The sequence below is a fragment of the Mangrovibacter phragmitis genome (assembly GCF_001655675.1).
Lineage (GTDB): Bacteria > Pseudomonadota > Gammaproteobacteria > Enterobacterales > Enterobacteriaceae > Mangrovibacter > Mangrovibacter phragmitis.
The window spans coordinates 115,344-157,748 of the sequence record NZ_LYRP01000002.1 but is presented as its reverse complement, the minus strand read 5'-3'; the positions used below and the strand labels follow the sequence as shown (position 1 = coordinate 157,748).

Sequence of the window (42,405 nt, the reverse complement as noted above, 5' to 3'; positions counted from 1 at the left end):
GGTGCACACCCCCGCCAGGGCGATATCTCCCAAACCAAGGTTTTAGAGAATGACCATTTCCCCATGTTTTGGCATGCTGCTGGCTTTTGCTAGGGGAAAAGATTGTGCTTATTGGCTATGTACGCGTGTCAACAAATGACCAGAACACAGCACTGCAGCGAAATGCGCTTGATTGCGCAGGATGTGAGCTAATTTTCGAGGATAAAATCAGCGGAAAGACATCCGAGAGACCAGGACTGAAAAAGCTGCTCCGGATGTTATCGGAGGGCGATACGCTCGTCGTATGGAAACTGGACCGGCTCGGTCGCAGTATGCGGCATCTCGTTGTGCTGATCGAAGACTTGCGCCAGCGCGGTGTTAATTTTCGTAGTTTGACCGACAGCATTGATACCAGTACCCCGATGGGGCGATTTTTCTTTCATGTCATGGGTGCCCTGGCGGAAATGGAGCGTGAGCTTATTGTAGAACGTACCCGGGCTGGTTTGGCTGCGGCGAGAGAAGAAGGCAGGATCGGGGGGCGCCGTCCAAAGTTGTCACCAGAGCAATGGGCGCAAGCCGGTAGATTGATTGCTGCTGGTGAATCCAGGAAGAGAGTAGCCATAATTTTTGATGTAGGGATCTCTACCCTGTATAAAAAATTTCCCGTTTCAAATTATAGTTGAACATTGTCATTCAGGAGGGGTAACCCCTTCAGAATGATATTGATATATTATTTGGTTATTCAAAAAAATCATTTTTTTGAGGTTGTGTTATTAATTTTCCTTTTAGGTCTTCAGTGGTGAAAACAAAAACACCCTTTGGCTTGATGTCTTTATTTATTTTTTGGGTTATAACATTATCCCCGTAGGTTTTTATTATTCTATACTCTTCATTGTTGTATTGAAATACATTAAAGCTATCAGTTGTTCTTGCGATAAAGTTTCCAGTGCTGCTGGTGATAATGAAAAATATTATAGCAAGCCAAAATATGGATGTAATGAAATTATCGATTTTTGAGAAGGCGGATTTGTCAGTCACGTCGGTGTTAACATTAATTTCGGTGCTTTTTTTTATGGTTAATGTAATACTCATAACCATAAGAATATATAGAATTGTGCTGGTTAAAAAAATAGTTAAACTTAATGCATTTATCAATGATAATACTATATAAACAAATAAAATTAATGGTGATAGTACTATCATTCCATATATATGAATATTGTTATTGCCAATTTTTTCTGATATTTTTATTAAAAATGATGATAGGATATAAAAGGACATGCAGAAAGTGATGAATAGAATAGCTGATGTAACTATACTGTTTGGGGTAACAGTGATAAATTCTGTTGGAATGCCAAAGTAAATCGAAAATCCCCGTTCATATGCATATGAACCTGCATAACATAGTGCTGTAATTGTTGCGACAGTGAATGTCTCATGTGTTTTGATATTCTCAATGATGGTTTTGTTCATGATGATTTTTTTGTCAGATTGTTAACATATATCGAAAGGTATTGCTTTTTTATATTGCTACTTTATCAATAAATGGAGTAATGTAAAGTCGTTTCAATAAAAATAATATTCTTTAAGTATAGAGCCAATGCGTTAAGCAGGGAAGCGTAAAAATGGGTGTGCAATGAACTAACTTTCAGCAATTGTGTAACAGCGTACTAATTGAAGTTCTATCAGATGCCTAGTATAAAGTGAAAATGATTCTGACCATGAACTTTAATAAATGAACCGTAATAAGTACTAATTCCATTTTATTCGCTTAATCTTATGCGCTTTTGGGAGTTTATGCAGTACTTGGTAATGCATAAATTTCAGAGCTAACATGGATTCATGAGTCCACGTTTGTGTTATTCTATATCCAATGTATTGTAGTTGATTTTATATTAAAACTTGTGGGTTAAGGATGCTGCCGATGGTAATTATCGACAGCACTAACAATAACCATATATTTATGAGAAAACTTTCAGTGAGTTTTTATGGGAGTTTTATTCCATTAGTTCACCTTCAAAGGCATCAGGATAGTCTGGTTCATATGTTTTAGCTGGTTTTACGGTTTCTTCTATGATTGAGGCACCATATAATTCAGCTAGAAAGCGCTCGCGGTATAAGTAATAAGCAGCTTCACAGACTTTTGATGTAAAGTATGCATTAAAACCGCCACCTACAATGGCTCCAGTCATCGGTATGGCTTGTGCCAATTTCGCTTTAGTTAGACGAATGCCAAGCGTGCTGGCTATCTGTCTAATAATTTGCACAAAAGTGTGCTGCTCAAGTTGCTTCCATGCTTGATTCTTGGCCACTTGTTGGGATATTTTTATAAGTTGTGCCATAGCTAAATTTTTGGACATATCAGTTGGGGATGAAGAGAAAGCCAGTATGTTATACGCAAAAAGTCTTTCTTCTTGCTTAGCTATATCAAATCCGTAGTAAGTTGCATATTCTCCAATTGCGCGCAGATTTAGCGTAATAAGTGTAGGGATATCAACAGCTAGACCGGCAATGCCCGCCACCCCAGCGCCAGCACCTTCCGCCAAAGCTATGCCTTTATATTTTGCTGCAAGCCATCCGACAGTCTTATCAATATCTTCTAGTCTTAGTGTTTTGATATCACTGTGCTGTTCAATGTGGTTATGCCCATCTGAGCGAAACTCTTCAAACACCGCTTCAGATCTAACTGACCATTGGGCTGCGTCATTACATACACTAATCAGCCCTTCAGCTGCTTTTTGTATTGCGTCACCTACTACCGGGGTGGAAAGAACAGCTTCTCCGGCAGCATTTAGTGGCTTGTTAACAACATCTATGGCTTTGTCTAACCATCCGCGTTGAGGGTTTTTCCATGCATGGATTTCGAGTAGTGTCTTTTTGTCATAATCAAGTAATTTCATATTTTTCCTTGCTAATTAGTCATTTGATCGGATTATCTTCGCTTGCAAGAGTTACTAACTAGTTAGTATCGGAAAAAAATGACATATGTTTATTACTAAATTCGTAGTGATGAACTTAACGTGAGAGTTTGCAATGCGTTTTCTAGTGGAAGATATGTGTTCTGATACATTAGCCAGCATATTTGGGAACGAAAGATGTGATCTACTCTGTGTATAAGCCTATTCTTTTGTCAGTCACTGCTTCCCCAAAATCAAAAATATAGTATCTGATATCAATAGGTTATGAAATGTCTGACGAGGTGATTTTTTGTAGCTTAATTACAGGATTAAGCTTATAAATCAGTATATTAGTACTTCATTACTTATGTACTGCTGCGCCACATGCAGTGGTTCGAAGCCGCTGACTTAATCGTTAAAGGTATGGAAGGCGCAATCGCTGCCAAAACCGTAACCTACGATTTTGAACGTCTGATGGATGGCGCTAAACTGCTGAAATGTAGCGAGTTTGGTGACGCGATTATCGCGAACATGTAATCTGCGTGGCTGGTTAGTGAAGAACGGGAGCCGGTGGGTTCCCGTTTTTTTGTGGCTTCGAAAATTCTTCTGCAAAACTCTTCTGCAAAACCGGTGAAAAATTACACTGCAACAACCAGCCAGTTCTTGCCTCTGTCATCGTGGTACTTGTCTGTTTGAGCCTGTTTTTTATGCCCTAACAGGTGCTGTGTATTAATCCCCTGTTCGCGATAAAGGCGTTCAGCCAGGGAGCGTTGTTCGTGGAATGTCGGCGGCGTTCCATTTTTCCATTGAAGACCGCTTTTATCCCGGGCATTACTGAAACCGGAGGTGATGGTTTTTTCGGATACGGCACCACCCCGTTTAGCCTGAGAGGTTGTGTGATGGCGGTGGATAATATGCGGACTCAATATTTTATCCCTGCACCGTACTATTACCTGCTCAAGGGTAGTATCTATTGCATCACATTTAAGACTCAGGGGAATAGCTAATTTAGTCCCAGTTTTACTTTGTTCAATGTGCAAATAACCATCCCATATATCACTGAATTTCATTCGGGCAATATCACCAGGCCGTTGGCCGGTAACGAGTGCAATAAGCATCGTATTTTGAATATAGCGGGGCATGCCATTCGCTGTTTCGAAAATAACTTTCCACTCTTCTATATTGAGCCGCTCTCGTTGAACTTTATTCCCTGGCTGTTTCGCTGCCTTAACCGGAAAGCAGCATCTGGCCACCTCGATGGGTAAATCCCTTGAAGCCCGGGGTAAAACGGAGCTATCGCTTACCGTTTTGGCGCTAACCCAACTTCTGCCAACCAGAACAACGGGGGAGTTGAACCTGCATTGTTGTCAACAATACCGCCTAATGACCGCTTTGGAAGTGTGGCGGTTTACTTGTTAAGGATGAAGTTAACTTCGGTGACCGGGTATACATACATTCTGTACTAAATGGCAAATGAAAAAAGCACTGTGTCTTTCGTATCCGACCACCCATCAAGAGTATAACGAGGTATTATCCGGTGTGTCGTCAATGTTTATTGAATAGAATATTACAATATATGGTTATAATTATATCATGGTCTGAGTTATTTAATGGGGTAAATATGCATTAATGAATGATTCGGTGAGAGGGTTATGAAAGAATAAACTTCTTATATATGAAAATATTTATTTTACTTGATTTAATTGATTGGTCGTCATGATTGGAGGTATTAAATGTTGTTGTTAATGTGTATGGGATGAATCCTATTTTTACAAAAAATTAATCGGTTGAATGTAATGCGAACAATTATTTTTGCAGACTGTGCTATGCTTATTTTTCCTTGTGAATGACCAGCGAATGAATGGAGAAAACTATGGGAATTATTTCATGGATTGTGTTCGGGCTCATAGCAGGTATCCTGGCGAAGTGGATTATGCCTGGTAAAGATGGTGGTGGCTTTATCATCACTGTTATTTTGGGGATTATTGGTGCCGTAGTCGGTGGCTGGATAAGCACATTCTTTGGCTATGGTAAGGTTGATGGCTTTAACGTCGGGAGTTTTGTAGTTGCAGTAATCGGTGCACTGGTAGTGCTTTTTATCTACCGAAAAATAAAAGCATGACAATCTCTTTGCATTCAGAATCTCTTGAGGCCGCATCTGCGGCCTCTGTCATATTTACCCATGCTCCTGGCAACAGCTGACAACATGTTGATTTCTGCTGCTGATTTTAGTGCTCTGAGAACCAATGGCATCGATATGTATCAGCGGTGACTTCCCTGACTTCATTATATAACGGGTATGTTGATAATGTTGTGCGCCAGTTGATTGAATCTCCGATTTCTTACTGACCAGGTAATAAAGCACATTATGTGCAAACGGGTGATTAATGAGCGATTTAGTTTATTTTGAGCATTAATTGAACATTTTTACATGGATTTGCTCATAAAATGGTCTTGCTTGATAAATGGTTTAACATTAACAGCGGGCATAAACATAAGTATATAATCCCATGCAATTAAAAAGGTTTTTTTATTACATATTGATGTTGCGACGTTGTCATCAGAAGAGTAAATTTTTGCCTCGAATTAGTTTCCCTTATGGGCTGTTAGCTCAGTTGGTAGAGCAGTGGACTCTTAATCCATCGGTCGCGGGTTCGAATCCCTCACAGCCCACCATTGATTTTCAATGGCTTACAAACATCCTCCTTTTGTCATTTTTCCCGAGTGGGACAAATTTGGGACATCCTCTCCCAGAATCGCATCAATTTTTTTGCGTGTTCAGATAAGTGGTTCTGGGCCCGGAGCGCATAACGGCGAACCATATCGATACTCTCCCATCCTCCCATTTACAGCAAAACGCCAGCCTGTTTTATTCAGCGCGTTTTAGTTAGCCTGAATTGAATTAACGTAGCACCTGGCTTGCAATATTGTTCACAAAATCCGCTGTCATTGCGCGGATGCTCATTCTCTATTGATTCACGGAGTGTTTAACTGTATTTGATATTTATTCTGGAAAGTTGTTGCCCAGGCATCACTGTGAGGACTGGCTATAGTTTTACTTATTGGCACTGTCTTCAGGCACACCAGAAGTGTACCTGGCTGAATGAATCATGATTATGCCCGTGTGAAGATGTGGCGAATGATTTCATCTCTGATGAAAATAACCAAACAAAGAGAGTGTTTATGCAAAATACGCCATCGCTTATTGAAAAGGTGTTCCGGGCTCCCAAGGCTGAGTTGCATGTACATATAGAAGGCACTCTGGAGCCAGAACTGATTTTTAAACTGGCGCAACGGAACCGTATTCCTCTTGCCTGGTCTACAGTGGATGAATTGCGCGAGGCGTATCAGTTCACATCTCTGCAGTCTTTCCTGGATATCTATTATGCTGGTACCAGTGTGCTGCAAACGGAAGACGACTTCTATGAAATGACGTCATCCTATCTCGACAATGCCTGTCAAAATGGTGTCATTCATGCTGAGATCTTTTTTGACCCACAGAGCCATACATCTCGCGGTATTGGTTTTGACGTGTTTATTCCTGGCATGGTCAGAGCCCTTGAAAGCGCCCGTGAAAAAGGGATTTCAACTCAACTGATAATGTGCTTTTTACGCCATTTACCGGAATCAGATGCACTGAAAACCTTTGCAGATTCGCGCGAATGGTTTATCCGCTATCCAGAATGGCTGACTGGTGTTGGCCTTGATTCTTCCGAGAACGGAAATCCACCAGAGAAATTTGCCCGTGTGTTTGCCAGAGCTAAAGCGGCAGGGCTCCGGCGGGTTGCTCATGCTGGTGAAGAAGGGCCTGTCGAGTATATCTGGCAGGCATTGCAACTCCTTGAGAGTGAACGGATTGATCATGGCGTCAGAAGCTTTGACGATCCTGATCTTGTCGCACACCTCAGTGATACCCAGATGCCGCTGACAGTATGCCCTTTGTCTAATGTCAAACTGCGGGTATTCGATAGCATGGGAGAACATAATTTGCGTGAACTTTTACAGGCGGGAGTCAATGTCACCATCAATTCAGACGACCCGGCCTATTTTGGCGGGCACGTTAACGAGAACTATCAATCTATTATCAGCGCACTGCAATTAACAGAAAACGAGTGCTACACGTTACTCCAAAATAGCCTGAAGTCTGCTTTCGTTAACGCGCAAACGCGTGACAAGATGCTGATGCAACTGAATGCGTACTGGCATGCAGATGCCTGAATGATGTAACACTCAGGTTGTGATACTCAGGTTGTCATGGCTGGCTCAATAAAAAAACCGGCAAAAATTGCCGGTTTTTTCAATACCATGTAAAGAAGTCAGTGCACTGATGCTGACGTGCTTACTGGTGACGTTACTGTTTACAGCAAGTCAAAACGATCCAGGTTCATTACTTTTGTCCAGGCAGAAACAAAGTCCTCGGCAAATTTTTGTTTAGCATCGTTGCTGGCATAAACTTCAGCAAGTGCACGCAGTACAGAGTTAGAGCCAAATACCAGGTCGGCACGCGTTGCTGTGAAACGCAGTTCTCCACTGTGGCGGTCAGTGCCTTCATACACTTCTTTGCTCTCATCTGCTGCTTTCCATGCTGTGCGCATATCCAGCAGGTTCACAAAGAAGTCATTACTCAGCACACCCGGGTTATCGGTAAAGACGCCATGCTTGCTACCGTCAAAGTTAGCACCCAGGACACGCAGGCCACCAACCAGCACAGTCATTTCTGGCGCCGTCAATGTCAGTTGCTGTGCTTTATCGATAAGCAATGATTCCGTGCTGGCTTTTCCGGCTACACGGCGGTAGTTACGAAAACCATCAGCAACAGGTTCCAGCACAGCAAAACCAGCGATGTCGGTTTGATCCTGACGGGCATCAACACGGCCCGGCGTAAAGGGAACGGGCACAGAAACCCCGGCAGCTGCCAGCGATTTCTCGATACCCACTACACCAGCAAGTACAATGACATCAGCCAGCGAGATTTTGCCGGATGCCTGTTGAATAGCTTCCAGTTTCGGCAAGACCTGCGCAGGAATAGTGTTAACTTCCCAGCCCTTTTGTGGAGCAAGTGCCAGGCGAGCTCCATTAGCTCCACCTCGTTTATCTCCGCCGCGGAAAGTGGATGCTGAAGCCCAGGCAACAGAAACCAGTTCGCTGACAGACAACTCTGACTCTGCTATGGCGTTTTTCACAGCCGTAATATCTGCCATGGTTGGCTTGTGAGTTGCTGCTGGCAGCGGGTCCTGCCAGATCAAATCTTCTGCCGGCACTTCCGGGCCAATATAGCGTGATTTCGGCCCCATATCGCGGTGAGTCAGTTTGAACCATGCACGCGCAAAAGCTTCATTGAATGCTTGTGGATCATTCAAAAAACGGCGGGAGATTTTTTCAAAATCCGGGTCGAAACGTAGGGTTAAATCGGTCACCAACATCGTGGGTTTACGCTTCTTACCTGGTTCAAATGGGTCTGGAATCAGGTCTGGCGCATCTTTTGCTTCAAACTGAATGGCACCTGCCGGGCTGCGCGTCTGTGTCCATTCAAACTTGAAGAGGTTCTCAAAAAAGTAGTTGCTCCACTGAGTTGGCGTTTGGGTCCAGGCGACTTCAAGACCCGAAGTGATGGCATCCGCGCCTGCACCACTGGCATAACTGCTTTGCCACCCAAGCCCCTGGGCTTCTATTGGCGCTGCTTCTGGTTCCGGGCCAACATGTGTTGCCGGGCCTGCGCCATGGGTTTTACCCAGAGTGTGACCGCCAGCAATCAGTGCCACAGTTTCTTCGTCATCCATGCCCATATTGCCAAAAGTCGCACGGATCGCAGGGGCTGCTGAACGTGGATCACCACTCGCATCCGGGCCTTCCGGGTTTACATAAATAAGCCCCATCTCAGTCGCTGCAAGCGGGTTTTTAGCCAGTGCTTCAGGGTGGCGGTGTGCCAGCCAGGTTTTCTCTTCACCCCAGTTGACGTCGAGATCCGGTTCCCATACATCTTCACGACCAGCACCAAAGCCAAATGTACGGAACCCGGCATTTTCGAGTGCGACGTTACCGGCAAGAATAATCAGGTCAGCCCAGGAGATTTTTTGCCCATACTTTTGCTTCACAGGCCACAACAGGCGGCGAGCTTTATCCAGGCTGACGTTATCTGGCCAGGAGTTAAGTGGTGCAAAGCGTTGCTGACCACGCCCCGAACCACCACGGCCATCTTCCATGCGGTAAGTACCGGCACTGTGCCAGGCCATACGAATAAACAGGCCAATATAGCTTCCCCAGTCGGCAGGCCACCAGGATTGAGAATCGGTCAGAACATTTTTGATATCCGCTTTCAGTGCGGAAAAATCCAGCTTTTTAAATTCAGTTCTGTAATTAAAAGCTTCGCCTAACGGATTGGAACGACTGGAATGTTGATTTAACAGGTCTACACGTAGCTGGTCAGGCCACCAGTCCGCATTATGCGTTCCATTACCTGCACTTTGTGTCGCTTCGTTAGAGTGGAAGGGACATTTTGAAACGTTATCGCTTGAATTGCTCATTTCTGGCTCCGTATGCTTCCTGAGGATTGTCTGGTGTTATTCATTCATTCCTGTAGAGGGTGTTCCTAAGCTATCTGTTCCTTTCAATAATAGATAATTGAATCAACCCACGGATTTGATAGTTTTTTCCTTTGTACACAATCTGGCGTTTACCGATAAAAACAACTGTAAGTATAAGGCCATTTTTGCCGCTAAAGCCCGAAACCCGAATTTTTCTGCTTAGCGGATTACTGGTCGCTGAATAGAAACAGACTCGCGCGCATGGTCTAAAAAAGAGGTGATAAAGGGAAACAGTACACAGGTAGAATTTGTTAATTGTGAAGCGTGAAGCTCTGAATGTTCAGGTGATGAGAAAGCTCACGTAATAGAGTGACATAGGCGATAAACCCGGGGTCGTCAGGAAACTCTCCCTGGCGTTTTGGGCGGCCCGCGATGATATCTACAATATCGTTAAAGAGGCACTCAATGTTATCCTGGGTAAGTTTTTGTTGGCAGCCAGTACTGAGCGCTACTGATTGAATCCAGCTATCATTGCACACCTGGTTCGAGTCCAGGTTACGCAGTAATTTTTCGGCATGGATGCAATTTTCCACAGCCATTATTGCGTTTTCTACATCCTGCTCACTGGGGTAGGGGGACTGGGTAAATTTTGCCGCCAGGGTGGCATAGCCAATGTTGAGTGTCACGGGTGGAGTACTGAATTCCACCTTGTCAGGGCCAATGGTAAGTGCGTGAGTAGCCATAGATAAACGAGCCTTGATGTCAGGATGTAATTATTATCATAGTCCTTTGACTGCAAAGAAAAAAGTGCGGCCTGTTATGCCGCACTTGTACCGAGATTAGTGCTTAATGATGTACATATCGCGGGTCAAATAGAATCCAAGCGGAGAAACGGTAAAGCCTCCTACGAAGGGTTTCACCAGTTGGTTTTGAACATAGTAGTAAACAGGGATGGCTGGAATATCATGGGACAGAATATCGCTGGCAGTCTGGTAATCCTGTTTTATTTTGGCGGGTGAGGTGTCTTCACTGGCCTGTTTCAGTGCTTTATCGAAGTCAGGGTTACTGTACCTGGTTGTGTTTTGTGTATCGTTAGTGCGGAAAGTATTAAAGAATGTTGATGGTTCATTGTAATCAGCAAGCCATGTATAACGGACCAGATCAAAATTACCCTGACGCATAGTTTCCAGCATAGTTTTCCATTCCTGGTTACTCATGCTGACATTCGCCCCCAGGTTTTTCTTCCACATTGATGTGGCGGCAATAGCTATGCGCTGGTGATCCTGGGAAGTATTGTAGAGTAAATTGAGTGATAAGGGGTGTTGGGCATTAAACCCGGCTTCAGCAAGTAATTTCTTTGCGGCTGCATTGCGTTTTTCTTGTGACCATGTTGAATAATCAGGTGGTGTAAATTTCATTCCACCAATATTTAACGGCATCAGAGTGTCTGCGGGTTTTTGACCCTGGCCAACAACTTTTTCAGCAATAATTTTTTTGTTCAGTGCCAGGTTAAGTGCTTCACGAACCCGAATATCATTAAACGGTGCTTTGGCAGTATTAAATTTGTAGTAATAAACCCCAAGCAGGTCAGTACTGTGAACCTGGTTGGTATATGTTTTTTTTAGTGACTGATACTGAATCGTGGGAATGGTATCAGTGATATCTATTTCGCCTGTTTTATAGCGATTGATCATTGCTGCCTGATCGGCTATTGGCAAATATGTAACCTGATTAATAACAGTTGCTTTATTATCCCAGTATTTATCATTACGCTCAGCAACCAGTTTTTCATTTACCACCCATTGTGTAGGTTTATAGGCACCACTGGTGACGATATTCTCTGGCTGTGTCCATTTATCCCCATATTTTTCAACATCTGCCTTACTTACTGGAAACAGTGATGGGTGGCCGACAAATTGTAAAAAATAGGAGACAGGTTGCGAAAGTGTTACCTGGACAGTAGTGGCATTAAGTGCTTTTACACCCAGAGCGGATGCTGGCATTTTACCAGCGGCGATAGCTTCGGCATTAAGTATATGCGCGTTAGCGGCGAATGATGCATAAGGTGATGCTGTTTTCGGATCAACCAGACGTTGCCAGCTAAATACAACATCATCGGCAGTGACTGGCTTCCCATTTGACCAAACAATTCCCGGGCGTAAGTGAAATGTCCAAATCGTATTATCTTTATTTTCCCATTTATCAGCCAGATCAGGTACAATTTTTCCCTGTGGGGTAATGTTCACCAACCCACTGAAGCAGTCCAGGATAATGTTAAATGCCTCATTGCTTTCAGCCAGTTGAGGATCTATTGTGGCAGGCTCTGAGCCGTTGTTTCTTACCAGCACTTGCTTACTGGCTAGCGTAACATTAGCAGGGACTGTGGCGGCAAAAGTCTGGCTGACGGGTAAAGCAGCAGCAATTATTGTGTAAAGAGCAAGTTGTTTCTTATTGGTTTGAAACATGACTATCCTCATTATAGTGAGAGCTAAACGCTCATGTTGTGGTTGTTGTTATGAAATCTAATGCAGTTAATTGAGTCAGTTTGTGTTGACCCAATAGCTGATGTTATCAGAGATGATAGTAGGCGTGTAATATGCAAAAAAATGCGACAAACAATAACAAAATATTTAATTCTTATATCTATAAGAAAAATGAATTGTGCAATGCGTGACGAAAGTCATAGCAGAAAAAAGAATACTTATATTATCTGTTTTTCATATCTTTCTGGTATATGAAATTATTGACAGTTTCAAAAGTCTCGATTGCTGAAAAAATAGTTAAATACCGGCCATTGCCAGGGAACCAGTTTTAGTTGCGGAAACTGCTCTGCGAGCATGAAACCAAACCCGGCACCTTCATGTAATTGAATATCTGCGGGGGTTATTTCAAGATTGAGATGGTAGACAAACATTAATTCACGCCCGGTTTCTGATGCCAGTGTAACGGTGAGAGGACGAAACATGTTTTGAGCAGGAACCAGGCCTGTTTCCTCTGCGAGCTCACGGCGGGCGGCATCAAGAGGCGTTTCACCAGTTTCAATCGCACCACCAAATAATGACCAGTGGCCGGGAAAACGAATCGGTTTATGTTCATCCCGAAGTTGCAACACGACGCGCCCTGTTGGATCGGTAAGCAGTAACATCGCTGCCTGTCTCTTCCCCGGGTTGCTAATATCCGTTAGTGCAAAAAATTCTTTAATCACAGGAAATCACCTTTGCAATTTATTTGCTTATGAGCTTACTGCGCCACTTAGTAGTGGCAATGCCTGAACACCATTTTTTTTACCCAACTTACGATTAACGTTGATTTGTAAAGCTGTGCCTTTCAGAGAATCAGACAATTGCCCAGAATATAAAACGTTACACTGTGGTTATATACAGTGCTATGGCGAATGACAAGGAGTGGATTATGAATGATTCTCCTGGGGTGAGTGTTATCCATGAAAAAATGGATCTTCTGGGGTTAGCCTCTTTGCGTGAATCACTGGTTGGGGAGGTTCTGAAGGCCGTGCATCCTTCTGCAAGAATTGCGTTATGTGGCAAATTATCACCGGGTTGCTTTTTGACCTGTTAATCACTTGAGGGGAGGTATCCATTCACACTGTTTCATTAAGACGCTGGAAGGGATCGCTAATAGATATGGCGACAGTGTTGAGACATTTACCTGCATAAAACCATCCCGGTGGAGTAAATACCACCGGGAAAATAACACATGGCGGTTATGAACTTAACGTACGACCAGTACCGGGCAAGTTGCGTGACGTACTACAACCGCCGCATTTGAGCCCAGTAAATATGTCGTCACACTGGGTTTATGGGAGGCAATAACTATCACACTGGCATCAATTTCTTTTGCAAGGTTTAATATTTGATCCTTAGGCGCGCCCCATGTGACATGTTTTTCAATCCGGTCTTCGGGTATTGAAAAACGGGCAATAACATCGTCGAGTTTCTTGCCGGATTCCCCAATGATGTCCTCTTTCTCTGGTAACTCAGCAGAATAAGCCAGACCCAGTGTTGTGTAGTAAGGAAGCGGTGGGATAACCGTCAGAAAATGCACCCGGGCATCTTCTAACTTTGCCAATGTTTCGACGTGAGGAACAACCATTTCAGTTAGTTCAGGCTCCGTAACATCAACGGGCACCAGTATCGTTCGATACATAGACAACCTCCTTTTTGTGTTAATGCATTATGATCCTAGTCTTTATCGCAACAGTCTGGCGAGACGCAGGTACCAAAATTGAGAGAAACAAGTACAAGGTGCATTGGATCAGTGAGCCCCGGAAGCCGGTAATTTGTTATAAATTCAGCAAGAATGGATCAATTTGTTAATGTTGAGGAGTATCAATTTCACTCACCGGATAAGATTCTGGTAGCTGTTGGCTGATGGTTGTTTTCTGTCAGAAGCATGTGTAGCAATATCTTGTTATGCCCGGATACGGGTAGCTTCACAGCCACAGGTATCTGAACTAATCTGTTTAGCATATTGGTTATGTTCTGGTACACCAGCCCTGGCTTACCTAGTTTGATATTCAAGCCAGGGGTCACTGTAATGCGTTATTAAACACAAGAAGAGTCTTGATGCTGAAGAAAATAATCTCCGTTGCCGTATCGGGTTGCTTACTGGCAACGTTTGCCGCAGGTGCAGAAGGTACCACCACTGGTTTTACTGCGGCACAACAAGCTGAAATTGGGAAAATCGCTGCAGATTATCTGGTTGCTCACCCTGAGGTTTTGGTGCAGGCAAGCCAGAAACTCCAGGAGCAGCAGCAAGCTGAACAACAGCAAACCATGCTGAAACAGGTATTAGATAACCAGAAATCACTTCTGGACGATAAAAACACGCCAACCATTGGCCCCGCTGATGCTAAAGTTGCGGTGATTGAGTTTTTTGATTACCAGTGTGTGTACTGTAGCCATCTGGCTCCAGAGCTGGAAGCCACGATGAAGAGTAACCCTGGGGTGCGTTATATCTTTAAGGACTGGCCTATTTTCGCCCAGCGCTGGACCAACTCATTAACTGCGGCTGAACGCGGTTTGGCTGTTTGGCAACAGAAGGGGCCTTCTGCGTATATCACTTACCATAATGCGGTGTACAATACCGGTCATTTCGAAGGTGCTCTTACACTCAAAGATATTGATTCTGCAACCCGTGCAGCAGGTGCTCAGGCTGGTATTAAAGCCAAAGATGCTGAAAAAATATTTACTTCTAACAGTGAGCTTGCGCAGGCGATTGGCCTTACCGGGACGCCAGGCCTTATCGTGATGCCAGTTTCAGGTGCTAACCCGCAAAATACCACTGTGCTGCCAGGTGCTGTGCCTGCTGAAGAGTTACAGTCTGCTATTACAAGAGCTATGCACCCTTAATACCGCGACCAGGTTCAGGGCTACCGTGGTCTGGCCTGAACCTGGTTATGTATTCTCACTGAGTCTCTTTCCGTTCAGAAAATTCACCTACACTTGATTAAAGAGTCTGCGTTAAGCAATTTAATTGATGGAATAGTGATTAACGTCTTGTGATGAACGGGGTGTCTGTCAGTGAATGATATAGAGTTATTGTTTTTCAGAACGACCAGTCAAACCGCATTATTTCCCCGTACAGATACCAATAGATTTTAAAATTATCCTTATAAATCAAAGTGGTTAATGATAAATCATACTTTCTCCTTAGAGACATTTATTAGGCCGAATGATATGCCATTAACCAGACTGCGGGGGATATTTTGTTTCCTGCTGGTGTGAAAGGTAAGGATGAAGTTGGGGTGCCCATGAAAGAAGAGCAAAAGTATGAAACTTTCCCGCTGGCTGGGTTAGATATACGCATCGCAAAAGATTACGATGCATTGATTGTTACCCCCCAATTTCTGGCTACACCAACGGACCCCACTATTCACAGCGACAAAAACTTTTTACTGAGCAAAGAAACTGCACTTGAGTTGATTGAGCTACTGCAAAATGCTGTGAGCATGCTGAATACACCTCCTGATATGAAGCATTGACAGGTGAGAGGCAGAAATCACATTGATGAACTGTGGCTACCAAAACCAGTTTGCTGCAATGGTGTGAATTATCTCGGTTATTCATTTTTCTGCGCAGGTTTTTCTGTTGCGGGCCGATAATGAAAGTATAGCCACGCTTTGTGGTGAGGTTGAGTTACCTCCTGCCCGGACAATTGCAGGAATGGTGCATTGTTTCAATGAATAACAAGAGGGCAAACCTGATGGATGCTGTTGTCGTATTGCATGAACACCGTATTGGTTTCATTGTGTTGCGTGATGAAGATGGGGGATTTATTGTCGCTGAGTTACAATCCAGTGATGATATTCAACGGGGTGACATCATCAGTGGTGTGTTTGACGTATCACAGACACAAACCTTCACAAATAAAGCGAATGAAGACGAGGTTGACCTGCGCGTACATGGTATGGGAATGACGGAAGAAGAAGCGATTAAATTCATTCAGGACAAAACCGCAAGCTGAGTATTAACCATTCCGGGAAGGCAACTCATGGCCTTCCTGCACTTCTTACCTGTCTGCTTGCTATTCCTTTGAATTTCGTATTCTATTCAGAAGTGTAATACAAAGCTGTATACCAATAACAATGATTCAGATGATAGTCAGGCAGGTGAATAAATGAAAAACGTATTAGTGGCGGGCATTTCTGCAGTGTTGCTGGCTTTCTCGCTGGCAGGCTGTACTGCGCCAACGACCAAAACAGCCGGAAAGGTGGATGCAACCTGTAAAGTGGGTGATCCTATGGTACAAACAACATTGTACTTTGGCCTGAGCCGCTCTGGAGGTCCTGATATCAGCAGCACTGAGTGGCAGCACTTTGTTGATCAGGATGTGACACCGCGCTTTCGTGATGGGTTGACTGTGTTTGATGCTCGCGGGCAGTGGTTGGGCAATGACGGTAAACTGGCAAAAGAAAATAGTAAGGCGTTAATGTTAATTCATGGCAACGACCCGGTTGAAAACCAAAAGATAGAAACCTTGCGTTCTGTATATAAAACCCGGTTTGCACAAGATTCAGTAATGCGTGTAGACGACACGGTATGTGTGGGTTTTTAACGCTAACATGTGGCGGTTTTACTCCGCCACATATCAACAGATTGTCAGGGGATTACAGCACCAGCCCGGCAAAAGCGGCTGACAGCAGGCTCACCAACGTAGCCCCATACACCAGACGTAATCCATAGCGAGAAACAGTATTCCCCTGGCGCTCATCCAGGCCTTTAATTGCACCAGCCACAATGCCAATAGACGCAAAATTGGCAAAAGAGACCAAAAATACCGACAGAATACCTAAGCCTCGCGGTGTCATTCCATGGGCGATTTTTTGTAAATCGATCATGGCGACAAATTCATTGGCCACTAATTTCGTTGCCATGATACTTCCAGCCTGCAGAGCATCCACCTGAGGGATCCCCACGAGCCAGGCTAACGGGTAAAATACAAACCCCAGAAGTTGTTGAAAACTGTAGCCGAAGAGCGTTGAGAACAGTGCGTTAATGGCACTGATAATTGCAATAAAACCAATCAACATAGCCAGGATTATCATTGCAACTTTAAAGCCCGCCAGAATGTATTCCCCAAGCATTTCAAAAAAACTTTGTGACTCATGAAGCTTCTCTAACTGAACTTCTGGATCTTTTCCTGGCTGTGTCGGGTTGATGACAGACAGGATAATAAAGGTACTGAACATATTCAGTATCAGGGCGGCAACAACATAACGTGGTTCAAGCATTGTCATGTACGCCCCTACAATGGATAGCGATACTGTTGACATCGCAGTGGCTGCCATAGTGAACATGCGCTGAGGTGATAATTGAGCCAGTACACCTTTGTAGGCAATAAAGTTTTCAGACTGACCGAGCGTCAGGGAACTGACTGCATTGAACGATTCCAGTTTCCCCATTCCATTAATTTTTGACAGAATTGTCCCGAAGATGCGAATCAGAACAGGAAGAATTCGCCAGTGTTGTAAAATGCCGATCAATGCTGAAATAAAAACAATTGGGCACAACACACCTAAGAAAACAAATGCCATGCCTTGTTTACTCATTCCGCCAAAGACAAAATCGGTTCCCTGGCTTGCGAAATGAAGTAGCGAGTCAAACAGACTGGCAACATGTTTAATAACAATTAGCCCTCCCTCAGCATGCAGGAAAAACCATGCCAGAACAGCTTCTATAACAACTAATTGAAGGATATAACGAATGCGAATTTTCTTGCGTTCGAAACTTGCCAGCCAGGCCAGTGCCAGGATAACAATCAGCGCAAAACAGAAATGAAGTATGGTTAGCATAAATATTTTCAGGCAGGTGAAAAAAAGCTATTAGGCCATAAATTATCACACGGGTAAATCACCGCATTTATGTGAAATCAGTATGGAAATTGTACTGCCTGAGTGCTGACTACTGAAGGGAGACCAACAATGGTTTTTGCTACCCATTAACCAGTGGTAGCGCATAATGCATTTACTTTGGCATTTCTGTTGCTGATATGGCAGACGTGGGCAGGCAGTTTACTGCATTGAAAAACGGTTATTGAGCGCGTAATGGCATTTTTTGATAAAAAAACCCCATCCAGAGTGGATGGGGAAAAATGATTTATCAATAGGGAATGATGCTCTCTGGTTTTCAATGAGAACACAGCAAATGTACTCGCTAATAGTGAACAGAACATGGAGAAATTATGGAATTTATATCCAGGCTTATGAATAAATGTCAAAACCGTATTTGCAGAAAATTCAGGCGGTATGAAAGAAGATAAAAAAAAAGGCCCCATTGCAAGGGGTGGGGCCAAAGTCAACTTATTGATTATGGAATGAGGTTCGGGGGTTATCCCTGAACAAATAAAATCTAGCAGTAAAAAAAGAATTAATAATGGAGGTAATGTGGAATTTGTGTTAAGCGGGGTTTCTGTGCTGTTTTTTGACTGTTAGATAAAATAGTTGTCTGGAAACTTGAAGGATAAGATTGGTTGTTCACCAAAACCATTTATTAAAGCGGTTAGATATTATTCGGGGCAGTCCGTTGCAAACTGTTAATGATGTTGAGACACATTATCAGTAACTGTGTTTTCATATGTATGTAATATAATCATTTTTTGTACAAAAAATATTTACTTTTTACACCAGGAATGCTCTGATCTACGCCGTCAAAAATCAGTGTAAGAGAAAAGGAAATGAGCGCGCTAAAACCTGGTAGTCTGGCCTTGATTATTGGTGCCAGAACTTTGTCTGGTCGAGTAAATATCGGTAAGTCTGTCTGCCTGTTTGAACGTTACTGCCCCGGTGAACGTTTCATTAATCCGGTCAACGGCGTAGATACAGTACTGCCAGCAGATTCAGGGTGCAGTCTGTGGTTGGTTACAGGAGATGTTATCGCGTTCGACAGGCAACCGGGTTTTGCATTTGTGCGTGATGATCACCTGATGCCGCTTGATAGTGACTTTTCATCCAGCGATGTGCTGGAAAGAATGATGGATTAATCGTGTGTCCGTATCTGGTTTCCCCTGCATGAAAGAAAACGGCAGGGCAAGCCAGGAGAGGTTAATCCCACCTGAATGGATCTTTTCAGAATGCTACAACGCTTTTTAAACGACTTTTCCCGCACACAAATTACCCGCTATCATGTATCAATCTTTTTTCTGGCAGACTTATCATAAATTTTTAATCCTGCTGTCAGCCAGTTAGCTTGTTTTCCCCAAAAAAACACCCGTTAATGTGATCGGCTCTGCAATACAGTTGCAGAGTAAATAAACAGGTCGTTTATTGGCTATTTGGGTTCCTGAGTGTCATGTAAAATTACTTAAGTAAGCCATTACTGTGTAATAAGGGTTACCCTATGACTACCTCACTGCCGAAGTCCACACTTCGTATCGCTCTGGTTGGTGATTACAACCATGAATCCGTAGTACATGATGCCATTCATTTAGCGTTAGATGACGCTGCTGCTGTGCTTGGTGTGACGGCAGATTATGACTGGATTGCAACAGAAGAAATAAATTCTGGTGAAGACCTGGTGGGCTATGATGCCATCTGGGTTGTTCCAGGAAGTCCTTATAAAAAGACTGAGGGTGTGTTATTGGCTATTCGCTATGCGCGTGAGCAAGGGATACCATTTCTTGGCACATGTGCAGGGTTCCAGTATGTTCTGATTGAATATGCCCGAAATGTTATGGGAATGTCTGATGCTGCGCATGCTGAGACAGGAACCGGTGGGAATATCATCATCACACCTTTATCCTGCCCCCTTGCAGGGAAATCCGAAGTTGTCTTACTTCACCCGGATACACAAATTGCAAAGGCGTATGGAAAGTCAGAAATTACTGAACACTACAATTGCCTCTATAGTGTCTCAGAAGATTTTATAGCCCGGCTGGCTGGGCAGGATTTGGTCGTCTCCGGAACTAACAAGGAAGGCGAAGCAAGGGTGGTTGAGTTGTCATCCCATCCTTATTTTGTTGCGACACTCTTTCAGCATGAACGCTCATCCCTTGATAAACGCCCATCTCCGTTGGTGCAGGGATTTTTAAAAGCAGTTCGTGTTATTTAGCTGCCATATCTTGTCGTCATGCCCCGAGACGAGTGAATCCGTTTCGGGGCATAATGCTTACTGGTGTGCTTTCCCTGCAACTGTTCCCAGAATGGCCATAACAACACCCAACATAGCGCAACCAAGAACAGGCCATGCCCATGAGTGTGTGAATGTATGGGCATTACCCGCTAAGGGGGGACCAAATGCAGCCAGTAAATAACCAACTGACTGGGCCATGCCAGACAACGAGGCTGCTTCATGAGCCGTTGAGGTTTTCAGGCCAATAAATGACAGCCCGAGGATCATTGTCGCGCCAGACCCAAAGCCAAACAGGCATACCCAAATGGAAGCGGCGGATGGGAAAAACCACAACCCTGCAAGGCTAAATGTGCAAAGTAAAGAAACTCCGGCAGCGATAGCGCGTTGGTCGCGCATCCGGCTTATCACCACGCCAATCAATAATCCAGGTACAGCGCAGGCGAGTTGCATTAACCCATGCAATGAGCCTGCCTGGATTTCGCTGTATCCGGCATCTGTCAGTATGATGGGCAACCAGCCAATCACCACATAGTAAATAAGCGAGTTGATACCTAAAAAGAGGGTAATGAACCAGGCGAGTGAACTGGACCAGATTCGTGGAGCAGAATTTGTGGTTTGCCGTACGTGGGTGGTCTGGGTACCTTTACCAACCTGATCCCACCACATCGCAAGTGCCAGTATCGGAAAAATCATCAGGCAGACTAATGCGCCCTGCCAGCCAAAACGGATAGCCAGTGGCACCATTGCTGCCGAGCCCAAACCGGCAGCAACGCCCATCGTCAGAGAATAAGCGCCGGTAAGGCGGGGAATACTCCCGGGAAAATCTCGTTTTATCAGCCCGGGTAGCAGTACATTTCCCACAGCAATACCGGCACCAATCAATACCGTTCCCACGTAGAGCCCCCAAAGGTTGCCACTGGAGCGCAGCAAAATGCCGGCGCAGATAATCAACAATGCGGTAACCAGACTTCGTTCCGGGCCAAAGTAGCGAGAAAAGCGGGCCACCAGTGGTGAGATGATGGCAAATGCGAACAGAGGCAAGGTGGTCAGTATCCCGGTTTGAGTGGCAGATAATGCAAACTGGTTGCTGACTTGATCCAGCAGTGGAGCAAGGCCGGTAAAAGAAGCACGAAGTGTGGCTGCAATCAGCAATATGCCGGCAATCATACGCCAGGGCGCGATTAAGCGAAGTGCGGTAGTCATTGTTTCTCCTCATTTACCGACATGATACGCCGTAAAGCGGTATGATGAATTAAGTTAAAATGACATTTTATCGCTGTAATCGGACAAAATAATGGCGCGAGACCTTGCACTCAGTGGCTTCATTCCGGATGAGAATCATGACCCGGCTGTCGCATTTTTTATTGAAACGGAAGATGACAAAGACCAGTTTTTTCCGTTACATAAACACCGTAAAGGGCAACTAATTCTGGTCCTGCATGGCGGCGTTTCATGCGAAGTTGAACAGGGGATGTGGATTGTTCCGCCAGGTTATGCGGTATGGATACCGGGTAATACGATGCACAGTAACCGGGCTATGGCGCGCGCAAGGCTGTGTTTTTTGTTTCTTGAAATGGGAGAAATTCCGATGCCAGAGCAATGTTGCACTCTTCAGGTTTCTCCTCTTGTAAGAGCATTAGTTTTGTCACTGGCTGAAAAAGGGCTGTCAAGATATGCGCGGGAACGCACGGCCCGCCTGGTGGCGGTTTTGCGTGATGAACTACCTGAATTGCCGGTTGCTCCTCTGCGGCTCCCTTCCTCCGGGCATCCTAAAATTTGTCAGATGGCAAGATTCATGGCCGATAACCCGGGAAGCCGCCGAACTTTGTCTGAATGGGCAAAACACCTGGCAATGAGTGAGCGAAACTTATCACGGTTCATTTTGCGCGAGACAGGAATGACGTGGCGCCACTGGCGACAGCAGTTGATAGTGATTATGGCAGTACGTTATTTAATTGCAGGGCAGAGTGTTCAGGTGGTGTCACGCACTCTTGGTTATGAATCAACCACGGCTTTTATTAATATATTTCGCCAGGTGTTGGGCACTACGCCAGGACGCTATCTTGATCAACAAATGGGTGACACAGATAAATCTGCCTGAACCTTGCGGCGACAAAAGAGTTCAACGGGTAAAGTTCACCAGTTGCGGGCGGGCAATGCGCAAGTAATCTTCGGTATTGAGAATAATAGATTTTTCCAGGCGACCCGCATTGAAGGCAATTTCTTGCTGCTGGAGAAATAACCCCGGGTCTGCAATCAGGGTAAGCTCCGGGTGAAAACTGAAAGGTGGAATGGCGCCAAAAACGCACTGAGTAAGTGTTGCTACTTCCAACGGGCTTGCCAGTGATGCTTTTAGCCCGCCAAAATGGTGCGCGATTTTACTCAGGTCGGCCTGTTGTGCTGCACTCAGGATAGCCAGCACATGGTGTTTAACACTGTTTCCCTTCACTTTACACACCAGCGCCTTGGCACCTTGTTCCAGCCGGGTTCCCCGAACCACAGAAACGGCTTCACACTTGCCAACGGGTTCATGCTCCATAATGCGAAAACGTGCCTCTTCATGAGTCAGTAAAGATACAAGCTGGTGGTAGATATCCTGATTAATTTCGTGCTCGGTCATACCGCTATCTCACAAGCTGCTGGATTATCCAGTGTATACCGCACACTGTTCTTTGCCACTGTTTTGCTGTTGTTTTGTTAAGGAATGGGAATATAACCAGATCTCGCTTTTCGCGGCATGTGCGCTTGTTGAGGCAACATACGTCATTGTCAGTGTGTTGCGAACAGTTTCAGGAGTCAGTATGAGTATTGAATTAAATTGGCAAAAAAATTGCCATCGCTTGTTGGATTATACTTTGTGGCAATAAAGTTGGGGCCAGTTGCTGGTGTTTATGATTTTGCACAATGGAATGGCACTGAATGGGAATTACAGACAGAGGGTGAGGTGATGGGTTATGTTGATATACAGGAATTTAAAAATTCACTTGATATTAAATGGCCTGGGGAGCTGGTCAGAGTTAATAGTGGACAGAAATCATCAGGAGATAATTCTGAACTGTGGTCCGAATATTAAATATTTGCCAGATTAAGCAGATCATGACCCCAGCAAGGAACGGTGACACCAATAGCAGAAAATCAGCCAGAAAAGAGTTCTTAACTGGCTGATTGTAAAAGACTAGCTGCTCATTTCAGCTGCTTGCTTATGGAACAGCTCTCTGAATACCGGGTAAATATCATCCTGGTCACGAATATGCTGCATGGAGAAATTTTCGAACATTGACTGCAAATGTTCATATTCCCGCCATAACGTTTGGTGCGCTCGCCGTGTTATTTCGATATAACAATAGTAACGCACCACAGGCAGTAAGCGTTTAGCCAGAATTTCGTGGCAAAGAGGCGAATCATCAGCCCAGTTATCGCCATCGGATGCCTGTGCGGCATAGATGTTCCATTGGGCCGGGTCATAACGTTCTTTGACCACTTCATCCATCAGCTTTAACGCACTGGAAACGATGGTTCCTCCGGTTTCCTGTGAGTAGAAAAACTCATGTTCATCCACTTCTTTGGCCTGGGTATGGTGGCGAATATACACCACCTCCACATTCTTGTATGTTCTGCTCAGGAACAGATAAAGCAGAATGTAGAAGCGCTTAGCCATATCCTTGGTTGCCTGATCCATTGAGCCAGACACATCCATTAAGCAAAACATGACCGCCTGGCTGGACGGTTCCGGGCGTTTCTCAAAGTTTTTGTAGCGTAAATCGAATGTGTCAATAAAAGGCACCCGGGCAATTTTTTCACGCAATTCTGCAATTTCTTTGCGCAGCCGTTCCTCTTCCAGCAGTTGTACCGGTTCGGTGTGCTCTACTGTATCCAGTGCGGCCTCCAGCTCCCGCAATTGCCTGCGTTTACCGGCACTCATTGCTGTGCGGCGGGCGAGTGAATTTTGTAGTGAACGAACCACACTAATGTTGGCTGGCACACCATTGGCCGTATACCCGGAGCGGTGTGTTTTGAACTCATTTAACTGCCGTTGCTGATTTTTCTTCAGGTTTGGCAGCGCCAAATCTTCAAAGAGCAGATCCAGATATTCATCTTTGGATATCTGAAACACAAACTCGTCCTGGCCTTCGCCATCATTGCTGGCCTGGCCTTCCCCACTCCCTGAACCGCCACCGCCCTGAGGGCGTTCTATACGGTCTTTCTCAACAAAATGGTCATTACCGGGATGGACACGCTGGCGCATCCCGCCACGCCCCTGATGGAACATTGGCTCATTAATGTCATCGACAGGTATGGAAACCGATTCGCCGCTCTCCACGTCGGTTACCGAACGCTTATTAATGGCCTCGGAAATCGACTGTTTGATTTGCGCTTTATAACGGCGCAAAAAGCGCTGGCGGTTAACCGTGCTTTTATTTTTACCGTTAAGACGCCGGTCAATAAAATAGGCCATATTTCCCCCAAACTTCATGCCAAAGCGCAGATTCACCACTGCATATTGTGCAGTGTACAGGCGCTGTGCCTTGCCAGCGCCTGTTATGGTTATGAGGACTTCCGTACACGCAGATACCATTCACATAACAAACGAACCTGTTTACGTGTGTAACCTTTTTCCATCATTCGATCGACAAAGTCATCGTGTTTTTTCTGCTCGTCGGTTGAGGTTTTGGCATTGAACGAAATAACAGGTAACAACTCCTCAGTGTTCGAGAACATTTTTTTCTCAATCACTGTGCGCAGTTTCTCGTAACTGGTCCAGTTCGGGTTACGTCCACTGTTATTCGCTCTGGCACGTAAGACGAAATTGACTATCTCGTTACGAAAATCTTTCGGGTTGCTGATACCAGCTGGTTTTTCAATTTTTTCCAGTTCAGCATTGAGTGCTTCACGGTCAAACAACTGGCCAGTATCCGGATCACGGTACTCCTGGTCCTGAATCCAAAAATCTGCGTATGTAACATAACGGTCAAAGATATTCTGCCCATATTCAGAATAGGATTCGAGGTAGGCTGTCTGAATCTCTTTGCCAATAAACTCTGCATATTTGGGGATCAGGTAGCCTTTCAGGAATTCAAGATACCGTTCAGCCTGCTCCTGTGGAAATTGCTCACGCTCAATTTGCTGTTCCAGTACATAGAACAAATGTACCGGGTTTGCGGCAACTTCTGCGTGGTCAAAGTTAAATACGCGGGATAAGATCTTGAAGGCGAAACGTGTCGAAAGCCCGTTCATCCCTTCATCCACACCCGCGTAGTCCCGGTATTCCTGATAGGACTTCGCTTTCGGGTCAGTATCTTTGAGGCTTTCACCATCATAAACCCGCATTTTCGAATACATACTGGAATTTTCCGGCTCTTTCAGGCGCGAAAGGATAGAGAAACGCGCCAGTGTTTCCAGGGTACCAGGAGCGCAAGGTGCGTGGGTCAGTTCACTGTGGTTGAGCAGTTTCTCATAGATCTTAATTTCTTCAGAAATCCGCAGGCAATAAGGCACTTTGACGATATAAACACGGTCAAGGAATGCTTCATTGTTTTTGTTATTACGGAACTGCACCCATTCAGATTCGTTCGAGTGGGCAAGGATAATGCCATTAAAGGGCAGAGCAGAAATCCCTTCAGTACCGTTGTAGTTGCCTTCCTGAGTTGCTGTCAACAATGGATGCAGCACCTTTATGGGTGCTTTGAACATTTCTACAAACTCCATGATTCCCTGGTTCGCACGGCACAGTGCACCAGAATAACCATAGGCGTCAGGATCATTTTGAGCATAATGTTCAAGTTTACGGATATCCACTTTACCGACCAGGGCGGAAATATCCTGGTTGTTTTCATCACCTGGCTCAGTCTTGGCAATCGCCAACTGTTCGAGGATGGATGGCCAGACTTTGACCACCTTAAATTTGGTGATATCACCACCAAATTCATGCAGGCGTTTAGCAGCCCAGGGTGACATAATTGTGCCCAGGTAGCGTTTAGGAATACCGTATTCTTTCTCGAGTATTTCACCATCTTCCTGCGGGTTGAATAAGCAGAAAGGATGGTCATTGACCGGACTGCGCTCACCATTGGCACTCAGGACATAGATGGGAACACGCTGCATCAATGACTTCAGGCGTTCAGCCAGTGAAGATTTGCCGCCACCTACTGGCCCCAACAGATAAAGAATCTGTTTCTTCTCTTCGAGCCCCTGAGCCGCGTGTTTCAAATAAGAAACAATCTGTTCAATAGCTTCTTCCATGCCATAAAATTCTTCAAAGGCAGGATAGCGCGCGATGACGCGATTCGAAAAGAGACGGGATAGCCGTGGTTCTTGTGCTGTGTCCACCATCACCGGCTCGCCTATGGCCATCAACAGCCGTTCTGCCGCGTTAGCATAGGCACTGCGATCTTGCCGGCAAGTGGCGAGAAACTCCTGCAGTGTGAATTCTTCGTCCTTGGCAGCTTCGTAACGCTGACGATAGTGATCGAATATATTCATGGCGTACCGTCCTGTTATAAATTCTGGGAACATGTTACAGCTATCAGTTTTTCCTACTTTTAGCGGTGGTATGCAACGGCATTCAAAAACACAACACCGTCCTATTTGTTATGAGCGTCTATTGTCGATTGATCAAGTTGTTAGCGTGGCGGGATATTGCCGTGATTGGTTAAAAATTGAGCTGAAATTGGTTTATTGGTCTGTTTTTATTTTAAATTAAGTGTAAATTTCTATTGTTTTGTTTTTTGTCGATATAATCAACCAACATTGAAGGGTGGCCAAATGTTGGTAAATTTTTAAATGATGTGCAGAAAAGCAAGATTGCAGCACAATTGGTGTGTTATCGCCTGAGAAAAGTATTCTGTTTTCTGTGCTGTAGAGAGTGGTTAACTCTCAATTGGTTGTTAATAAAGAAATAACTCAGGTGATTATAATTAGCAGATAATAATGAATAAAAAATGACAACCAGTAAAAATGGGATTATCTGATTAAGGGTAAACAAAGCATCTGCTACACTTTGTGCGTTTTTATCGCTAAGGAATGAGCTAAAAGTGAATATGCGTTCTGTAATATTGATGAGCACACTGGCGTTTGGGGTTTGCCAGAGTGCAGGCGCAGCAAGCTGGTCTTTGGGCGCTGGCGCACTGGTTTCTCCAGACCCTTACGTAGGCTATAAAAATAAAGTTTATCCCGTTCCTGTGATTGGCTATGAAGGGGAGAGCTTTTATTTTCGTGGGTTTAATGGCGGCTATTATTTGTGGAATGACGAGAGCGACAAAGTTGCGTTAACGGCGTTTTATTCCCCCATTCACTTCCGCGCAAAAGACAGTTCGAACCATCAAATGAAACGGCTGGACAACCGTTATGCCACGGTTATGGGGGGAATTACCTGGACCCATAATACTGCGCAATTCGGCTCTCTGCGTACAGTACTGGCCGGTGATATGCTGGACAACAGCAATGGTATCACCTGGGATAACACATGGCTTTACCATTATCAGTATGGCCGCTGGAACCTGAGCCCGGGCGTAGGGATACAATGGAACAGCGCCAACCATAATGATTATTACTATGGGGTGAGCCGGTCTGAATCCAGCCGTAGCGGTATCCATTCATGGGATGCCGGAAGTTCGTGGAACCCGTATGTTGAGCTTTCTGTGAATTACGCTGTAACACCTTCCTGGAGTATTTTTGGCATGGGTCGTTATGTTCGCCTTGGCAAGGCGATTAAAGACAGTCCTATGGTAAACAGCTCATGGACGGGTGTATTACTGACAGGTGTTAATTACAGATTTTAAACTGAAATTTCAGGCAGTTTTACGGGGCGCTTGCGCCCCGTTTGTTTTACAGTCAGTGTAACCATAAGCAGATGACTGATAACCGGGGGAGCAGACGTTCCACCGGTATGGGTTTTAAAACCAGAGGTATCAGACGATGGATAAACGCAAGGTTGTGCTTCCTGACAACACCGCATTGCCCGCAATTGGCCAGGGAACCTGGTATATGGGGGAGCGCTCCAGTGATATTACCCAGGAAGTGCGCGCGCTTCAGGCGGGAATTGATGCCGGATTGACGTTGATTGATACTGCTGAAATGTATGCTGACGGTGGTGCTGAACGCGTAGTTGGCAAAGCGATTTCCGGGTGTCGTGATCAGGTGTTTTTGGTATCCAAGGTGTATCCCTGGAACGCGGGTGGCCAAAAGGCGATTGAAGCCTGTGAGGGTAGCCTGAAGCGGCTGGGGACTGACTATCTGGATTTATGGTTGCTGCACTGGCGGGGGAATATCCCACTGGAAGAAACAGTACGCGTGATGGAGAGCCTGGTTAAGCAGGGGAAAATCAGGCGGTGGGGTGTGTCTAACCTTGATGCCAGCGATATGCAGGAGCTGTGGGATATTCAGGGTGGTCAGGCCTGTATGGTCAATCAGGTACTCTATCACTTAGCTTCACGCGGTATTGAATATGATTTATTACCCTGGTGTAGCACCCACCATATACCTGTAATGGCGTATTCCCCGCTCGCTCAGGCCGGGCGCTTGCGCAGGGGGTTGATGCAGCATAGTGGAATACTGTCCATGGCCGCTGAGTTGGGCGTTACTGTTGCGCAGTTGCTGCTAGCCTGGGTGATTCGCCACCCCGGTGTGATGGCTATTCCCAAGGCGTCTTCTGTTGAACATGTTCAACAGAATGCACAGGCAGCAAATATTGTGCTGACCCAGGCGCATTGTGAGTTACTTGATTCTTTTTTTGTGCCACCGGTACACAAGATGCCACTTGATATGGTGTGAGTGAACGAGGCGCAAACTTGCCAGTTGCGCCTCGTTTTACAGTTTTTCAGGCGTTATTTGCTGACAGAGAGCACGCAAGCCAGGCGGCCCGGCTGGCTGGCAGTGACTTTTTGCGGGATGGTCGCATTAACGGCTTCAACACAAACGAAGGTTTTATAACCATCATCCGGAACATCACTCATACTGACAGATAATGCCGGGCCCGGATTCCACGCAACAACGTTGCAGTTATGGTGATGAACCACATCAATACGGCGCGGCAGGCTCTTATCGTGGATGACGCTACAGGCTTCAGCCTCAAGATAAACACGGTCAACCCGGTCCGGGAAGGTCTGGATGCCATCGCTAAGCTGGTCTTCAACACCGCCTTTAACTTTATCAATGAACCGGTGGCCCAGGCCACTCACGCTCACCGCGCTAATATCACCAACGGTGAAGTAGGTATGCAGTGCAGATTGCGTTTCAAATTCGCCGTGAGATTCCAGTTCCATTTCACAAGTTGCCCCAAGTTTAAAACGGGCATAAAGCGTGAAATCATGAGGCCAGTACTTACGGGATGCATCGCTACTTTTTAGTTCGAATGTTAATACAACACCGTTATTGTCTTCGTTATGAGCGCTGAGTTGCCAGTCCAGGTTACGGGCGAAACCATGGGACGGCAATGATGAATCTTTTGCCGGACCAAACCAGGGCCAACAAATGGGAACGCCACCGCGGATAGCCTGACCATGTTCAAACAGAGATGCTTCACTCAGCCACAGCACTTCTTTTTCACCTGCGGGTTGCCATGACAGAAGATGTGCGCCCTGAAGCGCTACGGAAGCTTTCACGGCTGGGTGATTGACAACCAAAATATCCAGTTCACCCAGCTGCCGGCGAGATATTGTAGCTGTAACCTGTTCCAGTACCGGTAGTGCAAAGATTTTTTCAATCATTAATGCCTTCCTCTGTGATGAAATAAAAAAGGGCGACCGAAGTCGCCCTTAGGATCAGATGCTCATCTCTTATTTAGAGATGTGAGCGATCAGATCCAGTACTTTGTTAGAGTAACCAGTTTCGTTGTCGTACCAGGATACCAGTTTCACAAAGTTGTCGTTCAGTGCGATACCAGCTTTGGCATCAAACACAGAAGTGCACACTTCGCCGTTGAAATCGGTAGATACCACGTCGTCTTCAGTGTAACCCAGAACGCCTTTCATCGGGCCTTCGCTCGCTGCTTTGATAGCGGCTTTGATTTGTTCGTAGGTTGCAGCTTTTTCCAGACGTACAGTCAGGTCAACAACAGATACGTTCGGGGTAGGAACGCGGAACGCCATACCAGTCAGTTTGCCGTTCAGTTCTGGCAGTACTTTACCTACTGCTTTAGCTGCACCGGTAGAAGACGGGATGATGTTCTGAGCAGCGCCACGACCACCGCGCCAGTCTTTGTGAGACGGGCCATCAACAGTTTTCTGAGTAGCGGTAGTTGCGTGAACAGTAGTCATCAGACCTTCGATGATGCCGAAGTTGTCGTTGATAACTTTAGCCAGCGGTGCCAGGCAGTTGGTGGTGCAGGATGCGTTGGAAACGATATCCTGGCCAGCATATTTTTCGAAGTTAGCGCCGCGAACGAACATCGGAGTGCTGTCTTTGGACGGGCCAGTCATAACGACTTTTTTGGCGCCAGCCGTGATGTGTTTACGAGCGGTTTCGTCAGTCAGGAAGATACCAGTCGCTTCTGCAACGACATCAACACCAACTTCGTCCCATTTCAGATTAGCCGGGTCTCTTTCAGCGGTAACGCGGATTTTTTTACCGTCAACAACCAGGTGGCCGTCTTTCACTTCAACGGTACCGTCGAAACGGCCGTGAGTGGAGTCATATTTCAGCATGTAAGCCATGTACTCAGCGTCTAACAGATCGTTGATTGCAACAATCTCAATGTCAGAACGTTTCTGAGCAGCACGGAAAACAATGCGACCGATACGGCCAAAACCGTTGATACCTACTTTGATAGTCATATATTCCACCAGCTATTTGTTAGTGAATAAAAGGTTGGCTGTAAAATTACAAAAACCTTACGCAGCGTCAAGCGGAATCGTGTCAATCATTGCGACAAATCAATCCTCTGCGTAAGCTTTGTGCGACTGACTGCCTCTTCATCCATTTGGGCTACAAGTCTCTATGGGGACTGCGCCCAGAATTTTAAAGTCAGCTCTATAGAATAATGTGACTTAGATCACAAATGAAATTGCGTCGCTTTTACAGGCTACAGTTTAGAACAAAAGTCGCGCCTTGAGTGTTAATGTTTTGTTAGAATCCTTGAGAGAATTTGATAAACCCATTAATGCCGGAAGTACACCCATGAGCAATTCATCCCAAAATGACGATATAAAAAAGACGCTGACTGAAATGCAATTTTTTGTCACTCAGGAACGTGGCACGGAACCCCCTTTTACCGGGCAATTATTGCACAACAAGCGTGATGGCCTGTATCACTGCCTGGTGTGTAATGCGCCACTCTTCAGGTCTGAAACAAAATACGATTCTGGTTGTGGTTGGCCCAGCTTTTTTGAGCCAGTCGACAGTAGGGCTGTTCGTTATCTGAATGACTATTCACATGGAATGCAGCGCACTGAAATTCGATGCGCACATTGTGACGCACATTTAGGGCACGTATTCCCTGATGGTCCGCGACCTACTGGCGAACGCTATTGTGTGAATTCCGCTTCGCTAAGCTTTACTGACGGGCAGTCTGGTGAAGAGATTAAAGGCTAATTGAAACGTTTCAGCAAATTATTCCAGCAAGGAGAGAAATGATGATGGATTTTGAGGCTGTATTATCCACAATGACACCGGAAATTTATCAGCGTCTTGCAACGGCGGTGGAACTGGGAAAGTGGCCTGATGGTGTTCCTCTGACTCCGGAACAAAAAGAAAACTGCCTGCAACTGGTCATGCTCTGGCAACAGCGAACCAATGCTGACCCGGAACATATGACAATTGGTACCAATGGGCAGATTATGATGAAAAGCAAACAGCAACTAAAAGCGGAGTTCGGCATTGAAACGTCACCGATTGTGACCCTGAAACCACAAGACTAACAACGTTGTGACTCTGGCAGCAGGAATGTACTTATTTGGCTTTTGCTGATGCGGGATTTTGTGACGTTGTCACGTTTGTCGGCGCCAGGTGCCTGGTAATCAACACCCTGGGTACTCTGGGGATAGTTTGACCACTAACACAACGTTTGTGCTGCAATTAAAAACGCGAGCCCGTGTGCAGGCTCGCGCGAGTATCAAGGTACAAACATTGCCTGCCGAACATGGCGTGTCAGTGGCCTCAACTTTCTGATTCTAACCAGTCTTCCAGTGTGTATAGAGTTGCGCCGGCACAGGACATATCCTGAAACGCGCGGGTACTGTCGCCTGCCTGCATTTCAACACCCCGACACCCATCGACAATGACTGCAACCTGATAGCCCAGTTTGAGTGCGTCCAGCACTGTATACTTGACGCAGTAATCCGTAGCCAGGCCCATAATAATCAATTGGTCTGCCTGAACATGCTGGAGCCAGGCGTGGAGCTGCGTTTCTTGCCGGTGCCCGTTGTCAAAAAATGCGCTGTAACTGTCAATCAGCGCATTTTCACCTTTGTGAAAACAGGCGGAGATGGACCCTTGTTTCAGTAACGGATGTAACTCGGCACCCGTCGTGTTCTGAACACAATGATCCGGCCACCAGGTCTGCTCAAGCCCATCCAGCATCCCTGTTGTGAAGGGCTCTGCACCCTGCACCCGTGCAAAACTACCGTGATGTTGCGGGTGCCAGTCCTGAGACGCGATAACAATTTCTCCGCGAGCCTCGCACCATTCTATCAACTGATTGGCAACCTCAACAGTAGCGTCACCTTCGGCGACAGCCAGTGCGCCCCCGGCACAAAAATCATTCTGGATATCAACCAGCAATAAGGCTCTGCGTGCCATGCAAACCTCCATCAGTCAGGAGTCAGTTCACCGCGTAAATTGCTCATCATCTGCTGGCGTACTGTTTCACTGTCCAGGTTCTGGCTGAGCAGATAATGTAACTTAGTCAGTGTCGCTTCCACGGTCATATCGTAGCCACTAATCACGCCCGCCTGGGCCAGCGCATTTCCAGTAGCATAGCCTCCCATATTGACTTTACCAGACATACACTGCGTCAGGTTTACGACAACAATACCCCGGTCGCAGGCTTCCTGTAATGTTTCAGTAAATGAGCGATTTTGTGGGGCATTGCCTACTCCGTAGGAACGCAGAATGAGGGCTTTTACGGGCTGGCGTACAAAGTTACGCACCACGTCGGCCGCAATACCTGGGTAAATTGTTACCACCCCAATTGGTTGCGGAGTAATGGGGTGCACCTGTAATTCTCCCAGTCCAGAAGGCGCGGGAGTGGTATTAAGGCGGCGAATATGAATGCCTGCTTCCAGTAATGGCGGCAGGTTAGGTGAGGCAAAAGCATCAAAACCATCAGCATGGGCTTTAGTTGTCCGGTTACCACGATACAGACGGTTATTGAAGAACAATGTCACTTCGTTGATAGGATAATTTGCCGCAATGTATAACGCATTTAGCAAGTTTATCTGCCCATCGGAACGCAGTTCAGCAAGGGGGATCTGCGAGCCGGTGACAATCACGGGTTTGCCAAGGTTTTCCAGCATAAACGACAACGCGGAAGACGTGAATGCCATGGTGTCCGTTCCGTGCAGGATAACGAAACCGTCATATTGGTCATAGTGTGCGGCGATATCATCGGCAATATGCTGCCAGTCCTCAGGCGTCATATCGGATGAATCCATCAGCGGCTGGTATTCATGAATGGTAAACGCAGGCATCTCAGGCCGGTGGAACTCAGGCATCTGCGCGAGCTGGCGCTGTAAATGACCAGAAACAGGTATATAACCATTCTCAGAACGTTGCATACCGATGGTGCCGCCAGTGTAAGCGACATAAATAGATTTTTTTTGCATATCAGGGCCCTGGGGTACGTAAACAGGCGCAGTATAGTGAGGAATTACTAAAAAATCAGCCCGGATATACCGGGCTGATATCTGGTTAACGAATGTCTGAACAGTTCAGGCACCAGGCATAACGATGGCGCGGGTCATTAAACAGCGCCAGGCTGTTACTCTGCGCCATAATTTCCTTACTGGCACTTGCCAGTGGGGCAGGTAGCATGGCCTGCAATGCATCGGGTAGCATAGCTTTAACCGAACCGTCAAACATGCCAATCACTTTATCCAGCATACTGGGCTCAGACTGGTAATAAACCTGGTGCCACTGCTTGAGTTTTGCCAGCTCAGCCGCTTTTTTCAGTGCATCGTCAAAATCCCCCAGACTGTCCACCAGACCGTTATTTTTGGCATCCTGCCCGGTCCAGACATGCCCCTGGGCAATTTGATCTATCTCGTCCGGCGTTTTATGGCGTGACTGTGCAACCAGTGTAATAAAGCGCTTATAGCCATTTTCAATACTCAGTTGCATCATCTGCTGTACTTCTGGCGGTAAGGCCTGTGTCATGGAGACCTGCGCCAGCGGGGAAGTTGATACCCCATCTGAGTGAACACCAATCGCGCTCAGACTGTTCTCGACAGTGTTGATAACACCAAAGATGCCGATTGAGCCAGTAAGGGTATTGGGGTTGGCAATAATGTAGTTGGCGGGAGTGGAGATCCAGTAGCCTCCAGAAGCTGCCATGCCGCCCATGGACACGACCACCGGTTTTCCAGCCTGGCGTGCTGCAGCCAGCTCTTCACGGATCAATTCAGATGCGTTGACACTACCACCAGGACTGTTCACTCGCAGCACAATCGCTTTGACACTCGGGTCGAGACGGGCTTCACGAATCTGTTCTGCGGTGGTATCCCCCCCCACATTGCCCTGGGTTTCCGGGCCATCCATAATGGCGCCATTCGCGAAAATGACCGCAATAGCTCCACCAGCATCAGACGGTGTTCTTAAAGGATAGTTGTAGATGCTGACTGCCCGGATCTGGTGGTTTTTCTTGTTCCATCCAAACTGCTTAGTGAGTGCTTTTTCCACTTGAGCATGAGTAGCCAGTTCGTCGACCAGTTTGTTATCGAGCGCATATTTAGCGGTGTCGCCACCCGTTTGCTGTAACCCGGCCAGTAAAGCCTGTGCGCCAGGGAAGACCTGTTGCGGCGTGATATTTCGGTTAGCTGCAAGCGTATTCAGGTAATTTTGCCATAGCTCACCAATCCAGCGGCTGTCTGCATCGCGAGCCGCCGGTGACATATCGTCACGGATAAATGGCTCTACTGCTGATTTATAGGTGCCGACCCGGAACACATGAGTGGTGATTTTTAGCTTATCAAGCAGTGATTTATAGTAAAGCCCGCTGGTAGCAAAACCGTGCAGGTCAACTGCACCTTGTGGTGCAAGATAAATTTTATTTGCGAAGCTTGCCAGGTAATACTGGCCCTGACTGTAATTACTGCCATAAGCAATAATCGGTTTGCCACTGTCGCGGAATTCACGCAGCGCTTTGCCAATATACTGCATGGACGGTTGGTCGGCGCCGGCGAAATCTTTTAAGTCCAGTACGATACCGGTGATGTTGTGGTCATCTTTTGCCTGCCGGATTGCATCCACAATATCAAACAGTGAGTTTTCTTGCAGGCGGTCGGAGTTGGCGCCCAACAATTGCCGGCTGATGATACCCAGTTTATTGGTGACAGAAGGTTTATCGACAATCACTCCTGTTATATCCAGAAGCAGGGCACCACGCTGCGGCACCTCCGGAGGCGTGCGTAACTGGTACCACACTCCAACACCAACCAGTACCACCAGAATAAAGATCAGGTTGAGTACCAGATTGCGAAAAAAGCTTAGCAAACGCCATGTCCATGTAAAAAAACCACTAATAATTCGCCAAAGAGTGCGCATGTATTCTCCATATCAATTTCGGTGGGCTCGCCTGGTTCTGATTCAGTGCTGCACCGTACAGTGTCATTATCCTAAATAGCTCGCGCGCAGTTGTCAGCATGAATCGCGGTGGACGCTGTAACAAAACCTGTTGCTGTGTTAATTTTGTGAGTAAAAATTAACACAGGAGCTAACAGATGGACGCACTGGAATTACTGGTTAACCGCCGTAGCGCTTCACGGCTGGCTGAACCCGCACCACAAGGTGATGCGCTGACACAAATTTTACGAGCCGGGATGCGTGCTCCGGATCATGGCGCACTTCAACCGTGGCGTTTTGTGCTGATTGAAGGTGAAGGGCGAGACCGTTTCAGTTCTCTGCTGGAACAGGCGGCTCTGGCAGACAAAATGGATGAAAAAGCAGTAGACAAAGCAAAGAATGCGCCGTTCCGGGCTCCGCTGATTATCACTGTTATCGCACATTGCGAAGCACACCCCAAAGTACCTGTCTGGGAACAGGAAATGTCCGCTGGTTGTGCTGTTATGGCAATGCAGATGGCTGCAGTGGCACAAGGGTATAACGGTATCTGGCGAACAGGAGCATGGACCGGGCACCCACAAGTTCGTGAAGCAATGGCCTGCCGCGAGCAGGATAAAATTGTCGGCTTTTTGTATTTAGGAACACCACAGTTAAAAGCAGCGCCGACAGTTGCTACTCCTGATATGACAAATTTCGTCCGACATTTCTGAGTTATTGATATGACTGCCTGACAGATAAGCAAAACTGTAATTATTCAGACAGTCATACTTACCTCGCTGTCAGAGAATCGTTACCATAGTGGGCAAAAAGACTGACAGGAGATTGTCCATGAGTGAAGAGCCGATTCGTTTAACACAATACAGCCATGGAGCAGGCTGTGGGTGTAAAATCTCGCCAAAAGTTTTGGAAACAATCCTTCATTCGGAGCAGGAAAAATTTTGTGACCCACATTTGCTGGTAGGTAATGAAACCCGCGATGATGCCGCAGTTTATGACCTTGGTAATGGAACCTGCATTATCAGTACTACCGACTTTTTCATGCCTATTGTTGATAGCCCTTTTGATTTTGGCCGCATCGCGGCAACCAACGCTATCAGTGACATCTATGCTATGGGGGGCAAGCCCGTTATGGCGATTGCTATTCTGGGCTGGCCCATAAACAAACTGGCTCCGGAGATTGCTGCACAGGTGGTTGATGGTGGTCGGTTTGCCTGCCGGGAGGCTGGCATTGCGTTGGCGGGTGGGCATTCAATTGATGCGCCTGAACCTATCTTTGGGCTGGCTGTTACTGGCGTGGTGCCTACGGAACGAGTGAAACAAAACTCAACGGCCAGCGCTGGTTGCCAGTTATATCTGACCAAGCCACTGGGGATTGGTGTGCTGACAACGGCGGAGAAAAAAGGATTATTACAACCTGAGCATGTTGGCCTTGCGACTGAAGTCATGTGCCGGATGAACAAAGCTGGTGCAGATTTTGCCGCGTTGGATGGAGTAAAAGCCATGACTGACGTAACAGGTTTTGGCCTGCTGGGGCATTTAAGTGAAATGTGCCAGGGAGCAGGCGTTCAGGCTGAAGTTGTATACAGTAAAGTGCCAACCTTACCTGGCGTTGAAGACTATATTGCTCAGGGATGTGTGCCGGGTGGTACTGAACGTAACTTCGCCAGCTATGGGCATTTAATGGGGGAAATGCCAGCCGCATGGCGTAATTTGCTCTGTGATCCACAAACTTCTGGTGGTTTGTTGCTTGCTGTCAGCCCACAAGCAGAATCTGAGGTAAATGCTGTTGCTGAACAGTATGGCATTACATTGCAGGTGATTGGTGAACTGAAAACCGCACGAGCCGGGCGCCCAATGATAGAGATCCGTTAATCTATGCGGTTGTTTATTGCAGAAAAACCCAGTCTTGGGCGTGCTATTGCGGATGTTTTGCCAAAGCCGCACCGCAAAGGCGATGGCTTTATTGCTTGTGGTGATAACCAGACGGTGACCTGGTGTATTGGCCATCTGTTGGAACAGGCTGAACCTGATGGCTATGATGCACGGTTTTCCCGCTGGAATCTGAGCGATTTGCCTATTGTTCCGCAAAAGTGGCAATTGCGCCCACGGGCCGCTTCCGCCCGGCAACTCAAGGTTGTGGAACGCCTGCTGGGGGAAGCAAGTGAAGTGGTTCATGCGGGTGACCCGGATCGCGAAGGGCAATTACTGGTTGATGAAGTTCTGGATTACCTGCAGCTCGCGCCGCAAAAGCGTCGAGAGGTTAAGCGTTGTCTGATCAATGATCTGAATCCTCAGGCGGTTGAGCGGGCCATAGAGCGTTTGCGTGATAACAGTGAGTTTGTACCGCTATGTGTGTCCGCACTGGCACGGTCTCGTGCAGACTGGCTCTACGGTATTAACATGACGCGAGCCTGGACTCTTGTAGGGCAACGCGCCGGGTTTAAAGGTGTCCTGTCTGTTGGCCGGGTACAAACCCCGGTTTTGGGGCTGGTGGTGCGGCGCGATGAAGAGATAGCGAATTTTGTGCCACGGGATTTCTTTGAAGTCCGGGCGCACATTGTTACCCCACAGGATGAGCGTTTTGTCGCTATCTGGCAGCCCAGCGATTCATGTGAGCCCTGGCAGGACGAAGAAGGGCGGTTGTTACACCGCCCGCTGGCTGAGCATGTGGTCGCCCGCATAACCGGGAAACCAGCGCAGGTAACCAGCTACAGCGATAAACGAGAATCTGAAACCGCACCGCTTCCATTTTCGCTTTCCGCTTTGCAGATAGAAGCGGCAAAACGTTTTGGGCTAAGTGCCCAGAATGTGCTGGATATTTGCCAGAAGCTCTATGAAAGCCACAAACTGATTACCTACCCGCGTTCTGATTGCCGTTACTTGCCGGAGGAACATTTTGCGGGCCGCCATGCTGTGATGAATGCCATCGGTGTGCATGCCCCATCACTACTCCCGCAACCCGCAGTGGATCCCGAGCGGCATAACCGTTGCTGGGATGATAAAAAAGTGGATGCGCACCATGCCATTATCCCCACTGCCCGTACTGCTTCAGTGAAACTTTCTGAAAATGAAGCTAATGTTTATACACTGATAGCCCGACAATACCTTATGCAGTTCTGTGCTGATGCCTGGTACCGCAAATGTGTTATTGAACTGGATATTGCTGGAGGCAAGTTTATCGCCAAAGCCCGTTTTCTGGCTGATGCTGGTTGGCGTGTGCTACTCGGTGGCAAAGAACGTGATGAAGAAAACGATGGTATGCCATTACCGGTGGTCAGCGAAGGCGACACCTTGTTATGTGAGTCTGGCGAAGTGGTGGAGCGTCAAACCCAGCCTCCACGCCATTTCACCGATGCCACATTACTTTCAGCCATGACCGGTATTGCACGCTTTGTTCAGGACAAGGACCTGAAAAAAATCCTGCGTGCGACCGATGGCCTGGGTACTGAAGCCACCCGCGCTGGTATCATTGAATTGCTGTTTCGGCGTAATTTTCTGGAGAAAAAAGGGCGCTATATACACGCCACACCTGCCGGGTGTGCCTTGATTCATTCGCTTCCTGAAAGCGCCGGGCGGCCAGATATGACAGCACACTGGGAATCTGTGCTTACGCAAATCAGTGAAAAACAGTGCCGGTATCAGGATTTTATGCAACCGCTGGTTGCAACCTTACATCAACTTATTGAACAGGCGCGATCTGCACAGCCAGCACAGTTTCGCGGTATTCGGGCTACGCAGGGCGCCACAAGTACGAAAAAAGAGGGAAACCATGGTAAAGCATCTGTTCGCCGTAAGCCTCGTGTTGGGCGTAAGTCTGGGAGCGGCCGCCCAGAACCGGCAGCCTGACGTGCAAGTAAATGTCCCTTCTGAAGTCTTCACTACGCAAGGACAGCAGCAGATTCCGCCTTGTAACCAGTGCTGTATCTACCAGAACCAGAACTATTCGGAAGGTGCCGTCATTAAAATGGAAGGCGTTTTGCTGCAGTGCCAGCGTGATGACCAGGTTATGGGAACAAACCCGCTGATATGGCGGCGGGTGAAACCATGAACGCTTCAAGCAAAGGGATATCTGCCGGTGCCAGTGAATACTGGCGAGCTTCCTGAGGTGTAACCCAAACCAGCTCGCTATGGTGGTGGTTATTGGGGGTACCGGATATGATGGGCACAAACCAGCCATGCAGGTTAATCAGGCGCCCATTTACAGGGCGGCTGTGGCTGGCTATATAGCTTTCTGGTTGTGCGTCTATACCCAGTTCTTCATGCAGTTCCCGGCGTAGCGCCTGTTGTTGGGTTTCCCCCGGCTCAATTTTCCCACCAGGAAATTCCCACAGCCCCGCCTGGTCACCCTGGGGAGGGCGTTGAGCGAGCAACAGCTTGCCATTGTTCACTATGATGGCGGCAACAACCTCAATCACTCCCATAGGTTCTCCCCGGGGTATTTATGATACTGGGCTCAGAGTGAAAATTCAGCCCAAACAGGGGCATGATCGCTGGGTTTTTCCATTGCACGAATCTCGTAATCAATCCCGACACCTGTGCAACGGCTTGCCAGTGGCTCACTTGCCAGTAACAAGTCAATGCGCAGCCCGCGGTTTTCGTCGAAGCCACGGGAGCGGTAATCAAACCACGAAAACTTATCCTGAGTATCCGGGTGAGCGGCACGGAAGGTATCGACCAGGCCCCACTCCAGCAGACGAGCCATCCACTCACGCTCTTCCGGCAGGAAGGAGCATTTTCCTGTGCGCAGCCAGCGTTTACGGCTATCTTCGCCAATACCGATGTCGTTATCTGTTGGGCTGATGTTCATGTCACCCATAATCAGTACCGGATTGGTGCTGTTGAGGGACGTGGTCAGGTAATCCTGAAGGTCGGCGTAGAACCGTTGTTTAGCAGGGAATTTCACCGGATGTTCACGGCTTTCACCCTGCGGAAAATAGCCGTTAATCACTGTCAGTGTTCCCAATTCGGTTGGGATATCTGCCATGATTATGCGCCGCTGCGCGTCTTCGTCGTCGCCTGGAAAACCCCGCCTTACTGCCAGTGGCTCTGCTTTTGTTAACAGGGCAACCCCATAATGGCCTTTCTGCCCGTGGAAAAAAACGTGGTAACCCAGCTTCGCGACGTCTTCGAGCGGAAACATGTCGTCGTGTACTTTGGTTTCCTGCAGCCCAATAACATCTGGCTGGTGTTGTGCCACGATGGCTTCCAGTTGGTGTGGTCTTGCACGCAGTCCATTGATATTAAAAGAGATAAACTTCATCGTTCTGCTCCGCCCTGAAACAAATTTAAAACGGGATGTTAACAGAAAACCCAGGGTTGTGCTCTTCATTCCTGACAGTTTACTGCTCTTGTTGTGAAAGGTTCCTGCACTTGACAGGTGCATGAGGCACTAAAAAAGTGCGTTTCGAGTGAATATATTCCATGTCTGATCACAGAATCAGCATGATCTTTTATAGATGCATATATTTTCTTCTTTTTATCTTGCAAGTGGCGTCATGAAGTAAATTTATTCACTTTTTATGCAGAATAAGTGAATAGAGAGCTTTGTAACTTATTGATTTTTTGTTTTCAAAACAGTGTTATTCATTTTTATCTATTGGCTGGCACGTTCCCTGCAATCTACATTAGTTATCAGTAATTCTTTTTTTACATAAATAAAACATTTGATTAACTAAGGCAGGCGTAATTATGGTTCAGCAAGTCACCCGGGAACAATTCGATGAGTTTATGGTTCCTGTCTATGCCCCGGCACCTTTCATACCGGTGCGGGCGGAAGGATCACGTCTGTGGGACCAGCAGGGTAATGAGTACATTGATTTTGCCGGAGGGATTGCTGTTAATGCGCTTGGCCATGCACATCCGGCCCTGAGAGAAGCTCTGGCGGAGCAGGCTGCAAAACTGTGGCATACCGGGAATGGCTACACGAATGAACCTATTTTACAACTTGCGCGCCAGATAACGGAAGCCACCTTCGCGGACAAAGTCTTTTTCTGTAATTCAGGTGCTGAAGCCAATGAAGCTGCACTGAAACTGGCACGTAAATATGCCCATGACCAGTCAGATGGTGATAAAAGCCAGATTATTGCCTTCAATAATGCGTTCCATGGCCGCACGTTGTTTACTGTGAGCACGGGGGGGCAACCGGCTTATTCCCGGGATTTTGCGCCGCTCCCGCCGCAGATTGACCATGTTACATTTAACGATCTCGAGTCTGTCCGTGCGGTGATGAGTGAAAAAACCTGTGCGGTCATTGTTGAGCCGATTCAGGGAGAAGGCGGGGTAATCCCGGCATCTCCCGCTTTCCTGCAAGGTTTGCGTACATTGTGTGACCAGTTCAATGCCCTTCTGATATTTGATGAAGTTCAAACAGGTGTTGGCAGAACAGGAGATTTGTACGCATACCAGCATTACGGTGTGGTGCCTGATATTTTGACTACGGCCAAAGCACTTGGCGGTGGCTTTCCGATTGGCGCGATGTTAACTACCGCGCGAATTGCCACGCACTTCACACCAGGCACGCATGGCACAACTTATGGCGGGAACGCACTGGCTGGCGCCGTTGCCGGGTGTGCGTTCTCGCTTATCAATACACCTGAAATGCTTGCAGGTGTTAAGCATCGCCACGCCCTGTTTGTTGCGCAGCTTGATGAGCTGAATCACCACCTGGGATTGTTTCGTGATATCCGTGGCATGGGGCTGCTGATTGGC

40 protein-coding genes, 1 tRNA gene and 3 pseudogenes (1 of these 44 cut by a window edge) are annotated in these 42,405 nt (G+C 46.7%); 23 read left to right on the top strand and 21 right to left on the bottom strand.

What is annotated here, in order from left to right; translation table 11 throughout:
* Positions 1-104: 104 nt before the first annotated feature.
* The gene (locus A9B99_RS06465) at positions 105-662 is read left to right on the top strand and encodes a recombinase family protein (RefSeq protein ID WP_064595807.1); all 558 of its coding nucleotides are present in this window, start codon (positions 105-107) and stop codon (positions 660-662) included.
* Positions 663-717: 55 nt separating this feature from the next.
* Here the strand turns inward: A9B99_RS06465 and A9B99_RS06460 are convergent, their stop codons facing one another.
* Both A9B99_RS06460 and A9B99_RS06455 read right to left on the bottom strand, forming a co-directional pair.
* On the bottom strand, positions 718-1,452 hold the full coding sequence (locus A9B99_RS06460) for a hypothetical protein (protein ID WP_064595805.1): 735 nt from the start codon (positions 1,450-1,452) through the stop codon (positions 718-720).
* A gap of 524 nt (positions 1,453-1,976) precedes the next feature.
* On the bottom strand, positions 1,977-2,879 hold the full coding sequence (locus A9B99_RS06455) for an EcsC family protein (RefSeq protein ID WP_064595803.1): 903 nt from the start codon (positions 2,877-2,879) through the stop codon (positions 1,977-1,979).
* Between the two features lie 366 nt (positions 2,880-3,245).
* Here A9B99_RS06455 and A9B99_RS23090 point away from each other — a divergent pair.
* Positions 3,246-3,413, top strand: a pseudogene (locus A9B99_RS23090) (NADP-dependent isocitrate dehydrogenase); the annotation flags it as partial.
* Positions 3,414-3,514: 101 nt separating this feature from the next.
* On the opposite strand, the pseudogene A9B99_RS06450 reads toward A9B99_RS23090, so the two are convergent.
* Positions 3,515-4,111, bottom strand: a pseudogene (locus A9B99_RS06450) (tyrosine-type recombinase/integrase); the annotation flags it as partial.
* Between the two features lie 638 nt (positions 4,112-4,749).
* On the opposite strand from A9B99_RS06450, the gene A9B99_RS06445 reads away from it, so the two are divergent.
* Positions 4,750-4,998: a GlsB/YeaQ/YmgE family stress response membrane protein gene (locus A9B99_RS06445; protein ID WP_064595799.1), complete on the top strand. Its 249-nt coding sequence runs from the start codon at positions 4,750-4,752 to the stop codon at positions 4,996-4,998.
* Positions 4,999-5,476: 478 nt separating this feature from the next.
* Positions 5,477-5,552: transfer RNA gene (locus A9B99_RS06440), tRNA-Lys, on the top strand.
* A 15-nt stretch (positions 5,553-5,567) separates the two neighbouring features.
* Here the strand turns inward: A9B99_RS06440 and A9B99_RS23570 are convergent.
* Positions 5,568-5,722: pseudogene (locus A9B99_RS23570) on the bottom strand (integrase); the annotation flags it as partial.
* A 337-nt stretch (positions 5,723-6,059) separates the two neighbouring features.
* Here A9B99_RS23570 and A9B99_RS06435 point away from each other — a divergent pair.
* A complete protein-coding gene (locus tag A9B99_RS06435) occupies positions 6,060-7,094 on the top strand; it encodes an adenosine deaminase (RefSeq protein WP_064595797.1) in 1,035 nt (344 codons plus the stop codon).
* Between the two features lie 140 nt (positions 7,095-7,234).
* Here the strand turns inward: A9B99_RS06435 and katG are convergent, their stop codons facing one another.
* The 4 genes from katG to A9B99_RS06415 all read right to left on the bottom strand — a co-directional run bounded on the left by katG (position 7,235) and on the right by A9B99_RS06415 (position 12,605).
* Positions 7,235-9,400: a catalase/peroxidase HPI gene (gene katG / locus A9B99_RS06430; protein WP_064595795.1), complete on the bottom strand. Its 2,166-nt coding sequence runs from the start codon at positions 9,398-9,400 to the stop codon at positions 7,235-7,237.
* 311 nt (positions 9,401-9,711) lie between these two features.
* Entirely contained in the window at positions 9,712-10,143 is a 432-nt protein-coding gene (locus A9B99_RS06425) for a hypothetical protein (protein ID WP_064595793.1), read from the bottom strand.
* 96 nt (positions 10,144-10,239) lie between these two features.
* Positions 10,240-11,865 carry an ABC transporter substrate-binding protein gene (locus tag A9B99_RS06420; RefSeq protein ID WP_064595791.1) on the bottom strand — a complete coding sequence of 542 codons (1,626 nt, stop codon included), beginning with the start codon at positions 11,863-11,865 and terminating at the stop codon, positions 10,240-10,242.
* Between the two features lie 287 nt (positions 11,866-12,152).
* Positions 12,153-12,605 (bottom strand): NUDIX domain-containing protein, encoded by a 453-nt coding sequence (locus tag A9B99_RS06415; RefSeq protein ID WP_064595789.1) that lies wholly within the window; start codon positions 12,603-12,605, stop codon positions 12,153-12,155.
* Between the two features lie 206 nt (positions 12,606-12,811).
* On the opposite strand from A9B99_RS06415, the gene A9B99_RS23790 reads away from it, so the two are divergent.
* Positions 12,812-12,976: a hypothetical protein gene (locus A9B99_RS23790; RefSeq protein WP_156519008.1), complete on the top strand. Its 165-nt coding sequence runs from the start codon at positions 12,812-12,814 to the stop codon at positions 12,974-12,976.
* Positions 12,977-13,129: 153 nt separating this feature from the next.
* Here the strand turns inward: A9B99_RS23790 and uspF are convergent, their stop codons facing one another.
* Entirely contained in the window at positions 13,130-13,564 is a 435-nt protein-coding gene (uspF, locus tag A9B99_RS06410; protein WP_064595787.1) for a universal stress protein UspF, read from the bottom strand.
* Positions 13,565-13,983: 419 nt separating this feature from the next.
* Between uspF and A9B99_RS06405 the strand changes: the two genes are divergently transcribed.
* The 4 genes from A9B99_RS06405 (at position 13,984) to A9B99_RS06390 (ending at position 16,474) form a co-directional block, all read left to right on the top strand.
* On the top strand, positions 13,984-14,769 hold the full coding sequence (locus A9B99_RS06405; protein WP_064595785.1) for a DsbA family protein: 786 nt from the start codon (positions 13,984-13,986) through the stop codon (positions 14,767-14,769).
* Positions 14,770-15,170: 401 nt separating this feature from the next.
* Positions 15,171-15,401, top strand: coding sequence for a hypothetical protein (locus tag A9B99_RS06400; RefSeq protein WP_156519007.1), 231 nt, complete (start codon positions 15,171-15,173; stop codon positions 15,399-15,401).
* Between the two features lie 197 nt (positions 15,402-15,598).
* The gene (locus A9B99_RS06395; protein WP_082917829.1) at positions 15,599-15,883 is read left to right on the top strand and encodes a hypothetical protein; all 285 of its coding nucleotides are present in this window, start codon (positions 15,599-15,601) and stop codon (positions 15,881-15,883) included.
* Positions 15,884-16,036: 153 nt separating this feature from the next.
* Complete coding sequence (locus A9B99_RS06390) at positions 16,037-16,474, top strand: DUF3574 domain-containing protein (protein ID WP_064595781.1); 438 nt, start codon at positions 16,037-16,039, stop codon at positions 16,472-16,474.
* 52 nt (positions 16,475-16,526) lie between these two features.
* Here A9B99_RS06390 and A9B99_RS06385 read toward each other — a convergent pair whose 3' ends face one another.
* Positions 16,527-17,711, bottom strand: a complete 1,185-nt coding sequence (locus tag A9B99_RS06385) for a NupC/NupG family nucleoside CNT transporter (protein ID WP_064595779.1) — start codon at positions 17,709-17,711, stop codon at positions 16,527-16,529.
* Between the two features lie 881 nt (positions 17,712-18,592).
* Between A9B99_RS06385 and A9B99_RS06380 the strand changes: the two genes are divergently transcribed.
* Both A9B99_RS06380 and A9B99_RS06375 read left to right on the top strand, forming a co-directional pair.
* Positions 18,593-18,898, top strand: coding sequence for a hypothetical protein (locus A9B99_RS06380; RefSeq protein ID WP_064595777.1), 306 nt, complete (start codon positions 18,593-18,595; stop codon positions 18,896-18,898).
* Positions 18,899-19,254: 356 nt separating this feature from the next.
* Positions 19,255-19,965 (top strand): CTP synthase C-terminal region-related (seleno)protein, encoded by a 711-nt coding sequence (locus tag A9B99_RS06375; RefSeq protein WP_064595775.1) that lies wholly within the window; start codon positions 19,255-19,257, stop codon positions 19,963-19,965.
* A 57-nt stretch (positions 19,966-20,022) separates the two neighbouring features.
* Here the strand turns inward: A9B99_RS06375 and A9B99_RS06370 are convergent, their stop codons facing one another.
* Positions 20,023-21,189, bottom strand: coding sequence for an MFS transporter (locus tag A9B99_RS06370; protein WP_064595773.1), 1,167 nt, complete (start codon positions 21,187-21,189; stop codon positions 20,023-20,025).
* A gap of 91 nt (positions 21,190-21,280) precedes the next feature.
* Between A9B99_RS06370 and A9B99_RS06365 the strand changes: the two genes are divergently transcribed.
* Complete coding sequence (locus tag A9B99_RS06365; protein ID WP_064595771.1) at positions 21,281-22,087, top strand: AraC family transcriptional regulator; 807 nt, start codon at positions 21,281-21,283, stop codon at positions 22,085-22,087.
* Positions 22,088-22,108: 21 nt separating this feature from the next.
* Here A9B99_RS06365 and A9B99_RS06360 read toward each other — a convergent pair whose 3' ends face one another.
* Positions 22,109-22,606: a YbaK/prolyl-tRNA synthetase associated domain-containing protein gene (locus tag A9B99_RS06360; RefSeq protein ID WP_064595770.1), complete on the bottom strand. Its 498-nt coding sequence runs from the start codon at positions 22,604-22,606 to the stop codon at positions 22,109-22,111.
* Between the two features lie 198 nt (positions 22,607-22,804).
* On the opposite strand from A9B99_RS06360, the gene A9B99_RS24020 reads away from it, so the two are divergent.
* The gene (locus A9B99_RS24020) at positions 22,805-23,059 is read left to right on the top strand and encodes a hypothetical protein (protein ID WP_197499256.1); all 255 of its coding nucleotides are present in this window, start codon (positions 22,805-22,807) and stop codon (positions 23,057-23,059) included.
* Positions 23,060-23,161: 102 nt separating this feature from the next.
* Here the strand turns inward: A9B99_RS24020 and A9B99_RS06350 are convergent, their stop codons facing one another.
* Positions 23,162-24,460 (bottom strand): YeaH/YhbH family protein, encoded by a 1,299-nt coding sequence (locus A9B99_RS06350; protein ID WP_064595825.1) that lies wholly within the window; start codon positions 24,458-24,460, stop codon positions 23,162-23,164.
* 71 nt (positions 24,461-24,531) lie between these two features.
* Entirely contained in the window at positions 24,532-26,466 is a 1,935-nt protein-coding gene (gene yeaG, locus A9B99_RS06345) for a protein kinase YeaG (protein WP_064595768.1), read from the bottom strand.
* Positions 26,467-27,023: 557 nt separating this feature from the next.
* Between yeaG and A9B99_RS06340 the strand changes: the two genes are divergently transcribed.
* Together A9B99_RS06340 and A9B99_RS06335 are read left to right on the top strand one after the other, a co-directional pair.
* Positions 27,024-27,764, top strand: coding sequence for a MipA/OmpV family protein (locus A9B99_RS06340; protein WP_156519010.1), 741 nt, complete (start codon positions 27,024-27,026; stop codon positions 27,762-27,764).
* Between the two features lie 136 nt (positions 27,765-27,900).
* Entirely contained in the window at positions 27,901-28,755 is an 855-nt protein-coding gene (locus A9B99_RS06335) for an aldo/keto reductase (RefSeq protein ID WP_064595764.1), read from the top strand.
* A 53-nt stretch (positions 28,756-28,808) separates the two neighbouring features.
* On the opposite strand, the gene A9B99_RS06330 is transcribed toward A9B99_RS06335, so the two are convergent.
* Positions 28,809-29,690: a D-hexose-6-phosphate mutarotase gene (locus A9B99_RS06330; protein WP_064595762.1), complete on the bottom strand. Its 882-nt coding sequence runs from the start codon at positions 29,688-29,690 to the stop codon at positions 28,809-28,811.
* Positions 29,691-29,759: 69 nt separating this feature from the next.
* A complete protein-coding gene (gene gapA / locus A9B99_RS06325; RefSeq protein ID WP_036108473.1) occupies positions 29,760-30,755 on the bottom strand; it encodes a glyceraldehyde-3-phosphate dehydrogenase in 996 nt (331 codons plus the stop codon).
* A gap of 343 nt (positions 30,756-31,098) precedes the next feature.
* Between gapA and msrB the strand changes: the two genes are divergently transcribed.
* Positions 31,099-31,512, top strand: coding sequence for a peptide-methionine (R)-S-oxide reductase MsrB (gene msrB, locus A9B99_RS06320; RefSeq protein ID WP_064595760.1), 414 nt, complete (start codon positions 31,099-31,101; stop codon positions 31,510-31,512).
* A gap of 44 nt (positions 31,513-31,556) precedes the next feature.
* Positions 31,557-31,838 carry a YeaC family protein gene (locus A9B99_RS06315; RefSeq protein WP_064595823.1) on the top strand — a complete coding sequence of 94 codons (282 nt, stop codon included), beginning with the start codon at positions 31,557-31,559 and terminating at the stop codon, positions 31,836-31,838.
* A 238-nt stretch (positions 31,839-32,076) separates the two neighbouring features.
* On the opposite strand, the gene pncA is transcribed toward A9B99_RS06315, so the two are convergent.
* The 3 genes from pncA to sppA all read right to left on the bottom strand — a co-directional run bounded on the left by pncA (position 32,077) and on the right by sppA (position 35,679).
* A complete protein-coding gene (gene pncA, locus A9B99_RS06310) occupies positions 32,077-32,718 on the bottom strand; it encodes a bifunctional nicotinamidase/pyrazinamidase (RefSeq protein WP_064595758.1) in 642 nt (213 codons plus the stop codon).
* A gap of 11 nt (positions 32,719-32,729) precedes the next feature.
* Positions 32,730-33,743: an asparaginase gene (gene ansA, locus A9B99_RS06305; RefSeq protein WP_064595756.1), complete on the bottom strand. Its 1,014-nt coding sequence runs from the start codon at positions 33,741-33,743 to the stop codon at positions 32,730-32,732.
* 85 nt (positions 33,744-33,828) lie between these two features.
* Complete coding sequence (gene sppA / locus A9B99_RS06300) at positions 33,829-35,679, bottom strand: signal peptide peptidase SppA (protein ID WP_064595753.1); 1,851 nt, start codon at positions 35,677-35,679, stop codon at positions 33,829-33,831.
* 176 nt (positions 35,680-35,855) lie between these two features.
* Between sppA and A9B99_RS06295 the strand changes: the two genes are divergently transcribed.
* From A9B99_RS06295 to A9B99_RS23085, 4 genes are all read left to right on the top strand, one after another.
* Positions 35,856-36,407 (top strand): NAD(P)H nitroreductase, encoded by a 552-nt coding sequence (locus A9B99_RS06295; protein ID WP_064595751.1) that lies wholly within the window; start codon positions 35,856-35,858, stop codon positions 36,405-36,407.
* 118 nt (positions 36,408-36,525) lie between these two features.
* Positions 36,526-37,569 (top strand): selenide, water dikinase SelD, encoded by a 1,044-nt coding sequence (selD, locus tag A9B99_RS06290; protein ID WP_064595749.1) that lies wholly within the window; start codon positions 36,526-36,528, stop codon positions 37,567-37,569.
* Between the two features lie 3 nt (positions 37,570-37,572).
* On the top strand, positions 37,573-39,543 hold the full coding sequence (locus A9B99_RS06285) for a DNA topoisomerase III (protein WP_064595746.1): 1,971 nt from the start codon (positions 37,573-37,575) through the stop codon (positions 39,541-39,543).
* Positions 39,467-39,745, top strand: a complete 279-nt coding sequence (locus A9B99_RS23085; RefSeq protein WP_074388773.1) for a YnjH family protein — start codon at positions 39,467-39,469, stop codon at positions 39,743-39,745. Before A9B99_RS06285 ends, A9B99_RS23085 begins: the two co-directional genes overlap by 77 nt.
* On the opposite strand, the gene A9B99_RS06280 is transcribed toward A9B99_RS23085, so the two are convergent.
* Together A9B99_RS06280 and xthA are read right to left on the bottom strand one after the other, a co-directional pair.
* Positions 39,702-40,118: a pyrimidine (deoxy)nucleoside triphosphate diphosphatase gene (locus A9B99_RS06280; RefSeq protein WP_064595745.1), complete on the bottom strand. Its 417-nt coding sequence runs from the start codon at positions 40,116-40,118 to the stop codon at positions 39,702-39,704. The two genes, A9B99_RS23085 and A9B99_RS06280, sit on opposite strands and share 44 nt — an antisense overlap.
* A 32-nt stretch (positions 40,119-40,150) precedes the next feature.
* Positions 40,151-40,957 (bottom strand): exodeoxyribonuclease III, encoded by an 807-nt coding sequence (gene xthA, locus A9B99_RS06275; RefSeq protein WP_064595821.1) that lies wholly within the window; start codon positions 40,955-40,957, stop codon positions 40,151-40,153.
* 428 nt (positions 40,958-41,385) lie between these two features.
* Here xthA and A9B99_RS06270 point away from each other — a divergent pair, with 428 nt between their 5' ends.
* Positions 41,386-42,405, top strand: partial view of an aspartate aminotransferase family protein gene (locus A9B99_RS06270; protein WP_064595743.1) — the 5' portion only. The gene runs 201 nt beyond the window's last position; only the first 1,020 of its 1,221 coding nucleotides appear in the window; its start codon is at positions 41,386-41,388; its stop codon lies off the right edge, out of view.

Excerpts from the sequence above, each read along its gene's own strand:
- A9B99_RS06460 (WP_064595805.1), bottom strand. The coding sequence starts at position 1,452 with ATGAACAAAACCATCATTGAGAATATCAAAACACATGAGACATTCACT.
- A9B99_RS06455 (WP_064595803.1), bottom strand. The coding sequence starts at position 2,879 with ATGAAATTACTTGATTATGACAAAAAGACACTACTCGAAATCCATGCA.
- A9B99_RS06445 (WP_064595799.1), top strand. The coding sequence starts at position 4,750 with ATGGGAATTATTTCATGGATTGTGTTCGGGCTCATAGCAGGTATCCTG.
- A9B99_RS06435 (WP_064595797.1), top strand. The coding sequence starts at position 6,060 with ATGCAAAATACGCCATCGCTTATTGAAAAGGTGTTCCGGGCTCCCAAG.
- katG (WP_064595795.1), bottom strand. The coding sequence starts at position 9,400 with ATGAGCAATTCAAGCGATAACGTTTCAAAATGTCCCTTCCACTCTAAC.
- A9B99_RS06425 (WP_064595793.1), bottom strand. The coding sequence starts at position 10,143 with ATGGCTACTCACGCACTTACCATTGGCCCTGACAAGGTGGAATTCAGT.
- A9B99_RS06420 (WP_064595791.1), bottom strand. The coding sequence starts at position 11,865 with ATGTTTCAAACCAATAAGAAACAACTTGCTCTTTACACAATAATTGCT.
- A9B99_RS23790 (WP_156519008.1), top strand. The coding sequence starts at position 12,812 with ATGAATGATTCTCCTGGGGTGAGTGTTATCCATGAAAAAATGGATCTT.
- uspF (WP_064595787.1), bottom strand. The coding sequence starts at position 13,564 with ATGTATCGAACGATACTGGTGCCCGTTGATGTTACGGAGCCTGAACTA.
- A9B99_RS06405 (WP_064595785.1), top strand. The coding sequence starts at position 13,984 with ATGCTGAAGAAAATAATCTCCGTTGCCGTATCGGGTTGCTTACTGGCA.
- A9B99_RS06400 (WP_156519007.1), top strand. The coding sequence starts at position 15,171 with ATGAAAGAAGAGCAAAAGTATGAAACTTTCCCGCTGGCTGGGTTAGAT.
- A9B99_RS06395 (WP_082917829.1), top strand. The coding sequence starts at position 15,599 with ATGAATAACAAGAGGGCAAACCTGATGGATGCTGTTGTCGTATTGCAT.
- A9B99_RS06390 (WP_064595781.1), top strand. The coding sequence starts at position 16,037 with ATGAAAAACGTATTAGTGGCGGGCATTTCTGCAGTGTTGCTGGCTTTC.
- A9B99_RS06385 (WP_064595779.1), bottom strand. The coding sequence starts at position 17,711 with ATGCTAACCATACTTCATTTCTGTTTTGCGCTGATTGTTATCCTGGCA.
- A9B99_RS06380 (WP_064595777.1), top strand. The coding sequence starts at position 18,593 with ATGAGCGCGCTAAAACCTGGTAGTCTGGCCTTGATTATTGGTGCCAGA.
- A9B99_RS06375 (WP_064595775.1), top strand. The coding sequence starts at position 19,255 with ATGACTACCTCACTGCCGAAGTCCACACTTCGTATCGCTCTGGTTGGT.
- A9B99_RS06370 (WP_064595773.1), bottom strand. The coding sequence starts at position 21,189 with ATGACTACCGCACTTCGCTTAATCGCGCCCTGGCGTATGATTGCCGGC.
- A9B99_RS06365 (WP_064595771.1), top strand. The coding sequence starts at position 21,281 with ATGGCGCGAGACCTTGCACTCAGTGGCTTCATTCCGGATGAGAATCAT.
- A9B99_RS06360 (WP_064595770.1), bottom strand. The coding sequence starts at position 22,606 with ATGACCGAGCACGAAATTAATCAGGATATCTACCACCAGCTTGTATCT.
- A9B99_RS06350 (WP_064595825.1), bottom strand. The coding sequence starts at position 24,460 with ATGAAGTTTGGGGGAAATATGGCCTATTTTATTGACCGGCGTCTTAAC.
- yeaG (WP_064595768.1), bottom strand. The coding sequence starts at position 26,466 with ATGAATATATTCGATCACTATCGTCAGCGTTACGAAGCTGCCAAGGAC.
- A9B99_RS06340 (WP_156519010.1), top strand. The coding sequence starts at position 27,024 with ATGCGTTCTGTAATATTGATGAGCACACTGGCGTTTGGGGTTTGCCAG.
- A9B99_RS06335 (WP_064595764.1), top strand. The coding sequence starts at position 27,901 with ATGGATAAACGCAAGGTTGTGCTTCCTGACAACACCGCATTGCCCGCA.
- A9B99_RS06330 (WP_064595762.1), bottom strand. The coding sequence starts at position 29,690 with ATGATTGAAAAAATCTTTGCACTACCGGTACTGGAACAGGTTACAGCT.
- gapA (WP_036108473.1), bottom strand. The coding sequence starts at position 30,755 with ATGACTATCAAAGTAGGTATCAACGGTTTTGGCCGTATCGGTCGCATT.
- msrB (WP_064595760.1), top strand. The coding sequence starts at position 31,099 with ATGAGCAATTCATCCCAAAATGACGATATAAAAAAGACGCTGACTGAA.
- A9B99_RS06315 (WP_064595823.1), top strand. The coding sequence starts at position 31,557 with ATGGATTTTGAGGCTGTATTATCCACAATGACACCGGAAATTTATCAG.
- pncA (WP_064595758.1), bottom strand. The coding sequence starts at position 32,718 with ATGGCACGCAGAGCCTTATTGCTGGTTGATATCCAGAATGATTTTTGT.
- ansA (WP_064595756.1), bottom strand. The coding sequence starts at position 33,743 with ATGCAAAAAAAATCTATTTATGTCGCTTACACTGGCGGCACCATCGGT.
- sppA (WP_064595753.1), bottom strand. The coding sequence starts at position 35,679 with ATGCGCACTCTTTGGCGAATTATTAGTGGTTTTTTTACATGGACATGG.
- A9B99_RS06295 (WP_064595751.1), top strand. The coding sequence starts at position 35,856 with ATGGACGCACTGGAATTACTGGTTAACCGCCGTAGCGCTTCACGGCTG.
- selD (WP_064595749.1), top strand. The coding sequence starts at position 36,526 with ATGAGTGAAGAGCCGATTCGTTTAACACAATACAGCCATGGAGCAGGC.
- A9B99_RS06285 (WP_064595746.1), top strand. The coding sequence starts at position 37,573 with ATGCGGTTGTTTATTGCAGAAAAACCCAGTCTTGGGCGTGCTATTGCG.
- A9B99_RS23085 (WP_074388773.1), top strand. The coding sequence starts at position 39,467 with ATGGTAAAGCATCTGTTCGCCGTAAGCCTCGTGTTGGGCGTAAGTCTG.
- A9B99_RS06280 (WP_064595745.1), bottom strand. The coding sequence starts at position 40,118 with ATGGGAGTGATTGAGGTTGTTGCCGCCATCATAGTGAACAATGGCAAG.
- xthA (WP_064595821.1), bottom strand. The coding sequence starts at position 40,957 with ATGAAGTTTATCTCTTTTAATATCAATGGACTGCGTGCAAGACCACAC.